The following is a 57,671-nucleotide window of genomic DNA, read 5'->3' on the forward strand; positions in this document are numbered from 1 at the left end:
TACATCTTGAATTATTTAGAGTATTTACTCGTCATACTTCAAGCCGTAGCGTTGTTGACTTTATTCTCTCGCACTAGTCACATACTCTTGTATGCTCCTAGCGACTCATTCATTTGTCGCCTAATTACATCTTGAATTATTTAGAGTATTTACTCGTCATACTTCAAGCCGTAGCGTTGTTGACTTCATTCTCTCGCACTAGTCACATACTCTTGTATGCTCCTAGCGACTCATTCATTTGTCGCCTAACTACATCTTGAATTATTTAGAGTATTTACTCGTCATACTTCAAGCCGTAGCGTTGTTGACTTCATTCTCTCGCACTAGTCACATACTCTTGTATGCTCCTAGCGACTCATTCATTTGTCGCCTAGCTACATCTTGAATTATTTAGAGTATAGAGAGTTAGTTATAGAGAAAGAAAAAAAGAGAAATGAAAAGCAAAAGGGAAGAATAAGAGAAGATGAATAAGTGATGGAGAGGGCTAAATAAAAAAGAGCAGGATAATTTCTACTCTTTAAATTGATTGCTACTCATTTTGTTGATGAGAGAATTATTTTTCTTGTTCTTTTAATGCAGAGACCATTTGAATTTTACATGCGGCAACAATTTGTGTTAGGCCTTCTTGAAATTCAGCACGAGAGCCAATTTCAGCTTTTGCATCACGTAAAGAATTAACAACTTCGATGGTGCCTTCAGTAAATTGTGCTTCAGTTGCTTCTAATTTTGCAAAATCAAATTTCTTTGCATTTAATGATGCGACAGCTTCTTTTGCAATTTTCTCAGCAGGTTCTTTAGTGTCATAAGCTTTGATTGAGATATCTTTAAACGTATCGCAGTAGTCGTCTGCCATTTTAGTTGGGTTAGCAAATGCAACAGCAGGTAATAACAGCAGAGATAAGAGAAGTGGTTTCATTATAAAGCCTCATGGTTTATTTTTTAGTGCGTACGGATTGAGTGTAACATACAAACACTAATGACGATAAATCAGAATAAGTGTAAAAATATAAATAATTAATATTATTAACCTTAATAAGCGCGATCTTATTGTTCTTATTGTCTTTAAAGATAATAATCTAGAGTTCTACAACCTAATAACGTCGAATAATATGCAATAAAGAGAACGTCTTTTAAGAAAGAATATTAGGATTTATCTTTATTTACATTTTATGATACTTATATTTATTTGCATTAAAAATGAGAAAATAAAAGTTTAAATATAAAAATAAGAATATAAAATAGCAAAGCTATATTTTATTAACATTTAAATAACTTTAATGTATTGTATTATATAGGTTATTTTATAATCATTATGTATATGATAGTGTATTTTTTATTTTTATAGATTTGAACTGATTAACATTAAAAATACTTAACAAAAAGAGTGTTCTATACCTTTCATACAATGAAAATAGTGTGTCAGAGAAAAAATTATCATTAATACGACAAGAAAATAATTTAATGAGGAAAATGAAAAGAAGAGAAAAAAATCCCCTCTATAAGGGTAGAGGGGTAGCTAAATGAATAAAGAATGGTTTATTTCGAGATTGAGTATATAGAAATTTAAAACTAAATTTTGTTTATTTGTGCAGCACAAAAAGTTTAGAAAATAGATTGAAAATATGTGCTAGTACTCAATATCAAAAATCAATTAATTATTGACGGTAAGCTGTCTTAATTTGGCTAATTGTATTGCGGAATGTCTCAGCGTGTTTTTCGTCATCAACTTCATTAATAGCACGTTCAATATTTAAAATAATACGGCCAGCATCGGCTTGACCTAATGCCTTTAACATATAAGTGACTAAGGTTTTTAGGCATGCCACTTCTTCGGCTAAGGTCTCAACATCTGCTTGTGTTTTAAATTTCTCGTTCATTATCTACTTTCCTTTGTCTTTAATTACGTATCATATCAAATTAGGTCAATAGAATAGCAAAGTCTTGGTGAGGTATGAATAGCTATAACTAAAGCATTTTATAAGATTGAAATTGTTAGTATAACAATTAGACAAATAATACGCCGTCCCGTTTATTCGTTGAAATCACGCTATACTTTAAAGATTGAGTGTAACAGAGCATGGAAAATCCATCACGATTAGCAATAAGAAAAAATGCAGGAAATGGTGAAGGAAAAAGTAAGATGAAAAAAGAACAACTATTATATGCAATAACGCAATATCCTGCACTTTGTCAGCGTAAAACGGGAAATACACATAAAGGAACGTTTGGTACATTAGGCGTTATTGGGAGTGCCGAGGGAATGAGCGGCGCTATTGTATTAGCAGGAAAAAGTGCATTAAAAGCAGGGTGTGGAAAAGTATTTCTTGGTTTTGCACAATCGCAATTACCTCTTCCTTTTATTGATAGCGCGCCAGAATTAATGCTAAAAACAGCATTTGCATTGATCAATCAGCAAGCGATTTCCGCATGGGCAATCGGCTGTGGTTTAGGATTATCGACAGACTCTGAATGTATTTTATCAACGATTTTAGCACAACGTATTGACGATAAACCTTATGTTTTTGATGCCGATGCATTGGTACTGATGGCGAAATTAAAATCCCCCATATCGCTTAATCAATACTGTGTGCTAACGCCACATCCCAAAGAAGCGGCTATTTTACTTAATTGCACATTGCGAGATATTCAAAATGATCGAGAAGGTTCAGCGAAAGAAATTGCAACGCTTTACCATTGTTGGGCCATTATAAAAGGGCAAAATACGGTTATTACTTCTCCAACTGGGGAGATAACAATCAATACAACAGGTAATAGCGGTTTATCAACGGCAGGAAGTGGTGATGTATTAACGGGTGTTATGGGGAGTTTTTTAGCGCAAGGAATGACGATGTCAGATGCGGTAAAAAGTGCTGTTTGGATACATGGGATGGCGGCTGATATTTTAGTTGAAAAGGGTATTGGGCCAATAGGATTAACGGCATCAGAATTAATTGATACTATCCGCAATATTCGTAACCAACTCCACTCATTAACATAGCGACACAATATACACTATTTTGAATAAGATCTTTTACTTTTTAGCTTAACGTATTAATAATTAAAGTAGGTTTATAATGAGATTCGGCGTTTTTAGTTAATTCACTCACAGTAATCTTTAGGTTATTGCGATAGGATTAAGGCAAATGGAGAGTTGAGAGGAGTTATTATGTATAAAACGATTTTAGTGCCTATTGATATTGTTGAAGAAGAGTTAACCAGTAAAGCGGTACGACATGCTGTGTATTTAGCAAAAGAAACCGGAGCTAATTTACATTTAATTCATGTTCTTCCTATCTCTTCGGCAATCATTAATGCTTATTCACTGGGTTATCCAGAAATTAAAGACAAAGCGACGGTGAAAGCAGAAAATGATATGCAAATGTTGGTAGATTCGGTGGATTTACCTGCTGAAAAGGTCGCTTATACGGTTACTTTTGGCTCACCGCGTGATGAAATTTTAGTAACAGCAAAAGAGATCCAATCAGATTTAATTGTGATTGGTTCACGCCGACCGAATATCAGTACTCACCTATTAGGCTCAACAGCCGCGGGTGTGGTTCGTTATGCTGAAATTTCAGTTTTAGTTGTTCGTTAAGCTATTCATTAATATGCTATGAGTTTTCCTCGTAGCATATTTTTTACTTTTTTTTGCGTAGTTTATCTTATTTATTCAATAAGCAGTTGATTGAGTAAACAGTCTATAGAGTGAATAAGAATGGAAAAATTTACCCAAGAACTTTTAAGGCTCGATCATTTTATTCTACGCATCTTACGCTATTATGTAATTGGCTCTATTTTCTTTTTTTTAGGGTTATTACCTGGTGTATTAGGGTTTTATTTAATTGAAGGACATAGTTTTATGGAGTCCTCGTTAAATGCAATATCCATGTTAAGTGGGCAACCAGTAGAGCCAGCACCTGCAACCCCAACAGGGCGCTTTTTTATTGCGATTTATGGATTATTTCTTCAGTGTGTTTTTATTTTATCAATTGGGTTAGTTGTGACACCTTTTATTCATCGACAATTGCATAAATGGCATCTTGAGGAAGATTAAATAAGCAAGCTGTGGGTTTAACGCTACAATAATAAACAGACAATAATCTGATAATGAGGAGTTGCTATGTACAAGACAATTCTAGTACCTGTTGATATTTCAGAAGATGAGTTAACCACTAAAGCGTTACAACACGCTGTTTATATTGCTAAATTAGAAGGCGCAAAACTGCATCTTTTCCATGCTATTCCTGATATTTCACGTTTCTCTATTAGCTATAGCTACCATTATGACATGCTAAGTTCTTTTGCAAATAAAGCACTAGAGCGTGTACAAGAACAACTGCAAGAATTAGCTGATAGTATTGATTTGCCTAATGAGCAAGTTGAGTATTCTGCTGTTTTTGGATCTGCAAGAGATAAAGTTTTAGAGCTGGCTGAAAAAATTAATGCTGATTTGATTGTGATTGGCTCACGCCGTCCAAGTATTTCAACACATCTATTAGGTTCAAATGCATCAGGTATTGTTGCTTATGCAAAACAATCTGTATTAGTTGTCCGCTAAAATTTCTCATAAAAGTAAAAAAATAGCTAAAGCCCCTAAGTTATTTAGGGGCTTTTTCACCTTGGTTTATAAAAAATTATTTATCATTTCGGATATACATTTTCATCTCAATACTAGATAAAAAAAGATAGATAGGGCGCAATTGTTTATTAATGCGGTTTTTATGTAAACATAAGGAACTTCATTGATTGAGAATGATAGGCATTCTAAAGTGGAGCTTGTTATTTTTTAATGAGAGATAAGTGTTATGTTGAATAACCAAAATTTTATTGTCATGGATGTTGAGAAATTTCCTGTTATTACCATGAAAATATTTCCAGAAACGCTGGATGATGCCAATAACTGGACTTCTGAAATGGATGTTGTACTAAGTGAAAAACAAAAATTTGTATTGATTTACCCATCCATTAATAAAAAAGAGAAAGAGCATAAAAAAGAAGATATGGACGGTATGAAAGCCGTAAGGCGTTGGCTAAAAGAGGGTAAGGCACTGCTTAGTGAAAATTGTGCTGGTATGATAATGACAGCAGATCCACAAAAAAATGATAAAGAGCAACTGGTGCAACTCTCGACTGTTATTTCTGCTGTTTACGGTGTTCCCGTATTTGTTGCAGAAACGCTGGATGAATCGTATGTTAAAGCTAATGAATTGGTTGAGTAATTAACTTCTACGATAAAATGACGTAATACATTATTTTGGGCGCCAAATACGTTGTCGCCTTTATTATTTTATATATTATTTAACTGTTTTTTCTAAAAAAAGCAGATTTTACTAATAAGTGAGTGAGTAAACAAAAATTGATCTACCTACAGCCTTAAATATTTTATTTGTTCATAATAGTCTTGAAAGATGATAGAGCGAAAAACAGACTATGCTGATAAACTTTATATTAGCAATAGCTCGTTTTTGATTAAAACTAAGGCATGGTATGGACAATGAGATAATGGCTGACTGCTCAGCCATTTCACAAGATAAACAGCGTGAAATTACCAAATTATGTATTCAAACTGCCTTGTTGTTATTGCAACATGGTGCAGAAAGTATGCTAGTTGAGCAACTTTCAACCCGTCTCGGTTTAGCGTTAGGTGTACATCAAGTTGAAAGTGCAATTTCTGCTAATGCAGTGGTATTAACAACGATCGTTAATGGGCATTGTCAAACATCCACACGAAAGATTGTTGATCGTGGTATTAATATGCATGTTGTGACAGAAGTTCAGCATATTGTGATTTTGGTGGAGCATCACCTCGCGGATATTCACGAAGCAAGAAAGCGCTTTGAACATATAAAACCATTACGTTACCCACGTTGGGCGATTATTTTTATGGTTGCCTTATCTTGCGGTTGTTTCTCAAAATTAAATGGGGGCAATTGGGATGGTTTTTTAGTCTCTTCTATTGGCGGTGGATTAGGGATGTTTGTACGACAAGCATTAACGCATCGTCAAATAAATCCATTAATTAATTTCTGTATTACCGCTTTTGTTGCTACGTCTGTTTCAGGTTTATTATTAAAACTTTCCTACTTTCAAACAACCGCAACTATTTCAATGGCCGCCAGTGTCTTATTGCTTGTTCCCGGATTTCCTTTAATTAATGCGGTTGCTGATATGTTTAAAGGGCATGTTAATACAGGATTAGCCCGTTGGGCGATGGCAACAATGTTGACGTTAGCGACGTGTTTAGGGGTTATTTTAGCGATGGCGGTATGGGAGTTAAGAGATTGGGCATAATAACGATTATCCTTACCCTTATTGAAGACATGATTTTAGCAGCTATTCCAGCAGTGGGTTTTGCAATGGTATTTAATGTCCCTTTGCGGGCACTAAAATATTGTGCGTTATTAGGGGCAATAGGGCATGGTTCACGCACAATCTTAATGATGAGTGGAATGAACATTGAATGGGCCAGTTTCTGTGCTGCCATTTTAGTGGGCTGTATTGGTATTCAATGGTCACGCTGGTGGCTTGCACATCCTAAAGTCTTTACTGTTGCGGCGGTTATTCCTATGTTTCCTGGGATTAATGCTTATATCGCGATGATCTCGGTGGTGAAGTTAACACAAATTGGCTATAGCGAGGAGATTTTTGAAGCTTTAGTTACGAACTTCCTTAAAGCTTCATTTATTGTCGGAGCGCTTTCTATCGGGCTATCCTTGCCGGGATTATGGTTATATCGCAAGCGTCCGAGTGTATAATTGTTTACATGGCGTGTTGTAGTGAATTTAATGTAATATCTAGTTCGTTTTTGTCAGAAATAATAATCTGGATCCGTAATTTATTTTCAGACTCCAAACTTGCATGCGCTTTAACATCTTCGTTATTCGCATGCTTTTTTGTTATTTCAACTAATTCATCCATTAAATTCAGCATATTCTCATTCATTTTTTTAATCTCTCTAAATCAGTGATGGACAAACCATAGCAAATCCCGTTTACGTTAATGTGGAGAATAACGGCTTTTTCTATCACCATTCACGCTTATTGTTTTATTTTTCATATAAAAAATAGTAAGAAAGATTGCCCAAAATAAATCAAAAAAAGGTAATATTAGATAAAATAAAAATAAGATTATCAGTTGGTTATTAAAGATAATTTTTATTTGGTTTAATAAAATAAAGCGTAAGGCAGATACCACTTTGAGAAAAATATTACACTATACCGCGGTTGTGTTGAGTTTATTTATTATTACATTACATGTTCAAGCACAAGCCCCTACAAATTTCACGAAAGCGAAAGAGATAGCAAAAGAACGTATTTATTATGATCAAAATCAAAAATCACAAGGAACGATTTATTGTGGTTGTGATTGGGAATGGGTAGGTAAATCGGGAGGGCGTGTTGATTTAGCCAGTTGCGGATATCAAGTGAGAACGCAACAAACAAGAGCAGCGCGTATTGAATGGGAGCATATTGTTCCCGCATGGGTGTTTGGGCATCAGCGTCAATGTTGGCAAAATGGAGGTCGAACTCAATGTGTAAAAAGCGATCCTATTTTTGGCAAAATCGAAGCAGACTTACATAATTTAGCGCCCTCTATTGGTGAAGTTAACGGTGATCGTAGCAATTTTAGCTTTGGACAATTACCTGCACAAGCACCTTATCAATATGGGCAATGTCGCAGCCGTGTCGATTTTGCTTCGCGTACGTTTGAGCCACGCAATGAAGTGAAAGGCCAAGTCGCCAGGGTCTATTTCTATTTACATGACCGCTATAATCTCTCGATGTCACGTCAGCAACAACAATTATTAATGGCTTGGGATAATGCCTATCCACCAACGGCATGGGAAAAAGAGCGTGATAATCGTATAGCACGTGTTGTTGGTTATCATAATCCCTTTGTTACAGGCGAAATGAAATGGCAATTAGGGCATAAAAATAGCGGAATCGGATTATCTGCATCAAATACTACGCCAGTAACTAAAGCTAAAGTTGAAACACCAAAGCAAACTAGCGCAGTACAGCCCGTAGATATTAAAGGCAATATTAATAGCAAGATTTATCATTTTGCCCATTGTTCGGGTTATAAAACCATGTCAGATAAAAATGCGGTCTATTTCAAAACAGAAAATGAAGCCACGAAAGCGGGCTATCGTTTAGCCAACAATTGTAAACAACCTTAGTTTTTTGACTAACGAGTAACTACATCCACCGACGAACGTGGCGACAATATTGTTGCCACGCTTGTGGAAATAATTCACTTAATATTTTTTCTTCACGTACGATGGTATAGCGGTCAGTAATCAAGAAGAAGGCAATCGCAGCACCTAAAAATCCCCAATTACCAAAAATAAAAAATAATCCAATACTGATATCTAAAAATCCTAAATACATTGGGTTACGGCTAATTTTATAAGGGCCGCTGGTGACTAATTCTTTAGGTATATGATTTGGATTCGGGGAGGTTTTCTGTTTAATAAAAAAGGAGAGACAATAAAAAAGCCAGATCCCAGATGTGGTGACGGTGAGTAAACCTAAATAGAAAAAGAAACCCATCTTTAGCGTACCTGAATGAAGCTCAAAACCAATAAATGGAATAAGATTCAGTAGTAACCAATAAACAAAGGGTAATCGTAAGAAATTCATTTATTTCCCCTTAAATAATGTGCATTGTTAGATTAATATTCACTTTGTCTTGTTATCAACTTCAATCATATTGAAAATATTTTTATTTTGTCATTATACTGTCACAAAGCTTCGTTAATTTTCACTCTAACTCCATGATGGGGAATATGAATGACAGAAGCAACGGAAATATCACGTTACCCACAGAAAACCGGCAACAATCGCTCATTGATAGTTAATGTTCAGAATTGTGACCGGTTTTTTTGTTTTCTACAGTTAGATAAAGTCTAAAGGGGACTTATAGATAAGTAACAGGGATACAAATAAGAGATATCGATGACTTTTTGAAGACTAACAAGGGTAAATACCATTATGAGTAGACAAAAAGCAGCAACACGTTTACGCCGAGAAAATAAACGCACTTCACGTAAAGAACAACGTAACGGAGCACATCGAGATAATGTTATGGTTTTACCAGGATTTGGCGATATCAATACCATAGGTATGGCGAGAGAAAAGCGTGATGAAAGAGTACTTTCTCCTCGCAATGAAATACAACGCCAATATATGAATGCCATTAAACATCAAAATCTTATTTTTGCGACAGGAGAAGCCGGATGCGGCAAAACGTTTTTGAGTACTGCAATGGCGGCTGATGCCTTAATTAATAAAGAAATAGAACGGATTATTGTTACGCGGCCTGTTTTACAAGCAGATGAAGATTTAGGTTTTTTACCGGGAGATATTGCAGAGAAATTTGCACCTTACTTTCGTCCTGTTTACGATGTATTAGTCAAACGTTTAGGCGCTTCATTCTTACAATATTGTTTACGCCCCGAAATCGGTAAAGTCGAAATAGCGCCTTTTGCCTATATGCGAGGGCGTACCTTTGAAAATGCATTTGTTATTTTAGATGAAGCGCAAAACGTTACTGTAAATCAAATGAAATTATTTCTAACCAGAATGGGGGAAAATGTCACTGTTGTTGTGAATGGAGATATTACACAGTGTGATTTACCTTCTAGTGTGCATTCTGGATTAGCTGATGCGCTTGCTCGATTTGAAGCCAATAATCGAGTGGGTGTGATTAAGTTTATGCAAGAAGATTGTGTCCGTTCTACATTATGCCAGCATGTACTCGCTGCTTATAATGACTAAGAGAATGTAGGAATTTCTGTATAAATAAAAAAGGCTGCATATTATTGAGGGAGTTAATATGCAGCCTGTATAGCCAACGTTTAATCTTTAATTTATCACTTAACTTACATCTTCATTATCCATAACATGATGACGTTCAGCATGATAGCCTTCTTCATCATAACCAAAGCGCCAGTAAGGAATGGCATAAATCAAACTGCGATCATAACCATTATCACGGCGAATATGGCGTCTTAATGCGCGAATAATTTTATCTTCACCGGCAATCCAAAATGCAACATCTTCAGCGGGTAATTTCCACGACATAAATTCATTGATTAAGTGTTGAGTCTGTTCTTCAACAGAGCCAATCAACCAAATAATGTCTAAGCCATTAGGGTGTTTAATTTCTTGGCGATGTGCTTCATTTTCTACACGTATAACAACTTTACCTTGAACATCGGGTTTCATGGTTTCAATTAAAGCCATTAGTGCGGGTAATGAGCTTGGATCTGCGGCCATATAATAATGTGAAGCTGGTGCTAATAAGGGATCTGGACCACCTGGATTCGTGATACCAATATAATCACCTTCTTTAGCATTTAACGCAAAATGAATAGCAGGGCCGGCATCATCATGAACAGCAAATTCAATATCTAGCTCTTTTTGCTCAGGACGAATTGCACGAACACTATAAGTACGAACAATCGATCTTGGTTCGCCTTCAGGCCATTTGGGCCCTTTTTCAGAAAATCCAGGTACAGTGGGTTTAACTTGACCTTCTAAAGGCAAAAATATTTTCAGATGTGCGCCAGCCGTATCTGCTGGGTAAGTATCTAAATCATCACTGGTAAAAGTGATGCAGCGCATTCCTGGTGTAACGTCAGTAATACGTTTCACTTGAACTAGACGAGGAGGCGCGGGTTTATAAATGTTTTTTTCTTGAGGTGTATTTGGATTACTCACGTTTTTTTACCTGACTCATTTAATTGTTTTATCGATGTAGATATTATCATTTTCAATTAATAATGATAGTCATTATCAACACTAACATTGATTTAGTAAAGTGAAGTGAAGTCTTTACTCATCATTGTGTGATTGAGTTCAAACTCTCAAAAAAGAAAAAACTTAAAAATCAGTATAATAAAGAGAATTAACAGGTGGTAATGTCATGTTGATACTTAAATAGACAGTATTAGATAAGTGAACCACAAAAAAATAAAATAGAACAGTGGGAAAATAACAGAGAAGGGGAAATTAAAAGAGAAAAAATAGGATTAAAAAAAGAGAGGGAGTCATAAAGAAAAAACGGAATAAATACAGTGAGTAAACTGATAAAATAGGGTACTCACTGTATATCATATTATATCAACAGTAGATTAAGCTTTAGGATCTGGGCCAAATCTGTTGTCGCCTTTAGTTCCTTCAAGGCACATAAAGACAAAAACGATTAATCCACCAACAAATGGGATAAAGGCAAGTAAGAACATCCAACCTGATTTATCTTGATCGTGGAAACGGCGAATAGTGACCGCAAGGCTAGGCACAATAATTGCTAAAGAATAAATACCTAGAATAATACTGATAATTGAACCTAATCCGCCCATTTCACCTGTATTCATGTCTATTGATGAAAACATGATTGCATACAGGATAGTAATAATGATGGTGTTTATCAGTGTAAACATCCAATATTCTTTTCTGCGAGCGCGTCCAGAAAAGTTAGCGTAATTATTTTTAATAACTTCTAAATACCAATTCATGACTTCATCCTTAAATTTAGTAGCAACAAAATGTAAGCCTAGTTTAGGTCATCTTTCTTAGCAATTAAGATAATTCTAAATTATCAAAATATGTATATTGGAAAGATATTAGCGTCTACCACACAATATTTAATAAGGAGATGGACTCAATTTTTTAGTTAATCATATGGGTAACATCTAAATGAGACACTAACATGTCTTTATAAAATAATACTGATATGAACCTCTAGGCGGCGGTATCATAATTACTTTAGTAATCTAATTCAACACCCATTCTATTTTATTTTTAGAGAGGATGACTTTTTATAGGATTGTTTATATCTTTAATTATTGCATTAAATGAATAAAAAAGAGTTTATCACTTATCGTTAATCAAAAATGATGTATTTGTGATTATTTTATCAAGGAGTTTGGTTTAAATTTAGTTAATCATAGAAAAGTAAAAGTATTTATTTCTATCATTCTTTTATGTAAGCATAAATCAATCACTATAAGATGAGATATTAAAAGTACACTCTCTAATAAGTGTTACATCAAATGTAACAACACATCGGTTATAGCGTAATAAAAGGATTGTTATCATTAAATATAAAAAGGGCTGAAAATAATCTCAGCCCTTTTTCCGCTTTTATAGCTCGCCATATCGTGCGGTGCTATTTTATTGTATTGCTGTGTATGCTTTGCTTTTACTTCACTTTCATTCCTGCAAGCGTCATTAAAAACCGGAAAAGAGAAGAAACTGCAAATAAGGCTAAAACACTACAAAACCAAATAGTAATTAGCCAGCCCCATTTTTTTAATAATGAGGGTTTGCTTTGTATTTGTGGATCAGTGATAACCTTCTTCATAATTGGTTTTTCCTCTGAAAACGTAGTAACTCCAGAATGTATAGACAAGAATAATTGGAATAATAAATAGGGCACCAACAAGCATAAATCCTTGGCTTTCTGGTGGTGCAGATGCTTCTACAAAACTCACGGCAGGCGGAATAATATTAGGCCAAATACTGATACCTAATCCGGCAAAACCTAATAAAATTAAGGCCAGTGCACCAAAGAAAGGCAGATAGTGTCCTTGTTTTTTTACTGAGCGCAAAATCAACCAAGTGCTGTACAACACCAAAAGAGGAACAGGTAAAAAGAAGAATAGGTTAGGTAAAGAGAACCAACGTTCAGCAATGGTAGGTTGTGCTAACGGTGTCCATGCACTCACAACCGCAATAACAGCAAGCATGACCAATGTTAGAGGTTTAGCAACTTTATACAGGCTTTGTTGTAAATGGCCTTCAGTTTTCATAATCAACCAGCCACACCCTAATAATGAATAGGCGATAACTAAGCCAAAACCGCAAAAGAGTGCAAAGGGAGATAACCAATCAAAATAGCTGCCTGCAAACGTGCGATTCACAACCGGTAAACCTTGAACAACACTCCCAACGACAATGCCTTGTGTAAAAGTGGCTAGAATAGAACCAAAGATAAAGGCTTTATCCCAAAATCCTTTGTGATTGTCATCGGCTTTAAAACGAAATTCGAAAGCGACACCACGAAAAATTAGTGCAACAAGCATTAAGGTTAATGGCATTGCTAATGCGTCAAGAATAACGGCGTAAGCAAGTGGAAAAGCACCAAATAATGCTGCACCACCCAAAACTAACCATGTTTCATTACCGTCCCACACGGGGGCAACGGTATTCATCATTAAGTCACGATCTTGGTTACTTTTAATGAAAGGATAAAGCATACCTATTCCAAGATCGAAACCATCCATAACAATGTACATTAATGTACTAAATACAATGATGATGAACCAAATGACTGGCAAATCAATTCCCATGATGCACCTCCGGTGTACCTTTGCGGATCAGTCTTAACATATAGGCATATCCAATACCGAACACGGAGCCATAAACTACAAAGAAGACCAGCAAGCTTATACTCATGTGCATCTCGCCATGAGCAGATACGGCATCTCGTGTTCGCTGAATGCCATAAACAACCCAAGGTTGACGTCCTACTTCGGTGGTAAACCAACCGGCAAGAATAGCGATAAGTCCTGAAGGTGCCATTAAGAAAGTTAAGCGTAAGAAAGCTTTAGATTCATAAAGTTTATTCTTATAACGTAACCATGTTCCCCAAACGCCGACTAAAATCATTAACATGCCAAGGCCAACCATAATGCGGAATGACCAGAAAACAATGAGTGAGTTAGGTCTGTCTTCTTTAGGAAATTCTTTTAGTGCTGGAACTTGTTTTTCTAAGCTATGAGTAAGGATCATGCTGCCAAGATAAGGGATCTCTATTTTATATTTCGTCTCTTCAGCATCCATATCAGGCATACCAAAAAGAATTAAAGGGGTGGCTTCACCGGGTTTATTTTCCCAATGGCCTTCAATGGCTGCAATTTTAGCAGGTTGATGTTTTAAGGTATTTAAACCATGAACATCCCCAATGAGTGCTTGAATTGGTGCTAGAATTAAGATCATCCACAACGACATTGAAAGCATCTTTTTCATTGCTGATGTCTTATTACCTTTCAGTAAATGCCATGCTGCAGAGGCGGCAATAAAGAAAGCGGAAGCAAGGAACGCAGCAACCCCCATATGGGCAAGGCGATAAGGAAAAGAGGGATTAAAAATGACGGCAATCCAGTCTACCGGCACCACTTGATTGTTAATAATTTCAAACCCTTGTGGGGTCTGCATCCAGCTATTTGAAGCCAAGATCCAAAAAGTAGACATTAAGGTGCCTAATGCCACCATGCAGGTTGCAAAAAAGTGGAGTTTTTCGCCCACTTTATTCCAACCAAATAGCATGACACCTAAGAACCCAGCTTCTAAGAAAAAGGCGGTGAGGACTTCATAAGTTAGTAAAGGGCCTGTAATGGAGCCCGCAAAGTCAGAGAAAAAGCTCCAGTTGGTTCCGAATTGGTAAGCCATGACCAAACCAGAGACCACGCCCATAGCAAAGTTAACAGCGAATATTTTTGACCAAAAATGAAATAACGCTAAATAATCCTTATTGCGCGTTTTTAACCATAAACCTTCCAATACAGCTAAGAAGCTAGCCAGTCCGATAGTAATTGCGGGGAAGATAATATGGAAAGAAACTGTGAACGCAAATTGGATACGCGCCAAATCAAAGGCACTTAACCCAAGCATAAAAACCTCGTTTTATTGATATATAAATGTAAATTGCAGGTAAATCGTGTGGATTAGTAGACCATATGACAGTAAGCTATAATAGTGACAATAAGTTTAAAAATGACTATAACAGTTTTGAGGTGAACAGTTTTATATGACTCGATATGAACAGCTTGCAGCGCAAATACGCCAACAGATTGAAGATAATATCTGGCAATCGGGCGACCGTTTACCTTCATTACGGGATACGGTGAAACAATCAGGTTTAAGTTTAATGACAGTTTTACAATCGTATCAGTTATTAGAAAGCCAAGGGTGGATAACGGCGCGACCACAATCGGGTTATTACGTTGCGCATCGTAACACGCGTTTTGGTCAAGTGACGGCCAGTAAAGGGCTGCACATGAGTGAAAATGTAGAAATCAGCACTTCTATTTTTAATGTACTTCAAGCATGTAAAGATCCCGATATTATTCCTTTTGGTTCGGCATTTCCTGATCCAAGTTTATTTATTCAGCCTAAATTGAGTAGTGCATTAGCGTCAGCAGCAAGACATTTAGCGCCTCAAAGTTCCGTCATTAATTTGCCACCAGGGAATGAAAAGTTACGCCGTAACATTGCGCAACGTTATGCTTTACAAGGTATTCATGTCTCTCCTGATGAAATTGTCATCACTGCGGGTGCAATGGAGTCATTAAGTTTTAGCTTGCAAGCAGTTACTGAGCCGGGCGATTGGGTCGTTATTGAATCCCCTGCATTTTATGGCGCATTACAAGCTATTGAACGTTTACGTTTAAAAGCGATTGCGATCAGAACAGATCCCGTGACAGGGATTTGTTTAGATGAACTTGAAAAAGTAGTTGAGCAGTATGATATTAAAGCCTGTTGGTTAATGAGCCATTGCCAAAATCCATTAGGTGGAACAATACCTGATGAAAATAAAGTTAAGCTGGTGGATATATTAGCGAAAAAGCAGATAACCCTTATTGAAGATGATGTGTATGGTGAGTTGTATAACAGCCAGAAAGCACCAATGCCAGTAAAAGGTTTTGATAAAACGAATAGCGTATTACATTGTGCTTCGTTTTCTAAATGTCTTGCACCAGGATTTCGCGTTGGTTGGGTTGCAGCTGGAAAACATGCAACAAAAATACAGCAGCTACAGATGATGAGCACGGTATCAGCCAGTATGCCAACGCAACAAGCGATTGCCGATTATTTATCGCAAGGCGGTTATGACACGCATCTTCGTCGTTTAAGATTATTGTTAGAACAAAGACGTTATCGCATGTTGCAAGCTATACAAACTCATCTACCTGAAGATGTGAAAGTTAATATTCCAATTGGCGGTTATTTTTTATGGCTAGAATTTGAATCTGAATTCGATGCTAATAAACTTTATCACTTTGCTTTGGAAAGGGGCGTCAGTATTGCACCGGGATCAATGTTTTCTACCAGTTCCCAATTTAACCATGCCTTTCGTTTAAATTCCTCCTTTCAGTGGAATAGTCGGACAGAAAAAGGAATGGAAATTATCGGTGAAGGATGCAGAAAATTACGGCGTAAATAGCAGATGTTAGCGCACATTTTTAAAAGTTAGCTATTGATTTATGAACGGTAATCTCCAATGATTAAATCTTAACCTCATTATCAGACTAACTAGCCAGATATTGCAGGAGGATACAATGAAGCTACGTTGTTTTGATCAGCAAGAGTTACCGTTTATTCAATGGAATAATCAAAAAGGCACAACACAAGAAATCGTTTGTTGGCCTGTTAGTAAAGACTTTTCATGGCGTGCGTGTCTAACCTCGATTGAAGATAATGGCTCATTAGGGCAGTTTCCTGATATTGATCGGCAAATGGTATTATTAGAAGGTAATGGTCTTAATTTAAATAGCCCAGGATTTTTAAGTCATTCTGTCACAAACACTTATCAATCCTTTGATTTTTCAGGTGATATACATGTTAAATCTGAATTAATTAAAGGTGGCGTAAAATGTTTAAATATTATGGTTCGTAGAACATGTTGGAAAGCCGAAACAACGCTAGTGACACAACCACGAATATTGCCAAGTTCTCATGCAGGCTTAATTTATGTGACGAAAGGTGAATGGACATTAACGGGTGCAACTTGCCAGCGTTTATCGAAAGGACAGGGAGCTTGGTGGTTACCGGATATTCGTGAAGGCGAAATAAGACCATTAACTGCCAATTGCCAATTATTATGGGCAGATATTCGACCACTAAAATAAGGGCACTTTTGTGGTCAAATACTGACTAGAATAATTAATAGTGTTTAGGATTATGGCTAATTTAAAGCCAGATTAACGGCAGCAAAGGTGAGTAATCCACCTGCAATACCCTCATTATAACGACGGCGTTTATCACTCAATCCACCTTTTAAGCCAATATACGCAAAAAAGGTACCAAGAAGACCATAAATAATTAAGCAAGTCGTGATAAATATCGCAGATAACAGTAATGATTGTGTTGCTACATCATTATGATTATCAATAAAGTTTGGTAAAATAGCGAGATAAACTAATAAACCTTTAGGATTAAGAAAACTGGTTAAAAAACCTTTACGAAATAACGATGAGATTTTTGTGGCATCAAGGACTAATTGTCCTTTTTTGCAGGCAGATATTAACATTTTAACGGCAAGATAACTGATATAGGCAACACCAACCCATTTAAGTAAATGAAATAAAAGGGGGGATGTTGATACTAAAGTAGCAAGCCCTAATGCACTCAGTACTGCATGGGTTAAATAGCCAGAAATGACGCCTGCATTCGCAATCCACGCTGATTTCATTCCCCCTGATAGCCCTTGGGATGAAATAAAAAGGATATCAGGGCCAGGTGTACATATAAGCGGTAGTACAGTCAGTGCGAATAATAATAAAGTGTTAAATTCCATCTTTTCACCTGATAGAGATAGATTGAGGAAAACATCGTTTTTGCTGTGAAATCTAGCGGAAAGATTATATGATGATTCCGAAAAAATCGGGTTGCTTTGTTGCTAACAAAAAGAATTAATTGGCAATAAAATTCCACAAATAGAATTAAGGTTAATCTTTGATGTCAATAAAATTAGATAAGATAGATAAACATATTTTACAGGTTCTTCAACGTGATGGTAAAATCCAGAACATTGAGCTGGCAAAAGAGGTTGGACTTTCACCTTCTCCTTGTCTTCGTCGAGTGCGTTTACTTGAAGAGTCAGGTGTGATCACGCGCTATGTTGCTGTATTAGATGGCAGTAAGATTGATGCAGGGTTATCTTTATTTGCCAGGATCTGGTTTAGAGCTCAGGATGCTGACACTATCGAGGAATTTGTAAAGGCTATCAAAGTATTACCTGAAGTTGTTGAATGCCATTTAATGGCTGGCGAGTGTGATGCGTTAATTCGTATAGTGACAAAAGATTTAGCAACCTATCGCCGTTTTCATGCTGACTATTTAACACAAATTCCTAGTATTCAAAGTATAAAAACGGAAGTGCCAATGGAGACGGTTAAAGTCAGTTTTTCTTTACCGCTTTAATTAAAGGGTAAATATTTTATTTACAATGATTTAACACACATCACATAACTGAATTAAAGTAAAACGATAATAAAAAATAAAAAAAGCTGAGACAAATAAAATTGTACTCAGCTTTTTTATTGTTACTTGTAATTATAAAACTTGTTATTAATGCTTTGTTAATGATGAAGTAAAAGACTTTGTCACGATTTCCGTGGCTTTCACAATAATATCCTTACGATATTTAGCATTCTGATCTTGTTGGGTAAAATAGACGACTAAAACTAATGGCGCATGATCTTCTGGCCAAATAACAGCAATATCATTAGTTGTACCATAATCGCCACTGCCTGTTTTATCGCCGACAATCCAGTGTGTTGGCAAACCTGCTTTAATACTTTGGTTCCCTGTAGTGTTACCTTTTAACCACGTGACGAGTTGTTGGCGTTGAGATTGTCCTAACGCATCACCTAGCGTTAACGTTTGTAGGCTTTTTGCCATTGCAATTGGAGAGGTGGTATCACGAGGATCGCCGTGAATGGCTGTATTTAATTCAGGTTCTTTGCGATCTAAGCGATAGGTAACATCATTAATTGAGCGTGCAAATTCAGTCACTTTTGCAGGGCTACCTAAATAGTCTATTATTTTATTCATCGCTGTATTATCACTGTATTGCAAGGTCGCAGCACTTAATTGAGCCAGTGTCATTCCTGTTGCTAAATGTTTTTCTGTAATAGGGCTGTAAGCGACCAAATCAGATTTTGTTATTACGATATTTTTATCAAGTAATCCAGCTTGTTTTTCACTCTCTTTTAAAACCGCCGCAACAGCCATGACTTTACTGGTACTTGCCATTGCAAAGCGCTCATCACCACGGTAGGTAATGAGTGAATTGTTTTCAGTATTAATTAAGGCAATCCCTAAACGGCCTTGGCTATTTTTTTCAAGCACACTTAATTGTTCTTCAATAGTACTATTTGTTTTAGCCCATAGCAGAGGAGAAGCAAATAGAGATATTAATGAAACTACGATCACGGCGGTCTGACGAAATGTTATTTTAAACATATAAATTGATGCTCATATTAATTTAGTAAAGAAAATCTCAATATAAATAGTCAGTTATTGTATAAATAAAAAGCTGTATATTTATCATCTGCAATATCCTATTTAATTAGTTTATTGACAATCGATAATAAATCGCCTTAGCTTATAGAAAATCTAATGGCTAAGAATATTATGCGAACACATCTTCCTCTTAATGCACTACGCGCTTTTGAAGCATCAGCAAGGCACCTTAATTTTACCAAAGCAGCATTAGAGCTTTATGTTACTCAAGGTGCGGTCAGTCAGCAGGTAAGAATGCTAGAAGAGCGTCTTGGGGTGATACTTTTTAAGCGCTTACCCCGTGGCCTAGAGATGACAGATGATGCACATATTTTATTTTCTGTATTAACAACGGCTTTTAGCAACATTGAACGTGTATTTAAGCAATTTGAACGGGGTGAGTACCGTGATGTTGTTTCAATTGCCACTGTAGGGACATTTGCCGTGGGTTGGTTATTACCCCGATTGGCTGAATTTAAACAACAATATCCAAGAATAGAAGTGAATTTAAGAACAAATAATAATGTGGTTAATTTGGCAACAGAAGGGCTTGATTTTGCCATTCGATTTGGCGAAGGGCTGTGGCCACTAACTCACAATAAGGCGTTATTTTCAGCGCCATTAACGGTGTTATGCTCACCAAAAACAGCCGTACGTTTACAATATCCATCTGATTTAATAAATGAAAATTTATATCGTTCTTATCGAGAAGATGAATGGCTGCAATGGTTTGAAAAAGCAAATATGGCCCCAATAAAAGTAACAGGCTCTATTTTTGATTCTTCACGTTTAATGGTCGAAAGCGCGATTTATGAAGGCGGCGTTGCATTAGCGCCCGCAAAGATGTTTTCAAGAGAAATTGAACGTGGTCAGTTAGTGCAACCGTTTAAAATAGACGTTGAAATAGGGAAATATTGGTTAACATCTTTAAAATCAAAGCCAATGACAGCATCAATGGAAATATTTCAGCAGTGGTTAATGGGGGAAGCATTAAAAGAGAGTTAGATTGAAGTGAAAATAAAAAGCACTGATTAACGCCAGTGCTATTATTTAATTTTTAATAAAGATGTTTTTTAATCGTTACAATAAAAAATGTTCTCTGACTATTTCACGGCCTATTTCAATTGAAGCGGTTGCTGCCGGAGAGGGAGCATTACACACATGCAATGAGCGTTTGCCTTTGACAAAATGGAAATCATCGACGAGTTTACCGTCATTGGTTAAAGCCTGAGCACGAACACCTGCGGGACCAGGATGAATATCGGCTTCACGTAAATCAGGGATTAATTTCTGTGCATTTTGAGTAAAGAGTTTACGTGAATATGAGCGACGAAGCTCTGCCAATCCTTCACCTAAATAATTTCCAGCAATTTTCCAAAATCCTTTGTAAGTGAGAACTTCAGCGAGATCTTTTAAGTTAATATCGCTTTTTTTATAGCCCTCACGCTTAAACGCTAATACTGCGTTAGGCCCAACATCACGGTGTCCGTTATACATACGTGTAAAATGGACACCTAAAAACGGAAAATCAGGGTTAGGAACAGGATAAATAAGGTGATTGACTAAGTGGTTTTTATTGGCATTAAGCATAAAGTATTCGCCACGGAATGGAACTATCTTCATGCCTGTATCATAACCTGCCATTTTAGCAATACGGTCGCTAAATAATCCTGCACAATTAATCAACCACCTACCTGTAAATTGGTTGTTAGATGTCGTTACTGTTACATGTTCATCTGTTTCATTAATAGCTGTTACCGTTTGACCAAACGTAAATTCACCGCCACGAGATTGAATAATTTCAACGTGTTTTGCTGCAATTTCAGAGTAATTCACAATACCTGCATCAGGAACTAATAATGCAGCAATGCCATTAACATAAGGTTCTCTGGCTTTCAGTTCACTTTCGGTCATTTTGATCACTTCAAGCCCATTATCAATGCCACGTTGATAAATGTTTTCTAACGCATTTAGCTCTTTTTCATTAGTCGCGACAATCACTTTGCCACAACGATCGTAATAAAGATTGTGTTGTTGGCAAAACGCATAAGTGGTGATATTGCCTTGTTTTGCTAGCCTTGCTTTAAGGCTCCCAGGTGTGTAATAAATACCTGAATGAACAACATTACTATTATGTCCACTTTGATGAACCGCAGGGCCAGATTCTTTATCAATCACCAATAATTTAAGCTCAGGCTGGCTTTCTTGTAGCGCACTTGCAACGCCTAATCCGACTAATCCCGCCCCGATGATAATTACGTCATAAGTCATAGTCTTATCCACTTTACAAATAGAGAGTTAACGTTTTTTTTGCTGTAAGCGTTTTAATTTTCCACGTACATTCGTCAAATGAAGTCGCATTTTGTGGCTTGTTTCATCGTGATCTTGTTGGCGAATCGCCTCAACAATAGCGTCGTGTTCTGCGATAACGCGCTTTGTTTCAGCATCCCGACCTTTGTTCTGGCTTAATGAATACATTAATACACCCAGATAAAGCTCATGTAAGTTATCTAAGATCCTAACAAAAAAAGGATTATGAGAAGCGACCATAATCGCGCGATGGAACTGATAATCTTCTTCATGACCAATATTTTTATTTTGCTGAGTTGCTAGAATAAAAGCTTGATGTGCATTTTCAATCGCAAGTAATTCTTCAGGTGTACGACGTAAAGCGGCAATTGCTGCCGCTTCATGTTCAATGACCTCACGCATTTCAAGCAGCGAATCTATTTCTTGAGGACGAGCAATCTCCATAACAATAGGTTCATATTTACTGAGTATCGAATGGTCTATAACGCATCGACCACCACCTTGGCGTGAAGTAACAATTCCGCTGGCTTCCAATACACCTAATGCTTCTCTGATGGGGACTCGACTGACACCAAAGGCGTCAGCGAGTACGTTTTCAGAGGGTAACTTTTCCCCTACAGGGTACGTTCCGTTATGAATATTTTTCTTAATCTGCTCAAGAATTTGATGCGATGCTTTTTGGCGTGAGATCTTTTGTATCATCTAGTTTTCCCCTGACACATGTCCCATATGGGCGAGTTGTTTTTTAGACCGTAACATGTGGAATGCACCCGTTAATATGATCAAACTTACGCCCAGAAGGTCGGTATATAATCCGGGTTTAATCATTAAAATTGCGGCGGCTGCAAAAGCAATACGTTCAAACCATGTTGTTTTTACAATCCAGAAATTTGCTGTTGCAATACTCAGTGCATAAATTCCGATTAATGCAGTAATAATCATTAATCCAATAGAGAATACACCTAAATTATCACCTTGCATCAATAAAGCAGGGTTATAAACCAGAATAAATGGAATGATAAAACCGGGAAGTGCTAAACGTACAGCATCCCACGATGTTTGCATTGGGTCCGCTCGTGCAATACTGGCTGCTGTATAACTGGCTAATGCAACAGGTGGCGTAATATTGGATAATGCACCAAACCAAAATACAAAAAAATGGGCAGCTAAAGGCATAACTCCCGCTTTAATTAAGATAGGTGACACTGTAACGGCAACGACGATATATAAAGCGGTTGAAGGTAAACCCATACTTAAAACAATGCACACCAGCATAACAACTAATAAGATCATCCATAATGTATTATCCGTCATTGAGACAATGTTAAAGGCCAATGTCGCACCAATACCTGTCATCGTCACGACACAGATGATGACCCCAATTGCCGCACACGCCACGGTGACTTGAACTGAACCACGTGCCGCTTCTGCTAACGCCTCAGCGACTTTTTTTAAGGTCATACGAACTGTTTTATCGGGTGTTATCCAGCTGGCGACAATAATAGTTAGAATACCTAAAAATCCAGCATAAATAGGGGTTTTACCGACTAATAAAGTGCCAATAACAATGACCAGTGGTAATAATAATAAACCACGCGCTTTTAATACTGCTTTAACTTGTGGGATATTCTCTTTGCTTAATCCTTTTAACCCTTGCTTTTTGGCTTCAATATCAATAGCCATAATTAATGCAGCGTAATACAGCAGTGCAGGAATAATGGCGGCAATGACGATGGTGGTATACGAAATCCCTAAAAAGCCCGCCATAATGAATGCGGCAGCACCCATTATTGGAGGCATAATCATTCCACCGGTTGATGCTGTTGCTTCGACGGCACCTGCAAAACGGGGAGTTAGCCCAATACTTTTCATTAAGGGGATCGTAAATGTTCCTGTGGTTGCTACGTTAGCGACGGCGCTTCCACTTAAAGAGCCTGTCAATGCAGAGGAAATAACTGCAACTTGCGCAGGACCACCGCGACGACGTCCTGCGATAGCAAGGGCTAAATCATTAAATAATGCAGTGGCACCACTCACACTTAAGAAAGAACCAAAAAGAATAAAGACCACAATAGCGGTTGATGCGGTTGAAAGAGTAATTCCAAAAATGCCTTCACTGGTCATAAATAAACGGTATAACAACCGTTCTACGGAAAATCCGGCATGACCGAAAATACCCATAAAATATTGACCAAATAAAGCATAAATAATGGCGAAAGTTGCAAGTCCTGGAATGAAATAACCCGTCGTTCTTCTTGCAGCTTCAAAAAGGACAATAATACCCAATATCGCCATAACATAATCTGTGGTATTTGGAATACTCTTTCTCACTACATGAAGATCGACATAATTTAAGAAAAAATAACCATAACTAACTAATGTTAAAATAATAAAAAGATAATCCCATCCATTAAATTTTGGCGTTGAAAAACGCTTAGAGAATGGGAATAGAATAAACCCTAAAATTAAAATACCACTCAGGAATATAGTATTACGATAAAATTCTTGGGTATTTGATAACGCGTTAGAATAAATGGCATAAAGCGAGATTAATATTGCAAGGGTTGTGGTCATTTTCAGGTAGATACCTGCAAGTTGGCGACTGCCAGAACTTGCCTCTTTATCTAATGCGGGTGGCTCTACCGGAGTTAGATGGTCATTATTAGTCATAACTCACTCCTATTATTTATTATTAGTCTGCGTTTGAGCTTCTGGTGGAATAAGATAATCAGGGATCTCTAATCCAATCTCTTGGTAATAGCGGTAGGCCCCTAGGTGTAGTGGCACAGAAACACCTTTTAATGCATTTTCTGTGGTGATGTATTTAGCTGCACTATGAACTTGATGAACCTCGGGAAGATTTTCAAACATTGATTTAGTGAGTTCATACACTAAATCATTATCAATACTGGTTGTGGTCATTAAGATATTGGGTTGAGCAATAGTATTGACCCTTTCGGTTTGACGAGGATATGTGTTCGCGGGTATTTCAAAGCGAAACCAAGAATTTGCTACATTATTGATGTCATCCAGTTGCTTATCTGTGACTTCTAATAATGTTGCACTGACACCACTGGCATACATATCGGTGACTGCCGAAGCTGGAACACCTGCAGGCAATGCTCCGCCATCTAAGCGTCCATCTCGCATAGCAGAAACAGTATCGCCATACCCTAAATATTCAGGGGTGATCTCTTTTTTGGTTAAATTAACGCCTTTAAGAATAATGATTGTAGATTGCTCAGTACCACTGGCCTGTGGGCCAACAGAAAAGCGTGTAGATCGAATATCGTCTAATGTGCTTGTCTTAATTTTGTTATTCATTAAAACAAAGTGTTCAACATTAGGCCATAACATAGAAATTGAACGCAGCTCTTTTACTGGTTTACCTTCAAAGTTGCGTACACCGTCGTAAGCTTCTACGGCTAAAAGACTTTGTAAAATAGAAAGTTGAGCTTCATTTTTCTGCATCAAGTAAATATTTTCTATTGATCCCGCAGAGGATTGTCCAGTAACTTGAACGCCTCTATCCTTAAGGTGTGTACTCCATACATTCGCTAATCCAACCCCCATCGGATAATACGTTCCTCCTGTTGAGGCTGTTGCTACAGAGAGAAATTGTTTATTCGCATTCTCCTTTTTGCCAGCTATTGCTAATGAGATAACAGCAATAACAGCAACAATACCGATGGCAAGCTTTGTTTTTCTTATTCTCATGATGTTGTTCCTGTACATAAAAACGCAGGTGAATGTTTCACATCAACTTGTATACAACATGACAAGTTTTATAGAAATACAAGATGTTAAAAAATTGTGAGGTGACATGGTGAAATTAAAACAAGAAGATAACAAAGTGTGATCGGCATAATAATTATGCGATTTTTAATCATAATTAGGGTGATATGCACGAAATGCAAAAGAAAATATCAGTAATTTACTAAATAAATAACAAAATAAGCTAAAAAATAGCCAATTTATCGATAATAAAAAATAAAATGAAAAAATGGGTGGTTAGGCAATATTTAAATAATATTGCTGAGTAAAAAGAAAGTAGGGTATTTTTTACATTAAGTGAATGGCTAAAAGGATGTATTAATGAGAATGCTTACAAAACAATGGAAAGCACACCTGTCGCAATTAAAACAAACATAGCCGACCAAACTAAGGCAGAAATAGTACTGGTAATATAAATACCACGCGCCGGTAATTTTAATAAGCCCGCACTAAAAGGAGTTAAATAGCGAAATACAGCTAAAAATCGAGAAATAAACAGAATATAGTGAGTTTTATTTTTTAATAATTGTTGAACTCGATTAATTTTTGATTGATAACGCTTAACCCATGCGTTAAGGCGAGGAAAGTGGTAAATAGAACGACCTAATTCATAGCTAACAATTGAACCTAGTAAAGCCCCACAGCTGGTGGCTAACCAAAGAAATATTGGAGAATAAAAGGGTAAACAAGCGCCAAAAATAAAGATAAGCATTAAGGATGCCGGGGGTAAAAAAGAAGAGATCCCTATAGTCGATTTTCCCGCAGTAATTAAGATAATAGACAAGAATAATGTAATAGGTGATAAATGGCCCAATGAGTCTAATAAGGTGTGAATGATTTCCATTTTATTCTCTCCAGCAATAAAATAAACAACAGCGAACACGAATAATAGGTAGGCCTTAAGATTATTATGAATTAATTTTATGATTTTTATTCATTTCAACTAGCATTTTAGCCCATTCTATTGGGTTATTTTTAATGGGAAGTTTTAGTTTTTGGCTTAATGAGTATAACGTAGGTGCGGGGATATCAGAAAGAGATTGTAATGTTGAATTCATTAGTACTTTTTCAGGAGAATCATCAGCAATTAATTTGCCTGATGATAAATGAATAACACGCTCAAAATGACGAGCAGTAAAATCAAGATCATGACTAATAGCAAGGACCGTTGTCCCTAATTTTTTTTGTACATGAAGCCAGTGTTCAAAACAAGACAGCCAATGGGCATCAAAATCACGTGTTGGCTCATCAAGCAGTAATATTTTTGGTGACAAAATACTTAGACTTGCCACAGCAACCATTCTTCGTTGACCTGCATGCAAATCTAACGGATGAACATCAATAACCTCACTTAAGCCACAAAGCGCTAATGTTTCATCTAAACGTTTTTTTATTTCGGCTTTAGGAAACTGGCGCTGTTTTAGGCCAAATGTGATCTCTTTTTCAACGGTATTATGAAAAATTTGTCGTTCAGGTTCTTGAAATAAAACACCGATATAGTGTGCCCGTTGTTGTGCTTTCATCTGGGATAGCGGGGTGTTATTTAAATTGACTTCACCTTCATTTGGCGTTAATAACCCTGCGATTAAACGTAATAAGGTTGATTTACCTGCGCCATTATCCCCCACTAGGGTTATCCATTCTCCTTGATTTAACGTCAAGGATAACTGAGCAATACAAGGTGGAACATCATCGCTCCAACGATAAGTCACTTTATCAAGTTGTAGCATAAAATTCCTTAAAAGCTTTAAGTAAGGCTTTATCATTATTTACAATATTTTTATTCCAATGATGATTTTCAATTAACCAATGTAACGCTTGCCATGAATCAGGTGCATTAATTGTTGAAAATAAGAAAGGGAAAATAGAGTCTAAGGTACCTGCTGCTTTCATTTTCCCTGCTTCTAACAATAAAAATTGTTCACTTAGCATCATTGCAGGTAATAAATTACGTTCAAGGATCACCACACTACAGTTATGCTCTTTAGCATAATGTTTTATGCGTAGTTGTAATTGCTGTGTTGCATTAGGTGTTAAACGGCTAAAGGCTTCATCAAGCAATAGTAATTTAGGGTGCATAGCAAGCGCACTAGCAATGACGATACGCTGTGCTTCACCGCCTGAAAGAGTTGCAGGGTGGCGAAAACGTAAACTGTCGCATTGTGTTAACGTCAGAGCCTCTTTTACTCGAAATCGAATTTCATTGGCACTTAAGCCTAAATTTTCAGGGCCAAAGGCAATTTCTTGTTCTACGGTAAACGCACACCCTGAAAGTTGTAATTGAGGCGATTGTTGAACGAGTTGGCGACCAGGAGCGAGTGATACTAAGCGATTTTTATCTAGTTCAGTATTTTGTACAATTCCCAAGCCTTGCACAGTGCCTGTTAATATATCAGGAAACCAGCCCGCTAATAATTGAGCAAGAAGGCTTTTACCACTCCCATTTCCCCCAAGGATAACAAGCCACTCCCCTTGTTTTAATTGGAGATCAATAGGCCCAAGGATGGGGTGATCGTCGCCTTTAGGGGTAAAACTAAATTGTTGAAGATTTACCACCATAGCCAAAAACCTCCTTCAATCAAGATAAGCAGCCCAATAGAGTAACGGAGTATTTTTTGAAGTGATGTATCGATAGGGGGATATAGCGTTGTTCGTTTTGCAATAATACGAAAACCCCTCATATCTAATGCTGCACTGCGAATGGTTAAATCACTTAATATATGGCTAATAAGAGGCAGAATAATGGCGGGTAACGTAGTTAAACGTTGCCAAAATGAGCCATCAAGAGGAACGCCTCGTGCTAATTGTGCCTCTCTTATATTGTGTAATTGTTGGCGTAATTGTTCTACTAGCAATAAAGGCCCCGCTAATAAATAGGAAAGGCTCATCGGTAAACGGCTTGCAAATAGCGCTCTAATGAAGTGTTCTGTCGAGGTATATTGTAGCCACAATTGTGCACCACATATTATGGCTAATAATCTTAACCATAAAGCTATTGCCATGGCTTGTTTACTTTTATCTAACGGTGATCCCGTTAACCAATAAGCCAACCAGCCACTATGGACTAACCATAATCCTATTGCCATAGGGATCATTAGCCATGCAATAAAACGCCAACGCCAGCGAGAGGCTTTCCAAATCAATAAGCTAATAAAAGTGCCACTGCTGATTATCAGCAGTGGCAAGCTTAATGATAAAAAAAGCACACTGGCACTTAACCAAAGCCATAATGCCAATGAGGTAAAGGGATGCATGTTAGCGAACCTTGGCGATCGCTGGAAAATTACGTTGTGTTCGTTGAGGTAATTGACGCACTAATAGCCAGGCAATAATCGCAGACAATATTTTATCAGCAAGATTTGCACCTAATACAGTAATGGCAACAGATTCGATTAAACCTTCACCAATAGCATGAAAATAAGCGACAAAGAAATCAGCGCCACTGCCTGTTGCGCCACCAAATAAATAAGTTCGAATAGGCACAGCAACAATCATTAATGCTAATGTAATAATAACACCAGAACCAATGACTCTGATTAAAGAACGAAAGCCACCTGCTCGAGCCAATAAACCTGCACTTAATCCTATCATCATGGCAACAGGAGCAAATGCGGCTGCCATCGGGCCACTAATTAATCCCCATAATAGATTGGTTAATAATCCAGTCAATAATGCGACCCATGGGCCACCTAATAATGCGCAAATAAGCGTACCAATAGAATCTAAAAAGATAGGAAGTTTGACCATTGAGGTGATTTGACCACCGATCATATTTATTGCAATAGAAACAACAATAAGCACGAGTGTACGACTCGAAATCAGAGGAGTTGTAGACATAGTTTAAAAACCTTAGCAAAAAGAATTGTTATTATTGGTTTTATTATTTTGCATAAATAGCGATTTTTTATAAAAAACTATTTACGCGGCGTGATGACCAACTCTTCATAACCAGAGTGTTTACAAGGCTGACGGCTAAAAGTCACTTGCTCTAACTCACCAATAACGAGCTCTAGCGTTGTGCGCACTGTACAACCTGGCATCATATGTCCACCACACATTAATCCATTTTCATCTGAAACTGCTAAATGCAAATGCTCACCTTGGTCATCTAATGTTCCAATCAGTGAAACAATTTCAAATTTACCTGTAAGATAGCGATTTTCTTCGCGTCCTGCAAAACGTAATACCACATCTGTTAAACTCCCCACACAACCTGCAATAAATGCTGATTTCAGGTTTTGTTCCTTCATTATTTGTCGTAATGCCATAATGACATCTTCATTAGGGAGAAGGCGTAGAGCAATAAATCGAGCATGAGAAGAAAGTAATGAGATATGAGACATATGTATTTTATCCTAAATATCAATATAACAGGAGGAACGGCATCATCTATCAAAATAGCTAATTTGATAAGTGAAAATTAGCATTAATGAGTATCAACAAAGTGTAAAAGTCATTTTTGTTATTATTCATGGAAAAGCGTTGATAGGGAATAGACAGTAAGTATTTTAAGCAAAAAAGTGTTAATGATGTAAAAATTACCCAATGATAAATTTATCCTTAATTTATCAAGAGGGTAAAGAAGGTATTCAAAAAGATGTCGCAAAAGCACAAGAGTATGAAAAACGTATTAGTATTGATTTATCTAACCCAGAATTAGAATTGTACGAAATAGTGACAAGAACTCGTGAGGGAAGAAATTATGATCTTAGTCGTTTAATGAAACAAGAAGATAATGATAAGAAACTACTTGAACTAGCAAGGTTTTACTCTTATGAAGATCGCCAAAAAAGTTTTGTTTATGCAGAAAAAGCGTATAATTTAGGAAATAAAAAAGCGAGTGAATACCTTTATAAATATTATATGGAGAATATTTGTGAAGATAAAGATAATATCAATAAAGTAGCGAATTACTTTAAAAAATGGATAGAAACAGAAAAACCTCGTAGTAACGAATTTACCTATAATAGCACTATAACTATTGCTGATTATTATTTAGAAGCACCTTGTTTAGTTGAGAAAGATTTAGATAAAGCAATTGAGTGGTATCAATTATCTTTAGATTATCCATTTGGTATAGATAGTCGTATATACACTGAATTAAATAAAATGTACTCCAATGGGCTGGATAACGTAAATCAGGATCCTGCAGTAAATATGTATATTTCTACTTTAAAAAATCATAATGACTATATTGTAGAGATGAATATTCGATTAGGAAAAATGAATTTTGCAGAGCCTTCTTTTTCAAAACTCTATGAAGTTTATCTGTTAAAAGGTGATGTGAAAAATACTTATTATTACGGTTTATTACTGAATGTCGATGTCAATAATGTCGCTATGTTTTATTCTTTGTCAGAGAGTGAGCGTAAAAGTATTGAAGCTCGTGTCGCTGAATATTTAAGTCAAAATAAACAGTAGCGCTCTATTAGAAAGCCCCCAGTAGTATTTTATATTATTGGGGGCTTTTATGTGATTAGTTTAGAATACACTAAATAATCAGATTATAATCAATATGTTCCATTAATTTAGCGTTATCTCGATAATCGACAGGAATAGCAAGAACCGCAGGGCCATCAACGGCCATTGCTTCATGTAAAACAGTACGTAATTGAGATGCACACTCAACAGAAAACCCTTTAGCGCCAAAGGATTCAGCGTAACGTTTAAAATCAATTGCTCCAAATTTTACGCCAGAATAACGGTCATATTTTTTTTGCTCTTGCATTTCTACCATATTATAAGCGTTATCCACCCAGATAATATGCAAGATATTGGTATTTAAACGAACCGCAGTTTCTAACTCCATGGACGATTGCATAAAGCCACCATCACCAGAAACAGAAATAATTTTATCAGAAGGCCGAACAAAAGAAGCGCCAATTCCCCAAGGCAATGCAACACCCATGGTTTGTTGTCCATTAGAAATTAACATTTGTCTTGCCCTAAAACTATAAAGATAACGAGCAAGCCAAATATGAAAGCTTCCCATATCAATACAGAGTGTTACATCGTTATCAATAATATTTTGCATCTCATGAATAATAGTTAAAGGGTGAATAGGAGAACCATGTCGAAAATAACTATTTTGTTGCAGAATTTCTCTTTGGCGACGAATTTTTTCTAAAACCTGTCGAGTATTATTTGAGAGTATAATTTGAGATGTGGCTTGTTTAGCAAAATGCTGAGTTAAATTATCAATTGTTAATTTGATATTACCTGTTAATTCTAAATCAGGGCAGTAAGCTAAATCAATCTCAGCTGGAATTTCATCAACATGAATAATATTGGCATTATTATGATTCCATAATGACGGCTCATATTCGATAGGGCTATAACCTAAAGTAATGACTAAATCTGCATGAGAAAGTAATTTATCACCCGGTTGATTATTAAACAAACCAATACGACCAGCAAATAAAGGAAAATGGCGTTGAGCGATTGCTCCTGCTGATTGATAAGTGCCTACAATTGGGAGCGGACAAATATCAAGTAGCTTTTGTAATGCTAATGCATTTTCAGGGTAACTCGCCTGTAGCCCTAATAAAATAACAGGGCTTTTAGCATTCTGCAGTAATTTAACGGCCTCTTGGATAGCCTCATTATTTGCGCTACCAATATTGGATTTTGATTTAGGCACTAATATTGGACTATTAACTTCGTTATTTAAAATATCCATGGGGAAAGTTAAAAAAGCCGAGCCTGGTCTTCCTGATTCTGCATGACGAAAGGCGTTAGCCATAGTTTCAGAGATTGATTTTGAGGAATCAATTTCGGCACAAAATTTAGTGATAGGATTAAACATGGTAACGGTATCCATGCTTTGATGAACCAGTTTTAATCTATCTGAGGATTTTACTGATCCTCCCAATGCAACTAAGGGATCGCCTTCAGACGTTGCTGTTGCTATGCCTGTCGCAAGATTAGAGCATCCCGGCCCTGATGTTGCGATAGCCACACCCGCTTTACCCGTTAAACGACCAACCGCTGCAGCCATAAAGGCCGCATTAGCCTCATGACGAACCACCACTGTTTTAATAGTTGAATCGAGAAGAGAATCAAATACACGATCTATTTTTGCACCCGGAATACCAAACACTTGTTTAATGCCATGTTGTTCTAATTGTTTGACAACTAAATCTGCACCACATTTCCAATGAGGAGTATTCATATAACCTTCTTTGATTTTGCAAGTGAATAAAAAATGAGATTAAGAATAAAGTTAGTGATTTTTGGAATTAATTTTCGGCTTGTTCTATTGCTTGATGGAGATTGTCTGGCATTAAATTAGCTTGTAAAAAAGCGGATTGGCTGGGTAAATCAATGGTAAGGCGGGAAATTATACCGATTTGTAAGGTGCCTTGTTTTAAATAATAATCAAGGACGTGACCACCGCCTTGACGTTGTTGATTAATATAATGTTCATGAAACCCTGCAACATTTATTCCTTGAGTAAATTGTGGGGATCGAAAACCTGCAATAGTCCCTGTTTCATTGTGAAAGGTGAAAGTAGGCTGATTTTCGATAGCTTCTAACATTGGGCGATAGGGAGGCTCTTGACGAGGAACTGTGCGTGTTTTAACTAATTCAAATTCGCCTTCAATTCTGATTGCACAAAATAGATTGTCGGAAGGAACATACTGATTAATGACATGGTGTATTTCTTTTTGCGATGCACCATAAGAAAAGTGATGTTCAATATCACAATTAAAAAATGTCATTACAGCAAAAGGGGATTTTTGAGAATGTAATACCTTACGTGCGTTACCATCAGAGCGTAATTGAAAAACATTATTGTCGAATGCAACTAGCTCGCCATCAAGTTGTTCAAAAGTTCCTAAACCAAAATCACCGTGCTTTAATAAATCAGCAATAGTGACATCGCTGTCATATACACCTGCAATTAAGCTACTCATTAATGAATTTTGATAAATAGTATATTCAGGATGATTGTTAATATAATTATTTAAGTTGGTTATTATTTTCTGTCCATATTGGCTACTATTATTTTCATTCTTTTTGATGTCACTATTATCTCGCACATTAGGTTGAAAATTATTATTCATGGTAAAGCCATTCCTTTATTTAATAAGTAACAATCATTAATCGATTATCCAATTAAGTATTATCCCAATTTATAAGTATTTCAAATGTTTTAATTGTTATTGAATAGTGTATGATAGTTGTGTATTTAATAATTAACTGAATGTTATTTTTTATACTTAGAATTAAATAATTTAACTTAGTTATTTATACTTATCAATAACTGGTTGTGACACTCGTTATGGGTATAATTTTATTGAGTTTATCTTTATTTCTCCAAGGCTATTAAAGGTGATTTTTATACACCCTTGATCATTTTTATTAATATAAGATATATTTGGATATGGTTTGCAAAATTAAAATTACGAGTAAACATTTTAATATAGAAAATATTTTTTTATATCATTATTTTTCACATTACTATTAAATAACATCAGATGTTTAATAGAAAAATAATTATAAATATTATTTTTCTAGTATAGAATTGGCTAATTATTATTTTTATTTTTTATAATATTAATAAATATCTCTAGTATAATTTTAAGTTAATTATAAAAAAGCCTTATGAAAACATAAGGCTTTTAGAAAATAGCGAATATTTTATTTAATCTTACACATTAAATAAGAAGTTCATTACATCGCCGTCTTGAACGATATATTCTTTACCTTCTGCACGCATTTTACCAGCTTCTTTCGCGCCTTGTTCACCACCGTACGTGATAAAATCGTTATAAGCGATAGTTTGAGCACGGATAAAACCTTTTTCAAAGTCAGTGTGGATTTTGCCTGCGGCTTGTGGTGCGGTTGCACCCACAGGGATTGTCCATGCACGAACTTCTTTTACACCGGCAGTGAAGTAAGTTTGTAAGTTCAGTAATGAATAACCTGCACGAATAACACGATTTAAGCCTGGTTCTTCAATGCCTAAATCTTGCATAAACTCTTCACGTTCAGCATCTTCTAGCTCAGCAATATCTGATTCAATTGCAGCACAAACAGGGACAACAACGGAGCCTTCTGCTTCTGCAATTTTACGTACAGTTTCAAGATATGGATTATTTTCAAAACCATCTTCATTAACGTTTGCAATATACATTGTTGGCTTTAACGTTAAGAAACTTAAATAACGAATAGTCGCTTTTTCTTCTTCCGTTAAGTCCAGAGAACGTAACATGCTGGCATTTTCTAAGTGTGGTAAGCATTTTTCTAATACTTCCATCTCAGCTTTAGCAATTTTATCGCCACCTTTTGCTTTTTTCTGATTACGGTGCATTGCACGCTCACACGTATCTAAGTCAGAAAGGGCTAATTCAGTATTGATGATTTCGATATCGTCAGCAGGATCAACTTTACCTGAAACGTGAATGATATTGTCATTTTCAAAACAACGAACGACATGGCCAATTGCTTCAGTTTCACGAATATTCGTTAGGAATTGGTTACCTAAACCTTCACCTTTAGAGGCACCTTTTACTAAACCCGCGATATCAACAAATTCCATTGTTGTGGGTAAAATACGCTGTGGTTTAACAATTTCAGCCAGCTTATCTAAGCGAGGATCAGGCATTGGAACAACACCTGTGTTTGGTTCAATAGTACAGAATGGGAAGTTGGCTGCCTCAATACCGGCCTTAGTTAAGGCATTAAACAGTGTAGATTTTCCTACGTTAGGCAGACCGACGATACCACATTTAAATCCCATAAACGTTCACCTTGTCACATAAAAACAACAGGAGGGAGTGTTCCTGTTGTGTGCTGTTAAAAAAATTTGGCGCCATTATAGAACAAATCCCTGTTTGATTAAATCATCAGGGATTAATAGCACAAAAGAAGAGGGGAACTAGGCCCTCAGAATAATGAAAATTGTTTAATTTATTAACACAACAATTACGCTTTAAAGCTATGTAAGCGATTTATTGCTTTTTCATAACCATCACGCATTAAAATATCTGTACACGAAAGGGCTTCATCAATAGCGTCATCAATTAATTTTTGTTCACTCATTGGTGGTTTGCCTAATACAAAGCCAACAACTTTATTTTTATCACCAGGATGACCAATACCAATACGTAAACGATAAAAATTTGGGTTATTCGCAAATTTACTTTGAATGTCTTTTAATCCGTTATGACCGCCATTACCACCACCTAATTTCATTTTGGCAACACCAGGAGGTAAATCAAGTTCATCGTGCGCCACTAAAATTTCATCAAGCTCAATACGATAGAAATTAGCCATCGCCTGCACGGCTTTACCACTTAAGTTCATAAAGGTGGTCGGGACTAATAATCGAACATCATTACCATTCAAATTAATGCGTGCGGTGTAACCAAAGAATTTACTCTCTTCTTTTAGAGATTGTTGATGACGTTGAGCCAATAAATCTACATACCAAGCACCCGCATTATGACGAGTCTGGGCATAATCTGCACCGGGGTTTGCTAACCCGACGATAAGTTTAATTTTACTCACAATAGCCTTTCATTGTTATCGTCTAAAAAGAAAGCCCATAGTTTACCTGTCTACGCGCCGAAGCACAAAATAGATTGCATTGAACGTTTTTAGAAGCCATTAGTGAACGAAATGTTGACGTTTTGATTTAACAAAAAGAGCGAAAGCGTTAAAAATAACGTTATTTTCTTTTTAAAAGAAATAAAAACACATTTTTTGTGAAGATTTGTCAGTGAATTTCAGAACGATGTGATCGCTTCGACAATACCTTCTTAGTATTTATGGCTATAATAACTGCAATGAATAAAAGGTTATTCGAAGTGTTTTGGTGTTGAATCGTCAGATGACGCGCTTGTGGAGGTGTAACATGAAATATAAACATGCATTTGCGGTTGGTAATTTATGTATGGCTACGGGGATGGTTGTGATGCTCAGTAGCTTGGGTTATACACTTTTTAGCCATATCTTCCCATTAGGACTTCCTGAATTTTTAGCCGATATCTCTTTAATGGGGATCTTTATTGGTGCTCTAGTTTGGTTAGCGGGCGCCCGTATTGGTGGTAGAGAAACAATAGCAGAAAGGTATTGGTGGTTACGTAATCATGATGAACGTTATCGTCGCCATGATAATCATCGTTATCCATAATGTTGTTATTATAAATAAATATCAGAATAGATAAAATAAAAATAATAACGGAATTTAAAATAAACTGATATTACGTGAATAACTGTTGTCATTATGCATTGTAATACACACCTATAAACCCGTTTATATTTTGTGACGGGTTTTTTATTCACTAAAATTTAATCTCTCAATAAAATTAAATGACAAAAAACCCGCTACAGCAAATGCTATAGCGGGTTTAGTTATCTCAAATTGCAATGAGTGTTTATAACAAATTAATGTTCAAACATTGCAGAGATTGACTCTTCATTACTAATACGGCGAATGGCTTCAGCCAACATGCCTGAAAGCGTCAATGAACGGACTTTATTTAATGCTTTGATTTCTGCTGACAATGGAATTGTATCGCAAACAATCACTTCATCAATAACAGAGCTTTTGATGTTCTCAACAGCATTACCAGAGAAGATTGGGTGAGTTGCATAAGCAAATACACGTTTAGCACCACGTTCTTTCAGTGCTTCAGCCGCTTTACATAATGTACCACCTGTGTCGATCATATCGTCAACAAGGATACAGTCGCGATTCGCAACATCACCAATAATATGCATAACTTGAGAAACGTTAGCACGAGGGCGACGTTTATCAATGATAGCCATATCGGTGTCATTTAGCAGTTTTGCGATAGCACGAGCGCGAACAACACCGCCAATATCTGGAGAAACAACAATAGGGTTGTCCAAATCTTTTTGAAGCATATCTTCTAAAAGAATTGGGCTGCCGAAGACATTGTCAACCGGTACATCAAAGAACCCTTGGATTTGTTCTGCGTGTAAGTCGCAGGTTAAAACGCGGTCTACGCCTACACTAGATAAGAAATCCGCAACAACTTTTGCCGTAATAGGAACACGGGCTGAACGAACACGGCGATCCTGACGGGCATAACCGAAGTAAGGAATAACAGCAGTGATACGACCAGCGGAAGCTCGACGTAATGCGTCAACCATGACCACTAATTCCATTAAATTATCATTAGTAGGTGCACAGGTTGATTGAATGATAAATACATCACCACCACGTACGTTTTCGTTGATTTGCACACTGACTTCACCGTCGCTAAAACGACCTACAGCCGCGTCTCCTAGGCTAGTGTAGAGTCGGTTGGCAACACGTTGAGCCAGTTCCGGGGTTGCGTTACCAGCAAAAAGCTTCATATCGGGCACGAGAAAAACCTCAGGCTTGCGTCCAGAGAGAGATATTGTTGACCTGTAAAGAACGTGTTTATGAACATAGGGTTTGTAAACATCATCTTACGGGTGCAATAACACAGGTATCCTTGAGCGGAATAAATGCAGAGGAGAAATGTTGACGCCTTGCGCTACAAATCCATGCACCCACTCAGGGGCGTTAATTAACACTTCACTAGCGGCAACTTGTGATTCGAACTCACCGAACACACAGGCACCTGTCCCAGTTAAGCGTGACGGAGCATATTCTAACAGCCACGAAAGCAGATATTCAACCTCACGAAAACGTTTTCTTGCGATCATTTCACAGTCATTCTCGAACGGAGCCTTTAATAATGCGCCAAGAGAGCGAATAGGAGAATTACGTTTTAATTCTGGATCTGTGAAGATTGTCGGTGTTGGAATGGAAATTCCGGGGTGTGCAACTAAATACCATTGCTCTTTCGGGTCAGCAAAGGTCAAAATTTCACCAACACCTTCGGCGAACGCTGCATGACCTTTTACAAAAACGGGAACATCAGCGCCTAAACTCATCCCTAATTCGGCTAAGGTTTCATCACTTAGACCCGCCTGCCAATGGTAATTAAGTGCAATGAGTGTCGTTGCGGCGTTCGATGAACCTCCACCTAAGCCACCTCCCATTGGGAGCTTTTTATCAACACGAATATCTGCGCCGTAAAATTGCAAAGCAATATTATGTTGTTGGCAATAATCACGCAGTAATTTAGCAGCTTTAATAATTAAATTATCTTCATCTTTTACACCCTCTATAGGCGTTAAGATAGTTAATTGAGTATCATCACGAGGTGTAATGGTTAATGTATCGCCATAATCTAAAAATTGAAATAGGGTTTGCAGATTGTGATAACCATCGGGACGCTTTCCCGTAATATAGAGAAAAAGGTTTAATTTGGCAGGAGATGGCCAATTTAGTGTCATTGCTGTATATCCCAATTATCCATTTTTAATTTGATAATGCGTTCACCTTGTTTTAACTCGAGGCGTTGTGGCAAGTTGGGAGTCGTGCTTGAATCATAAGCTTGATAAGTGACGACCCATTCACCTTCAGGTGCAGGTAGGGTGACCGATTTTAATAAATGATTTGCATCTAACTCGAAATCAGTTGCATCTCCGGGTAAACCTACCAGCCATGCTCGTAAATTTTTTAGTGGAATAACCATTCCTGTGAGCTGATAGATCATTTCAGCAGGGTTATCGCTATAATATTTTTGACCTTTATTATCCGTAACTTCAATCACACCAGGCATAACATTTAAATCAAGTTCTGTGGTGCCTAATGGATTGGTTAACAATAAACGATAACGCTCATCTGCTTTGTCTTGCCAATAGAAACGGGCATAGGTTTTGCTGGTATCTTCCATATAAGCAAAAGCGCCTCGCGTTTCATATTGTGAAATATTCTTTAATACTTGTTGGCGAGCTTGCCATTGAACATCATTATCAGAAGCTGAACCCTGCGTTTTTATCTGATTTAGATTACAGGCACTCAGCAATAGCGCCGTTAGCGGGATGAGGCGCAGGAGATGTTTAGTTGAAAAAAAGCGTGAACGCATAGCTGAGACATTCCTTTAATTCGTTATTAGTTGAAAAAAAGAGTATCATAAACCTTATGATTTAACGATATTTCGTTAAATTGTGTATAGAAATCCCCTATCACTCAAGTAAGCTCTTTTATTGAATCTGTTCATCAAGTAGAATGGCGGAAATAAAGAGTCCATACTAAATGCGCTGTTTTAGGTTTACACTAAGTCAAGTCGCGAGGCAGTATTTATTCATAACTCGATATAGTTGATATGACGTTATTAGCATTAGGTATTAATCATAAAACAGCCCCCGTTGCTTTACGTGAGAAAGTCTCTTTTTCTCCCGATACCATGGGTGATGCCTTAAATAACCTCTTACAGCAACCCGCTGTCAGAGGCGGTGTTGTGCTGTCTACCTGTAACCGTACTGAGCTCTATCTTAGTATGGAAGACAAAGAAAATAGCCATGAGCAATTGATCCGCTGGTTATGTCAATATCACCAAATAGAGCCAAATGAACTGCAAAGCAGTATTTATTGGCATCAAGATAATCAAGCTGTTAGCCATTTAATGCGAGTGGCAAGCGGTTTGGACTCTTTGGTATTAGGTGAGCCTCAAATTTTAGGGCAAGTAAAAAAAGCCTTTGCCGATTCTCAAAATTACGACTCGCTCTCTTCAGAGCTGGAACGTTTGTTTCAGAAATCTTTTTCAGTTGCGAAAAGAGTGAGAACAGAAACACAAATCGGTGCCAATGCGGTTTCTGTCGCTTTTGCAGCATGTACCTTAGCGCGTCAAATCTTTGAATCGTTATCCTCTCTGACCATTTTATTAGTGGGAGCAGGTGAGACGATAGAGTTAGTGGCTCGTCACTTACGTGAACATCAAGTCAAAAAAATCATTATTGCTAACCGTACTAAAGAGCGTGCTCAGCGTTTAGCGAGTGAAGTTGATGCGGAGGTCATTACGTTATCTGAGATTGATGAATGCCTAGCACAAGCTGATATTGTCATTAGTTCTACCGCAAGTCCTTTACCCATTATTGGGAAAGGAATGGTTGAAAGGGCGCTTAAAAAACGTCGTAATCAACCCATGTTGCTGGTGGATATTGCAGTACCTCGTGATATTGAGCAGGATGTTGAAAAGCTGAATAACGTCTATCTTTATAGCGTTGATGATTTAGAAGCAATTATTCAACATAATCGTGAACAGCGCCAAGCGGCTGCTGTTCAGGCTGAACATATTGTCCAACAAGAAAGTGGACAATTTATGGATTGGCTGCGTGCTCAAGGTGCTGTTGGCGCAATTCGAGAATATCGAGACAGCGCAGAGACGTTACGTGCAGAAATGACAGAAAAAGCCATCACGTTGATACAAAATGGAGCTGATGCGGAAAAAGTCATTCAACAGCTCTCTCATCAATTGATGAATCGTCTTATTCACACACCAACGAAATCTCTTCAACAGGCCGCCAGTGATGGTGATATCGAACGCCTGAATCTATTACGTGAAAGTTTGGGTATTACCCATAATTAACTTTGTCTAACAGGATCTTAATCTACGAATGAAGCCTTCTATTGTCGCTAAGTTGGAAGCTCTACAAGAGCGTTATGAAGAAATTCAGGCACTTCTGTCAGAAGCCGATGTGATTGCCTCTCAGGAGCGTTTTCGTGCGCTTTCAAAAGAATACTCTCAATTAACCGACGTCACGGCTTGTTTTAGTCAATGGCGAAAAGTGCAAGACGACATCGAAGCAGCAGAAATGATGCTTGATGATCCTGAAATGAAAGAGATGGCGCAAGAAGAGCTGAAAGAAGCACAAACATTAAATGATAATTTAGAGCAACAGCTACAAGTACTGTTATTGCCTAAAGATCCTGATGATGAATTTAACTGTTTTCTTGAAATTCGTGCAGGAACAGGAGGCGATGAAGCTGCGCTATTTGCGGGTGACTTATTCCGCATGTATAGCCGTTATGCAGAATCGCGACGCTGGCGTATTGAAGTCATGAATGCGAACGAAGGTGAGCATGGTGGCTATAAAGAGGTCATTGCAAAAGTAATTGGTGATGGTGCCTATGGGGTATTGAAGTTTGAATCCGGTGGCCACCGTGTTCAGCGCGTACCTGAAACAGAATCTCAAGGTCGTATTCATACCTCGGCTTGTACGGTTGCGGTATTAGCTGAAGTGCCAGAAGCCGAATTACCTGACATTAGCCCAAGTGATTTGCGTATTGATACATTTCGTTCATCGGGTGCCGGTGGTCAGCACGTTAATACCACCGATTCGGCAATTCGTATTACGCATATTCCAACAGGGATTGTGGTGGAGTGTCAGGATGAACGTTCACAACATAAAAATAAAGCGAAAGCAATGTCTGTATTAGGGGCGCGTATTCGTGCAGCTGAAATGCAAAAGCGTCATGAAGCTGAGGCTTCTGAGCGTCGCAACTTATTAGGCTCAGGCGATCGTTCTGATCGTATACGGACGTATAACTTTCCACAAGGTCGCGTCACAGATCACCGGATTAACCTCACATTTTATCGCTTAGATGAAGTGATGGAAGGAAAGTTAGATCCACTTATTCAACCTATTGTCACTGAATACCAAGCAGATCAGCTTTCTGCACTTTCTGAGTTAAATTAATGAATTATGAACAATGGCTGCATCAAGCAGCCTTGCAATTAATTGAAAGTGATAGTCCTAAACGAGATGCTGAAATTATTCTTGGGCATGTAACACAACGTGCCCGAACGTATTTAATTGCTTTTAATGAAACGTTACTTTCACAAGATGAGTTAGCGCAATTATCACAATTACTCGCTCGGCGTATTAAAGGCGAGCCTATCGCCTATTTAGTGGGCGAAAGAGAGTTTTGGTCACTGCCTTTAAAAGTCTCACCAACCACATTAATTCCCCGCCCTGATACTGAATGCCTTGTTGAGCAAGCGTTAGAAAAACTTCCCACAGTACCAACAAATATTCTTGATTTGGGTACAGGAACAGGTGCAATAGCCCTAGCTATGGCATCAGAACGTCCTGATTGCCATATTATCGGCGTGGACTTTCAAACTGAGGCAGTTGCGCTAGCCCAAGAGAATGCGACCCACTTAGCATTAAACAACACTGAATTTATGGAAAGTTGTTGGTTTAGTTCACTCTCAGGGTATCAATTTGGTATGATAATTAGTAATCCTCCTTACATAGATGAAAATGATGAGCATATTCATCAAGGAGATGTTCGTTTTGAACCTTTAACCGCATTAGTTTCTGGTAAAAATGGTTTTGCTGATATCGAAATTATCATTGAAACTGCACGTCAGTTTTTAACTGATAAAGGCTGGGTATTACTAGAACACGGCTGGCAGCAAGGTGAAGGTGTACGCAAAATTTTTACTGATAAGGGTTACTGCTGTGTGGAAACTTTCCGTGATTATGGCGGTAATGAGCGAGTGACAGTAGGTCGTTGGAATTATGATAGAAACCATAGCTGATTACGAATTTAATAAAGCCCCTTTAGTAAAGGGCATGATCCTTATCTCTCAGGCCATTCGACCTGATTTTCCGACTCCTTCGGTGAGTTATCAGCTAGCTCAATTAGTTGAGCAAGCAGAAGCTGAAATTCCCCAGCAAGGAAACACCAAAGAGAAAATAGAAGCCTTGTTAAAACTGTTTTATAAACAGTGGCATTTTAGTGGTGCGAGTGGCAAATATTGCCTTTCTGATACTCTATGGTTAGATAAAGTATTGGCGACCCACATAGGTTCTCCTGTCTCACTGGGGTCGATTCTTATTTATATTGCACAAGCCTTAAACCTACCATTAGCGCCTGTTATTTATCCTACACAACTCATTATTAGAATAGATATTCCTAATGAACAAACGCTATTTTTAAACCCAATAAATGGTGAATATTTATCACAACATACCCTAGAAATTTGGTTAAAAGGGAATGTAGGAAATAATGCTGTGTTATTAGACGCTGATTTAGAAGAATCAGAATACAGCTCCATTATTCGTAAGCTTTTAGATACGTTGAAAGTTTCTTTAATGGAAGAAAAAAATATGGAGCAAGCATTAAAAGCAAGTGAAACTGTTTTAATGTTTGATCCCGAAGATCCTTATGAGATAAGAGATCGCGGGCTGATTTTTGCTCAGTTAGAGTGTCATCATGTGGCTATTTCTGACTTAAACTATTTTGTTGAGCAATGCCCAGAAGATCCCATTTCAGAGATGATCAAAATTCAAATTCATTCGATAGAACAGCATGCTATTGTTCTACATTAAAAATTTAAATACGTACTATTAAAATAGTATTTACAAACAGTATAGGAATAAATATGCAACATAAAGTGGTGAATATTGGTGATATCAAGGTAGCAAATGATCTACCCTTTGTGCTTTTTGGTGGCATGAATGTATTAGAATCGCGCGATTTAGCCATGCGTATTTGTGAACACTACGTCACTGTTACTCAAAAGCTGAATATTCCTTATGTATTTAAAGCTTCTTTTGATAAAGCAAACCGTTCTTCTATCCACTCTTATCGTGGTCCTGGTTTAGAAGAAGGAATGAAAATTTTCCAAGAGTTAAAAGAGACTTTTGGCGTTAAAATTATTACAGATGTTCATGAAGCCTCACAAGCACAGCCAGTATCAGAAGTGGTTGATGTGATTCAATTACCGGCATTTTTAGCACGTCAAACAGATCTTGTTGAAGCAATGGCGAAAACAGGTGCTGTGATCAACGTAAAAAAACCTCAGTTTGTTAGTCCTGGTCAAATGGGGAATATCGTTGATAAGTTTAAAGAAGGCGGCAATGACCAAGTTATTCTATGTGATCGTGGGAGTAACTTTGGTTACGATAACTTGGTTGTTGATATGCTAGGTTTCCATGTCATGATGCAGGCTTCTCAAGGCGCCCCCGTTATTTTTGACGTAACACATTCACTGCAATGCCGTGACCCGTTTGGTGCTGCATCGGGTGGGCGCCGTGCACAAGTTGCAGAGTTAGCGCGAGCAGGTATGGCAGTGGGTCTTGCAGGCTTATTTCTGGAAGCTCATCCAGATCCAGAAAATGCACGTTGTGACGGCCCATCTGCATTACCACTTGCTAAGTTAGAGCCATTCTTAGCTCAAATTAAAGCAATTGATGATGTGGTAAAAAACTTTCCTGAGTTAGATACCAGCAAATAAATTACGTTATGCAACTGCATACAGTCGTGAATATGTTCGGCGCTGATCTTCAGCGCCGTTATCACGAAAAAATTCATAAAATCACCCTCCATGGCGGTTTCAATTGTCCTAATCGAGATGGCACATTAGGGCGTGGTGGCTGCACTTTTTGTAATGTCTCTTCGTTTGCAAATGAGCAAACACAATTCAGTTCTATTGAAGAACAAATCACACAACAAGCTAAACGTATTGATCGTGCTCGCCGTTATCTGGCCTATTTTCAAGCCTATACCAGTACTTATGCAGAAGTAGAGTATTTGCGAATAATGTACGAAACGGCATTATTACAAGCGAATATTGTGGGATTGTGCGTCGGAACACGCCCTGATTGCGTGCCTGTTAGCGTATTGGATTTATTACAAGGCTACCATGACCAAGGTTATGAAGTGTGGTTAGAATTAGGGTTACAAACTGCGCATAATAAAATACTTAAACATATTAACCGTGGACATGATTTTCAGTGCTACCAAGCGACGACACGCGAAGCCCGTCGTCGAGGTTTAAAAGTGTGTACGCACCTTATTGTAGGATTACCCCGAGAAGACCATTTACTTAATATGCAAACCTTAACGCGTGTTGTCGAAACAGGTACTGATGGGCTTAAATTACACCCTTTGCATATTGTTGAAGGCAGTACGATAGCGAAAGCATGGAAAGCAGGGCGTATTAACGCATTGACACAAGAGCAATATGTGTATACCGCGGGTGAGATGATCCGATATACACCTCCTGACATTATTTATCATCGCGTAAGCGCCAGTGCCAGAAAACCGACTTTATTAGCCCCTGAATGGTGTGAAAATCACTGGCTGGGAATGAATGCACTTTATCAAGATTTATTAAAAAAGGGTGTGCAAGGAAGTGGGATAAATAAACCATTTCAATCTTATTTAAATAAGTAATTTGGTTTTGATGACTCATTAAAAGTTTATTTAAATTTGATTTGTATTTTTTTGAATTAAAAATTATTTGGATTTCAGCCTTTAATCATTAATAAATAAGTGATTAAAGGCTGAGTTATTCTCGGGTATTTTAGAAAGCTATTACTGAATTAACTCCAAATCATCCAATGCTTTTTGTAATGAAGGATAAAAATTCAGTTCTCCTTCAATGGGAGTGACTCGCGCTCTTGCTAAGGTTTTTAAAGGTTGAAAAGGAATATCACAAACAATTACATGCGTGTCATGTTTTACATCAGTCACAAAATGTTGGAATGCATGTAAGCCCCCAGCATCTAAGACTGGCACGGCATCCCACTGCATAATAACGGTCTTATAACCCTTACTACGCTCACGTAATTCATTAAAAATACGCTCTGCCGCAGCAAAGAATAATGGGCCATTAATACGCACAACTAATAATTGTTTATCATCATCGGTATAAGGGGATTCGGTTATTTTGGTCATATTCGCGATACGACGCATAAATAATAATGAAGCCAATACAATACCGATAGTAATTGCAATCACCATATCAAAGAGAACGGTGAGCGATAAACATAATACTAAGACAATAATATCGTCTTTAGGGGCGTGACGAATAAGGTCAATAACTTTACGCGCTTCACTCATATTCCATGCAACAATTAATAACAATGCTGACATCGCTGCTAAAGGTAGATAAGAAAGAAAGGGCGCTAATACAAGTAAGGTGAGTAATACTAATAATGAGTGAACAATAGCAGAAACCGGTGATGTCGCACCTGCACGCACGTTAGCCGCTGAACGAGCAATTGCTGCTGTGGCAGTAATACCACCAAAGAAGGGGGCGACAATATTACCGACACCTTGACCCACTAATTCACCATTAGAGTGGTGCTTTTTACCTGTCATACCATCAAGAACAACTGCACATAATAGCGATTCAATTGCTCCCAACATTGCCATTGAGAAAGCTGCTGGTAATAAAGCAGAAACAGTACTCCAATTTAATTCCAAAGAAGCACCAGTGCTTGGTAAATTCCAAGGTAAGACAAACTGAGGCAGAATGGGCGGAATGCCTTGCCCGGTAGAACCATTTGGAAGCATATAACTAAATTGAGAGCCAATAGTCGCAACATCATGACCTAATAAATTAACAACACCCATTACTGCAGTACCCGCAATTAAAGCGGGCAAATGGCCAGGTAAACGCAAATTCAATTTAGGCCAATATATTAAAACAAATAGGGTTGTCAGGCCTATAAGTGTATCACCAAGATGAATTGTAGGTAATGCTGCACCCAAGGCAATAATTTTATCAATATAGGTTTCTGGCACATGTGCCATTTCAAGACCGAAAAAGTCTTTTATTTGCATGGTGGCTATAGTGATGGCAATCCCTGAGGTAAACCCGAGTGTGACAGAAACAGGTATATACTCAATGAGCTTGCCAAAGCGAGCCAATCCCATAACGACTAAAATGATACCAGACATTAGCGTAGCGATTAGCAAACCACTTAAGCCAAATTGTTGCGAGACAGGATAAAGTATGACGACAAATGCGGCGGTGGGGCCTGAAACACTGTAGCGAGAGCCACCAGAAACAGCAATGACTATACCGGCAATAGCTGCGGTATAAAGACCGTATTGCGGAGGAACACCGCTACCTATTGCCAATGCCATAGCTAAAGGTATCGCGATAATTCCGACGGTGATCCCTGCAATAATATCTTTTAATAAACGCGCAAAAGAGTAAGGCTCTTTTACACATGCATCAATAAATGCACTAAAGGGGCGAACCCGGTTAACTTTATGAGTTTTCATTTAGGCTTAAACCAAAATAAGAAGTCAGATGCCGAATAACGGCGATAAGGAAAAGAGAGAATATCGCTTTTATTCGCTGATAATAATGTGATACATCAAATTATTAATGTATATCTTAAAGCTTAGTGAAAATTAAATCAATTAAACTAATAAGTTAAGGTAAAGAGATAATACAATGTATCTTATTGTATTTATTCTGTTGCCTACATGAAAATAAAGTTTAAATTTATTTTTAAATTATAAAAAGCGTTTTATTTTAGAATAAATGTCGTTTATTCATAAAAAGAAAAATTTAAAGATAATAAAAAGTCCTTTTATCATAAAAATACGATAGGGTTAAATAACAATGACATAACTTATAATAATGCTTTAAAAATCAATTATCAGATTTTGTTGAAATATTAGAAATTATTAAATAAAACGATTAAGCAAAAATAAAATAAAGCGAATGTTGTATACTTATGAAAATGGCATCGAAAAATGAAATAAAGTTGGCTCTGTATGATAGAAAGGATAACAAGATTAAGGAATGTGTATTTTTCGAATAAAAAAATAGAGCCTCGTTAAAAAACGAGGCTCTATCTTAGAATATGGCGGTGAGAGAGGGGTTCGAACCCTCGATACGTTGCCGTATACACACTTTCCAGGCGTGCTCCTTCAGCCACTCGGACACCTCACCATATTGTTGTTGGAGATATGCTTAACATCTCTCAACGGGGCGCTACTATAGGGAAAACGAGCATAAGCGTCAACTGCTAAATGCGTTTTTCTTTTAACTTTAGTATCAAGCAGTCAAATAAAAAACAATATGCACAAATGCTAGACAAATTATGCAGTAAACCAATGTGAATGTGGATGACTGTATTGAAAATAGAATTAAGTTTTTCGTTAACTGGTTAACATTCTCAACATTTTTATTAACAACTTATTCAAAGAGACTTGAAATCAGAACGTAACCCTCGCACCCTATGGTAAAAATGCTGGAGGAAGGCAAAATGAATATAATTTATTATCATCCTTTTTTTGATGCAGAGACATGGATTAATGGTATGAAGGCGCGTCTGCCTAATGCCAATATACGGACTTGGAAACCTGGCGATAATGAACCCGCAGATTATGCCATGGTCTGGCTTCCTCCCTATGAGATGTTAGCAAGCCGTAGCCACCTTAAAGGTATTTTTGCCTTAGGGGCCGGTGTTGATGCCATTTTAAAACAAGAGCAACAAAAACCGGGTACCTTACCAACAGGCGTACCCGTTATGCGTTTAGAAGACACCGGAATGGGACTTCAAATGCAAGAATATGCGATTGCTAAAGTGATGTATTACTTCCGCCGTATGGATGACTATAAACGTCAACAATCACAACGGTTATGGAAGCAACTGCCTTCCCACTCTTATAATAACTTTGTTATCGGTGTTTTAGGAGCAGGGGCCTTAGGGGGAAGTGTTGCGACTAAGCTCGCAGAACTGGGTTTTAATGTTCGTTGCTGGAGTCGTAGTAAAAAACAGATTAAAAATGTTGAAAGTTTTTATGGTAAAGAGCAGCTCAGTGATTTTCTAAAAGAGTGTAATCTACTGATTAATTTATTGCCTTATACACCAGAGACACATGGTATCTTGAATTTTTCCCTCTTTGAACAACTTAAGCCCTCTTCTTATTTAATTAATCTTGCACGTGGTGCTCATTTAGTTGATCAAGATTTATTAGAAGCAATAGAACAAGGACATATTGCTGATGCGACTTTGGATGTTTTTGCTCAAGAACCTTTAGCGGGAATGCATCCATTTTGGACGCATCCTCGCGTTTCTATTACGCCACATATTGCCGCTTTTACAATTCCAAATATTGCAATGGATACTATTGTTGAGAATATTCAACGAATTGAAAAAGGGGAGGCCCCTTTTGGTGTAGTCGATATGAGTAGTGGTTATTAAATATCTAGTATTCATATTCATATTTTAATTTTAGAAAATAGGCGATAATTTTTAGATTATTGCCTATTTTTTTATCATTACTTTCAAATAATATCACTTTTATTTTTTTTTATATAATGTAATAAAAATCTGGTTGTAAACAGATATCTCTTATCGTTTATCTTATTAATTATTACCTCATGCTTTCAATATGATGAGGTATACAATGATTAATGAAGTAAAAACTACAGTCAACAAATTAACGCCTATCGGTATTTTTAATGGGCGGAAAGAAAAAAATAAAGTAATATCTGTTGATAATAGTGATATTAAATACACTAAAAATAGTGATAAACAAAAAAAAGAAAAGTATTTTAGCTTAAATAGTGCTAATAATTATGTATACTTAGGTTCAACTAATATGCCCTTGCTTAATAATATGGGTGTCACACTTTCAGATGATGGGGACTTAATATTAATAAAGGGAAAAACACACGATTTGTTTACTGGATTATATCAAAAGTATATGAAGGGTGGGTTTAAATATAATGTTTTTAATATAGATTCTAAAAATAGTAATAACATTAAATTTAAAGAGCTTTATGTTAATTCAGAAGGCTTTTTAATTGGAAATAAAAGAACTAAAAATGAATTGGATAATGTAGAAGGAAATAATTGTGAACTCTATAAAATAAAATTCAAACAAATTGAAAAAGAATATAATTTAAACGATGACACATCAAATAATGTTGATAGTAAATTTATTGTTGAGTATGAAAAGTATATAGTTGAAGAGCACTTAAAACAAGATTTATCAAGTATTAATAATGTTATTGAATTGAAGGAGAATAATGTATTAAAAGTAAATAGAAAAGGGTTGGATATTATAATGGAAATTAAAGATAACCAGCTTTTTACAACAGGATTACCCGCTACACTAGAGTCTTATAATGATGAAGTTGACAGTAATGCTATCATTAAAAAGCATAAAGTTAAGCTTCCATTAAAAGAAACAGATAAAATATTAGCAATTAAACCAATATTAAATCAGATTCAACTCGTTGTTGATAAAGGTAATAAAATAAAAATATATTACCTTGATCCTTTAAATATTTTTGCTATTAAGAATTATCAATATGAAGTGACTCGTTTAAAACAGGAGCCTCCTTTATCTTTCTATTCAATGATTGGTGAAAATAATTATAAAAATTATCATTCAGGACAACCTTTTTCTACTCAAACAATTGGAAATTTTAGTAGCCAACATATTCCTTTTTTTTCTTCTATCATTGATAATGCTAGGGTCCATATTGATAAGGCAAAACAACAGTATGCATTAAAAAAATATACTGCAATGGCGGTAAATATAGCTAAAAGTATTGATCCTGGATTTAGGGGGTTATTCTCTAATATTAAAGCATTAATAAATTCATCAATATTACCTCATAAAAATAAAAATATAGCTTTATATGGAGTAAGAAAAAATATAAGTAAAGATTATGCTGTGCTTAATAAAGTTATTAAAGGGATAAATAATGGAAAAACACAAGGTGAAATTATTTATTCTTTAGTCAATGAATTAAAAGAACAAGAGCGTATTATCATTAACCATGCCAATGATATCCGTGCATTCTTTGGTATCAATGCTTTCTATTTACCAGGTAATATTGGCGTAAATGCTTTTGTATTAGCTCATTATGCAAAAACACACTCCTTGATGCTTTCAAAAAATGAAAAAGAGGAAGTTATATTTTCATTTATTAATACGATGAATACAGATATCACTGCTGGTTTATCAGCAGGTGTTGGGGGATTTAATCAACGATGGAAGAATAACAATATTGATTATGGCGTTGTAACTCCTATAATGGCAAGCACATTACTTAATGTAAATTATGATAAGCAATCTAATTTTTCATTTAAAATTGGTTTAGAGAATGTTAGTGAATTTATTAATCAAGGGCTCGATATCTCAGAAGATCTGCTTAAATATAATTCAACATTGGAAGGAAATGAAAAATTAACACTTTTATTTGGAAATGAAATAAGGAGTGAAATGAGTTTTAATGTTGATGTCAGTGTTAACCCCAATACCGGGGTTACTATTCCTAGAAATGCAATAGGTGCCAATATAGTATTGAATTTTCTTAAGCTTGATTTAAATATAAATAAATTTATTGGTTATGGTGAGATAGAAAGTAAGACATCAGACAAAAATATTAATCTTAATTTTTTTGATCTTGGTTTTGAATTTTATCGAGACTTAAAATTTACACCATCCACAACAAGTTCTACTAATAGTATCCAATGGTATCCTTTAGCTACAATTAAAAACTTTGAGATAATGGCACAGAAAAAAATTAATTCTTTATTCAATATGGTTATTTTTGATAGTAGAAATAAACAAGATAAAAAAGAATTTGAAAAAAATAAAAAAGAGCTAAAAGGAATATATAAACGAGTACTTAAAATAAATAAATTATTTGATACATACCCTAATCAATATGATGTTTCTAATAAAATTAATAAACTGGATGATATTAGCTTAGCGTTGTCATCTGATAAGAAATCAAAAAATAAGCTCAGTTATAGACTAAGTGAAACGAAATTTGATTTTATAAATCAGATTATCAAAAAACCGATAAGTTTAGTTAGTGAAAATAAAAAAATAAAACAATTTTTATTAGATTTAAAAGAGAGAAAAGAAACGCTTTCTTCACAAGAGAAAGATAATATGAATGAAAAATTTAAACCTTATGTAATTTCTAAATATAAATTAGATCATAAAAGTGTGGATATTTATATTAAGAATAAAATAAAAATTAAAAATATTCTTGAAGAAGTTAAAAATAATGAAAATATCACCCTTTATGATATAAAAAATAAATTGGATGAGTTATATAATGAATGTAAAAAAGAATTAGATAAAATTGAGTATCAGCTTGATTCTGTAGAGGTTATGTCTGTAAGTGAATTAGCAGAGAAAACAAAGTCGTTACCTCTGTTTTTTTTACGTTTAGGAAGCAGAAAAACAATTATTCATCATCAAGTAAAAGGAGAAATTAAATTTTTCTATGATAAGAATAAAGAACAACTAGAAAACATATCAGCTAAGTATTATTTTTAAATTAATCATTTGTTTTTCTTATGAGTTTGGTGGGTTTAGTCGTAAGTGACTCTTATAAAAAGATATTTTATATAAAATTTATTTGTGAACCTTAAAAGATAAAATTTTATTTATCTTGTTATTTTTTACTTTTATAGTATTTATCTCTGATAAATTGCTATTATCGAAAAGATAAATTTATTATATTGTAATTTTACTTAACTTGGTGATATAAAGTAGTTTCCCATGTTTATCAGACAGTATACTTAATGAATATAGCAGAACTTCTTGAGCAAATTGCAGAGAAAGGATGGTGTGTGTGGGATAATTTCCTCACGCCAGAGGCTGTTCAGCAACTACGTGCTTGTTTTGGCGATAATGCACAGCAAGCCCGTATTGGCCGTCATGAGAATAGACAAGCAGAAACAACAATACGTAGCGATAAAATAAGTTGGTTAGAACCTGAAATGGGAATGCCTGTCCAACATTATTTAATGCAAATGGAATCTATTCAACGTGCTGTTAATCGTGAGTTTTTTTTAGGCCTTTTTGAATATGAAGCGCATTTTGCGTGTTATGAGAAAGGGGCTTTTTATAAAAAACATCTTGATGCTTTTAAGGAAAATATCACTCGACGCCTCACTACGGTGTTATATCTTAATGAGGATTGGACAAAAGAAGATGGTGGAGAATTAGTGATTTATGATTTAGACGATAATCCACTTGCGACAGTTGCTCCCAAAGGAGGGCGCTTAGTTGTTTTTCTTTCTGAACAATTCCCTCATGAAGTGCTTCCTACTTATAAAGAGAGGATCAGTATTGCAGGATGGTTTCGTGTAAATGGTGTAAGAGATAATTTTCTTGATATCGCAAGTTAACTAATACAATAAAAATGCTGTTGTCATAAAAGAGTTTTAATGTCGTTATGATAAAACTGTTTTAAAAGATAAGTGGCATGGGATTAGGCGCGTTTCTTATATTAAGTAATAGACTTAATGATAAGAGCGCGCTTTTTCTGTTTTAAGAGATTAAATACCGTAAAATTTATATTAATAATAAAGAGTAAATGAAGAAAAAAAGTTGATTTTCTTACTATTAGACGCACAATAATGCGAAACTTTATAGGAAAAGAATACAATGAATGAATTTTCAATCGTTTGCCGGCTTTTAGGTTCATTATTTCAACGTGACCCAAGTGATCCTATTTTAGCGCCTATTATTAAAATGATTGGTGAAGGGAAACTAAGTCAATTATGGCCATTAGAACAAGATGAGCTATTTAATACATTAAAAGAGAGTGTAAAAGATTTAGCGATAGTTAAAGCAGATTATCAATCACTTTTTGGTCATGAAACACCCGCCGTTTCTATTTATGCTCATGATTATGAAGAAATTAAAGAAGAAGATGTTCGTCAATTTTTAGTGGCAAGAGGCATGCCGGTAACGGAAAGTGCAACGGATAGCTTTGGTGCTTTATTGCTTGCAGCCTCATGGCTTGAAGATAATTCAACCGAGGATGAAGTTTTAGCTCAAATACAATTATTTGATGAATACTTATTACCTTGGGCAGGTACATTTTTAGGTAAGGTTGAAGCTCACGCAACCAGCCATTTTTATCGTACATTGGCAGCAATTTCACGTGGTGCGTTATCTGCATTACGAGAAGAGCTTTCAGATGATGAAGAAGGTGAAGATACCGATACAGAGTGATGCAATATTTTCTTTGTTAAAGTATTTTACGACTCATAAAAAAGGCAAACCATTAGGTTTGCCTTTCTCAGTAATGACGATAAATATTTTTAATCAACTCGTGTAACTATTAGAGTTGGATGACGAATTTACCCGGTTTAACCTCAATTCCTTTAGCCAGCTTAAACGCAGCAGCTTGAGCACTGTTTTTTTCAGGGTTTAGTACATAAACAGGATGGTTATCAAAGTAAGTTGTGATTGTTGTATCTAGGTAAGGTTTTAGTGCCACAATCACAGCATCCATTTTTTCAGGTGATACTTTATAGCTATCAATAGCCATTGATTTTATGTAGATGGCCCCTTTATCGGCTTGGTAAAAAGGCTGACCTGATAATGTAAGATCAATCTTTGCACTCGTTTTACCAAAAAATGAATTAATATTCAGGTCGGCTGTACCAGAAAGATTAATTTTACCCGGCTCACTACGACCAATCTGTATTGAAAGATTGCTTAATTTAATATCAGCAGATACAACATCATCTTCTCCAATATGTTTTTGAAGATTTATTTTCTGGCTAATATAGTCATTAATAAGGTTTTCACTCACATCAAATTGTTTTAGCTGATCACAGCCTGTGGCCAAACAGGTTAATACTAATGTGATTGTTAGAAAAATAGCTTTCATAAACACTCCTTGATCATTGATAAGTAAGAGTTTACCTGATAACTAAGGAGTAAGCATGGCTGATTCTATTTTTTTACGATTAAATTGGCGATGCAGTGCGTAAAGTGTTATTAACCCGACTGTTCCTAACAAAAACCAAGGCAATTCTGGCATATCAAATTGTTTGCCTAAATCATACATCCATCCACCACCTGTATAGCCAATGACACCACCAAAAGCTAATCCTAAGCGACTAAATCCCATGTAACTACCACGAGCGCGAGGATCGGCAAGTGATGCACTTAAGGTTTCACGGGCTGGCTCTGCAGTAATGGTGCCAAGGTAAAATAAGCCAATAATCAAGAAAATACCTTGTAATGAATGGATCATTCCAACAGGAAACATACTGATACTCATCAAAAATAAGCCAGCCATTAAACGCTGTTCTAACTTAAAACGCTTTTCACTCCAGCGTGCAATTGGGTACAGCAAGGTTAAAGAGAGCAGCGCTTCAATAGCATACATCCATTTTACTGCTGTAGGTGTACCTGCAATATCATTGACGATGATAGGAAACATCAACATGACTTGAACGGATAAGACAAAATAGCCAGTGAGCGTTAAAACATAGCGGACAAAACGCTTATCCAGTATTACGCGGTTTAAACCTTCTTTAATCGGGGTTCTAGTTGTTGATATCCGGTAAGCAGGTAATAACCAAGCATTAAATAAGGCGGCTATAACAAAGACGCCAGCACCTACCCAGCACACTAAATGAAAATCATACAGTAATAACCAACTGCCGATAAGTGCACCAATAACAGCTCCCGCACTATCTTGCATCAATAGCAAAGAATAAAAACGACCCCGCTCATAAGGACGCGTTAACTTAATAACCAGTGCAGTACGGGGAGGATCAAATAACGTGCCGCCTAATGCAGATAAAATGCAAGATAACCACAGTATCCACGGTTGATCTGCCATTGCCATTAAAGCAAAACCTAACGCACGTAATAACATCCCCGTTATTATCATGGGTTTTGCACCAAAACGGTCTGCAATCGCGCCGCCAAAAATACCAAGGCCTTGCTGTACGAGCTGTCTAAGACCTAATGCAAAACCAACAACAACACCAGCCCAACCTAATTGTTCGACGAAACGAATAGATATAAGTGGAAAAACAACGAAAAAACCTAAGACAACTAACATATTGTCAACTAGGAGAAAGTATTTACCCAAAGTACGGGCTTGTGTTACCAGGGCCATTACTCACCATCAATTAGTAAATAATTTAAATAAAATAAGGGGGGAATGAAATAATTTATTTCTTCGTCTATTCTGTCTTTTATTATGTGTAATTCCTAGTAAATTAAAGATGATATTTTTTTATTAAGGTTAGTGGCAGAATAAGAAGAGTTGCTTCAGAATTAGACTATTTATATCAAAGGATAATGGGATCGTAATGTTTGGCTATCGTGGTGGAATTCCTAAAATTCGTTTTGAAACGGAAAGAATGATAATTCGTTTAGCTTATGAAAGAGATGCTGAAAGGTTGGCTGATTATTATACATTAAATCGTCGTTTTTTAATTCCATGGGAACCATTAAGAGATAAAACACATTATTTACCTTCTGGTTGGGAACATCGTTTACAATTTATGAATGAGTTACATCGCCAAGAAAGTGCTTTTCATTTTTTGTTGTTAACGCCTAAAGAAGATGAAATTATTGGTGTGGCAAATTATAGCAATGTCATGCGTGGCGCTTTTAATGCCTGCTTTTTAGGGTATTCTGTGGGTGAGAAATGGCAAGGTAAAGGCTATATGTCTGAAGCATTAACAGAGACACTCCGTTATATGCAACGTCAACAAGGTATGCACCGTATTATGGCAAATTATATGCCTCATAATTTACGCAGTGGCAATTTATTAGCTAAACATGGTTTTGAGCGAGAAGGTTATGCAAAAAATTATCTACAAATTAATCAAGAGTGGCGAGATCATGTGCTAACCGCGTTGACAACACGAACTTATGTTAAACGTTAATCCTTATTATTGAAAATAAAGCACTGTTTATAATAAGATTGAACATGTTCTTATAACAGTGCTTTTAGTTACCTTTTAATCGATCTTTTTCAACATATAATACCAATGTTGAATGTGAAAAATAGAGAGTGTTAAGCGTGATGACTCTTCTCTTTCAATATTAAATCCATTCTTTTTATATAAATAAAGCGCACCCTCATGATTAACATCTACATAAAGTGATAAATACGCTTTTTTCAGTATGTTTTGGCTATATTGGGTTATCCATTGAAGTATTGCATAAGCAATGCCATGCCCTTGGTAGGATGATAAAACAGCAATATGTGCTAAATAAACTTCATTATCATTTGGCGTGTAGTCAAATAAAGAAAAGAAAATTTTTTGCTTAATATACTGTGTAATACCAAAGCGCCAATAATAAAAAAATGGCGTTTTTATAAAGGAATTTAAAGTAAAATTAGCTTCTTTTATCACTAAACAAAAGGTAGCAATTATTTTCTCATTGTCAGTAACAACAAATTGTTGGCTATTCTTTTTACAGGCGAGTGTATTCCATATAGCTTCTAATTGCTGACGTTGCTTAGGAATAGTGCTATCAATATTAAAAGCGTGTAATTTAAAACAAAATGCTTGTGCAAATAATTGAATAATTTCAGGAATATCTGAAGGTGTTGCAAGACGAAGCTTATAGTGTTCATGAAATAATTGCATGATATCGTTACTCTGCAATAATAGGGTTAACTTTTAGACTGTTTGGTCTATCTTTTTTATAGACTAATCAGTCTAATTTATTTTGTCCAGAGATTTTTAACCGATATGAATAAGACCGTGACAGAAAAACAGAAAGCGAAAATGAAGCATATTATTGATGCCGCGATACGTTGCTTTGCTGTAAAAGGTTTTCACTCCACTTCAACAGCAGAAATCTGCCGTGAAGCAAGTATGAGCCCAGGAAATGTATTCCATTATTTTCCTAATAAAAATGCC

The 57,671-nt window shown here is 36.5% G+C and carries 59 protein-coding genes and 1 tRNA gene (1 of these 60 running past the window's edge); 27 read left to right on the forward strand and 33 right to left on the reverse strand.

Translation table 11 applies throughout. The annotated features are described in order from the left end of the window. Positions 1–553 precede the first annotated feature (553 nt). Positions 554–916 carry a hypothetical protein gene (locus INT04_RS12650; RefSeq protein WP_193016472.1) on the reverse strand — a complete coding sequence of 121 codons (363 nt, stop codon included), beginning with the start codon at positions 914–916 and terminating at the stop codon, positions 554–556. A 739-nt stretch (positions 917–1,655) separates the two neighbouring features. Then, the gene (locus tag INT04_RS12655; RefSeq protein ID WP_319022971.1) at positions 1,656–1,880 is read right to left on the reverse strand and encodes a DUF2594 family protein; all 225 of its coding nucleotides are present in this window, start codon (positions 1,878–1,880) and stop codon (positions 1,656–1,658) included. A 197-nt stretch (positions 1,881–2,077) separates the two neighbouring features. Here INT04_RS12655 and INT04_RS12660 point away from each other — a divergent pair, with 197 nt between their 5' ends. The 7 genes from INT04_RS12660 (at position 2,078) to INT04_RS12690 (ending at position 6,755) form a co-directional block, all read left to right on the forward strand. Next, entirely contained in the window at positions 2,078–2,998 is a 921-nt protein-coding gene (locus INT04_RS12660; protein WP_226894092.1) for an NAD(P)H-hydrate dehydratase, read from the forward strand. A gap of 168 nt (positions 2,999–3,166) precedes the next feature. Beyond that, the gene (locus tag INT04_RS12665) at positions 3,167–3,595 is read left to right on the forward strand and encodes a universal stress protein (RefSeq protein WP_193016474.1); all 429 of its coding nucleotides are present in this window, start codon (positions 3,167–3,169) and stop codon (positions 3,593–3,595) included. A gap of 120 nt (positions 3,596–3,715) precedes the next feature. Beyond that, entirely contained in the window at positions 3,716–4,054 is a 339-nt protein-coding gene (locus INT04_RS12670) for a hypothetical protein (protein ID WP_075674296.1), read from the forward strand. Positions 4,055–4,120: 66 nt separating this feature from the next. Then, positions 4,121–4,558, forward strand: coding sequence for a universal stress protein (locus tag INT04_RS12675; protein WP_193016475.1), 438 nt, complete (start codon positions 4,121–4,123; stop codon positions 4,556–4,558). Between the two features lie 247 nt (positions 4,559–4,805). Further along, on the forward strand, positions 4,806–5,219 hold the full coding sequence (locus INT04_RS12680; RefSeq protein ID WP_193016476.1) for a hypothetical protein: 414 nt from the start codon (positions 4,806–4,808) through the stop codon (positions 5,217–5,219). A gap of 268 nt (positions 5,220–5,487) precedes the next feature. Further along, the gene (locus INT04_RS12685) at positions 5,488–6,291 is read left to right on the forward strand and encodes a threonine/serine ThrE exporter family protein (protein ID WP_193016477.1); all 804 of its coding nucleotides are present in this window, start codon (positions 5,488–5,490) and stop codon (positions 6,289–6,291) included. After that, positions 6,267–6,755: a threonine/serine exporter gene (locus INT04_RS12690; protein ID WP_413465740.1), complete on the forward strand. Its 489-nt coding sequence runs from the start codon at positions 6,267–6,269 to the stop codon at positions 6,753–6,755. The genes INT04_RS12685 and INT04_RS12690 overlap by 25 nt, the downstream gene beginning before the upstream one ends. Before the next feature lie 4 nt (positions 6,756–6,759). Here the strand turns inward: INT04_RS12690 and INT04_RS12695 are convergent, their stop codons facing one another. After that, a complete protein-coding gene (locus INT04_RS12695) occupies positions 6,760–6,942 on the reverse strand; it encodes a hypothetical protein (RefSeq protein WP_036912881.1) in 183 nt (60 codons plus the stop codon). A gap of 253 nt (positions 6,943–7,195) precedes the next feature. Between INT04_RS12695 and INT04_RS12700 the strand changes: the two genes are divergently transcribed. Beyond that, positions 7,196–8,179 (forward strand): endonuclease, encoded by a 984-nt coding sequence (locus tag INT04_RS12700; protein ID WP_226894093.1) that lies wholly within the window; start codon positions 7,196–7,198, stop codon positions 8,177–8,179. Between the two features lie 19 nt (positions 8,180–8,198). On the opposite strand, the gene INT04_RS12705 is transcribed toward INT04_RS12700, so the two are convergent. Beyond that, entirely contained in the window at positions 8,199–8,642 is a 444-nt protein-coding gene (locus INT04_RS12705) for a methyltransferase family protein (RefSeq protein ID WP_193016479.1), read from the reverse strand. 351 nt (positions 8,643–8,993) lie between these two features. Between INT04_RS12705 and phoH the strand changes: the two genes are divergently transcribed. Then, complete coding sequence (gene phoH, locus INT04_RS12710; protein WP_193016480.1) at positions 8,994–9,779, forward strand: phosphate starvation-inducible protein PhoH; 786 nt, start codon at positions 8,994–8,996, stop codon at positions 9,777–9,779. A 99-nt stretch (positions 9,780–9,878) separates the two neighbouring features. On the opposite strand, the gene INT04_RS12715 is transcribed toward phoH, so the two are convergent. The 5 genes from INT04_RS12715 to INT04_RS12735 form a co-directional block, all read right to left on the reverse strand. After that, positions 9,879–10,724, reverse strand: coding sequence for a siderophore-interacting protein (locus tag INT04_RS12715; protein ID WP_193016481.1), 846 nt, complete (start codon positions 10,722–10,724; stop codon positions 9,879–9,881). 413 nt (positions 10,725–11,137) lie between these two features. Next, positions 11,138–11,521: a DUF805 domain-containing protein gene (locus INT04_RS12720; RefSeq protein WP_193016482.1), complete on the reverse strand. Its 384-nt coding sequence runs from the start codon at positions 11,519–11,521 to the stop codon at positions 11,138–11,140. Between the two features lie 686 nt (positions 11,522–12,207). After that, a complete protein-coding gene (locus INT04_RS12725) occupies positions 12,208–12,369 on the reverse strand; it encodes a DUF2474 domain-containing protein (protein WP_109372179.1) in 162 nt (53 codons plus the stop codon). After that, positions 12,350–13,357 carry a cytochrome d ubiquinol oxidase subunit II gene (cydB, locus tag INT04_RS12730; protein ID WP_193016483.1) on the reverse strand — a complete coding sequence of 336 codons (1,008 nt, stop codon included), beginning with the start codon at positions 13,355–13,357 and terminating at the stop codon, positions 12,350–12,352. Before cydB ends, INT04_RS12725 begins: the two co-directional genes overlap by 20 nt. Beyond that, entirely contained in the window at positions 13,347–14,681 is a 1,335-nt protein-coding gene (locus INT04_RS12735; protein WP_193016484.1) for a cytochrome ubiquinol oxidase subunit I, read from the reverse strand. Before INT04_RS12735 ends, cydB begins: the two co-directional genes overlap by 11 nt. Before the next feature lie 136 nt (positions 14,682–14,817). On the opposite strand from INT04_RS12735, the gene INT04_RS12740 reads away from it, so the two are divergent. Both INT04_RS12740 and INT04_RS12745 read left to right on the forward strand, forming a co-directional pair. Next, complete coding sequence (locus tag INT04_RS12740; protein WP_193016485.1) at positions 14,818–16,233, forward strand: PLP-dependent aminotransferase family protein; 1,416 nt, start codon at positions 14,818–14,820, stop codon at positions 16,231–16,233. Positions 16,234–16,348: 115 nt separating this feature from the next. Then, entirely contained in the window at positions 16,349–16,918 is a 570-nt protein-coding gene (locus INT04_RS12745; protein WP_193016486.1) for a HutD family protein, read from the forward strand. A gap of 56 nt (positions 16,919–16,974) precedes the next feature. Here INT04_RS12745 and INT04_RS12750 read toward each other — a convergent pair whose 3' ends face one another. Beyond that, complete coding sequence (locus INT04_RS12750) at positions 16,975–17,586, reverse strand: LysE family translocator (RefSeq protein ID WP_193016487.1); 612 nt, start codon at positions 17,584–17,586, stop codon at positions 16,975–16,977. A gap of 161 nt (positions 17,587–17,747) precedes the next feature. Between INT04_RS12750 and INT04_RS12755 the strand changes: the two genes are divergently transcribed. Then, positions 17,748–18,212 (forward strand): Lrp/AsnC family transcriptional regulator, encoded by a 465-nt coding sequence (locus INT04_RS12755; RefSeq protein WP_193016488.1) that lies wholly within the window; start codon positions 17,748–17,750, stop codon positions 18,210–18,212. 147 nt (positions 18,213–18,359) lie between these two features. On the opposite strand, the gene bla is transcribed toward INT04_RS12755, so the two are convergent. Further along, positions 18,360–19,256 (reverse strand): class A beta-lactamase, encoded by an 897-nt coding sequence (gene bla / locus INT04_RS12760; RefSeq protein ID WP_193016489.1) that lies wholly within the window; start codon positions 19,254–19,256, stop codon positions 18,360–18,362. 171 nt (positions 19,257–19,427) lie between these two features. On the opposite strand from bla, the gene INT04_RS12765 reads away from it, so the two are divergent. Then, positions 19,428–20,300 carry a LysR family transcriptional regulator gene (locus INT04_RS12765; RefSeq protein ID WP_226894096.1) on the forward strand — a complete coding sequence of 291 codons (873 nt, stop codon included), beginning with the start codon at positions 19,428–19,430 and terminating at the stop codon, positions 20,298–20,300. A gap of 75 nt (positions 20,301–20,375) precedes the next feature. Here INT04_RS12765 and lhgO read toward each other — a convergent pair whose 3' ends face one another. The 10 genes from lhgO to INT04_RS12815 form a co-directional block, all read right to left on the reverse strand. Continuing rightward, complete coding sequence (gene lhgO, locus INT04_RS12770) at positions 20,376–21,578, reverse strand: L-2-hydroxyglutarate oxidase (RefSeq protein WP_193016491.1); 1,203 nt, start codon at positions 21,576–21,578, stop codon at positions 20,376–20,378. Between the two features lie 15 nt (positions 21,579–21,593). After that, on the reverse strand, positions 21,594–22,307 hold the full coding sequence (locus tag INT04_RS12775) for a FadR/GntR family transcriptional regulator (RefSeq protein WP_193016492.1): 714 nt from the start codon (positions 22,305–22,307) through the stop codon (positions 21,594–21,596). Further along, positions 22,308–24,275: a TRAP transporter permease gene (locus tag INT04_RS12780; RefSeq protein ID WP_193016493.1), complete on the reverse strand. Its 1,968-nt coding sequence runs from the start codon at positions 24,273–24,275 to the stop codon at positions 22,308–22,310. It abuts the gene before it with no gap. Positions 24,276–24,287: 12 nt separating this feature from the next. Next, complete coding sequence (locus INT04_RS12785) at positions 24,288–25,322, reverse strand: TAXI family TRAP transporter solute-binding subunit (RefSeq protein WP_193016494.1); 1,035 nt, start codon at positions 25,320–25,322, stop codon at positions 24,288–24,290. Positions 25,323–25,710: 388 nt separating this feature from the next. Beyond that, a complete protein-coding gene (locus INT04_RS12790) occupies positions 25,711–26,223 on the reverse strand; it encodes a DedA family protein (RefSeq protein WP_193016495.1) in 513 nt (170 codons plus the stop codon). A 64-nt stretch (positions 26,224–26,287) separates the two neighbouring features. After that, positions 26,288–27,109, reverse strand: a complete 822-nt coding sequence (locus INT04_RS12795; protein WP_193016496.1) for an energy-coupling factor ABC transporter ATP-binding protein — start codon at positions 27,107–27,109, stop codon at positions 26,288–26,290. Next, positions 27,096–27,938 carry an energy-coupling factor ABC transporter ATP-binding protein gene (locus INT04_RS12800; protein ID WP_193016497.1) on the reverse strand — a complete coding sequence of 281 codons (843 nt, stop codon included), beginning with the start codon at positions 27,936–27,938 and terminating at the stop codon, positions 27,096–27,098. Before INT04_RS12800 ends, INT04_RS12795 begins: the two co-directional genes overlap by 14 nt. Next, on the reverse strand, positions 27,929–28,633 hold the full coding sequence (locus tag INT04_RS12805) for an energy-coupling factor transporter transmembrane component T (protein WP_193016498.1): 705 nt from the start codon (positions 28,631–28,633) through the stop codon (positions 27,929–27,931). The genes INT04_RS12800 and INT04_RS12805 overlap by 10 nt, the downstream gene beginning before the upstream one ends. Before the next feature lies 1 nt (position 28,634). Beyond that, complete coding sequence (locus INT04_RS12810; protein ID WP_193016499.1) at positions 28,635–29,216, reverse strand: ECF transporter S component; 582 nt, start codon at positions 29,214–29,216, stop codon at positions 28,635–28,637. Positions 29,217–29,293: 77 nt separating this feature from the next. Then, complete coding sequence (locus tag INT04_RS12815) at positions 29,294–29,722, reverse strand: PPC domain-containing DNA-binding protein (protein WP_193016500.1); 429 nt, start codon at positions 29,720–29,722, stop codon at positions 29,294–29,296. 202 nt (positions 29,723–29,924) lie between these two features. On the opposite strand from INT04_RS12815, the gene INT04_RS12820 reads away from it, so the two are divergent. After that, positions 29,925–30,800 (forward strand): hypothetical protein, encoded by an 876-nt coding sequence (locus INT04_RS12820; protein ID WP_193016501.1) that lies wholly within the window; start codon positions 29,925–29,927, stop codon positions 30,798–30,800. Between the two features lie 70 nt (positions 30,801–30,870). Here INT04_RS12820 and alsS read toward each other — a convergent pair whose 3' ends face one another. From alsS to pth, 4 genes are all read right to left on the reverse strand, one after another. Continuing rightward, complete coding sequence (alsS, locus tag INT04_RS12825) at positions 30,871–32,550, reverse strand: acetolactate synthase AlsS (protein WP_193016502.1); 1,680 nt, start codon at positions 32,548–32,550, stop codon at positions 30,871–30,873. A 67-nt stretch (positions 32,551–32,617) separates the two neighbouring features. Beyond that, a complete protein-coding gene (gene budA / locus INT04_RS12830; protein WP_193016503.1) occupies positions 32,618–33,445 on the reverse strand; it encodes an acetolactate decarboxylase in 828 nt (275 codons plus the stop codon). 587 nt (positions 33,446–34,032) lie between these two features. After that, complete coding sequence (gene ychF / locus INT04_RS12835; protein WP_193016504.1) at positions 34,033–35,124, reverse strand: redox-regulated ATPase YchF; 1,092 nt, start codon at positions 35,122–35,124, stop codon at positions 34,033–34,035. 185 nt (positions 35,125–35,309) lie between these two features. Beyond that, entirely contained in the window at positions 35,310–35,894 is a 585-nt protein-coding gene (gene pth / locus INT04_RS12840) for an aminoacyl-tRNA hydrolase (protein ID WP_193016505.1), read from the reverse strand. Positions 35,895–36,240: 346 nt separating this feature from the next. On the opposite strand from pth, the gene ychH reads away from it, so the two are divergent. Then, positions 36,241–36,519 carry a stress-induced protein YchH gene (gene ychH, locus INT04_RS12845; RefSeq protein ID WP_193016506.1) on the forward strand — a complete coding sequence of 93 codons (279 nt, stop codon included), beginning with the start codon at positions 36,241–36,243 and terminating at the stop codon, positions 36,517–36,519. A 254-nt stretch (positions 36,520–36,773) separates the two neighbouring features. Here the strand turns inward: ychH and prs are convergent, their stop codons facing one another. The 3 genes from prs to lolB form a co-directional block, all read right to left on the reverse strand. Next, positions 36,774–37,721 (reverse strand): ribose-phosphate diphosphokinase, encoded by a 948-nt coding sequence (gene prs, locus INT04_RS12850; RefSeq protein WP_193016507.1) that lies wholly within the window; start codon positions 37,719–37,721, stop codon positions 36,774–36,776. An 87-nt stretch (positions 37,722–37,808) separates the two neighbouring features. Further along, entirely contained in the window at positions 37,809–38,684 is an 876-nt protein-coding gene (gene ispE, locus INT04_RS12855) for a 4-(cytidine 5'-diphospho)-2-C-methyl-D-erythritol kinase (protein WP_193016508.1), read from the reverse strand. Next, complete coding sequence (lolB, locus tag INT04_RS12860; protein WP_193016509.1) at positions 38,681–39,319, reverse strand: lipoprotein insertase outer membrane protein LolB; 639 nt, start codon at positions 39,317–39,319, stop codon at positions 38,681–38,683. The genes ispE and lolB overlap by 4 nt, the downstream gene beginning before the upstream one ends. A 240-nt stretch (positions 39,320–39,559) precedes the next feature. Here lolB and hemA point away from each other — a divergent pair, with 240 nt between their 5' ends. The 6 genes from hemA to INT04_RS12890 are packed head-to-tail and all read left to right on the forward strand — an operon-like array spanning position 39,560 to position 45,423. Further along, positions 39,560–40,822, forward strand: coding sequence for a glutamyl-tRNA reductase (gene hemA, locus INT04_RS12865; protein WP_193016510.1), 1,263 nt, complete (start codon positions 39,560–39,562; stop codon positions 40,820–40,822). A 28-nt stretch (positions 40,823–40,850) separates the two neighbouring features. Next, positions 40,851–41,933, forward strand: a complete 1,083-nt coding sequence (gene prfA / locus INT04_RS12870; RefSeq protein WP_193016511.1) for a peptide chain release factor 1 — start codon at positions 40,851–40,853, stop codon at positions 41,931–41,933. Further along, positions 41,933–42,781 (forward strand): peptide chain release factor N(5)-glutamine methyltransferase, encoded by an 849-nt coding sequence (gene prmC, locus INT04_RS12875; RefSeq protein WP_193016512.1) that lies wholly within the window; start codon positions 41,933–41,935, stop codon positions 42,779–42,781. Before prfA ends, prmC begins: the two co-directional genes overlap by 1 nt. Next, positions 42,765–43,574: an invasion regulator SirB1 gene (sirB1, locus tag INT04_RS12880; protein WP_193016594.1), complete on the forward strand. Its 810-nt coding sequence runs from the start codon at positions 42,765–42,767 to the stop codon at positions 43,572–43,574. Before prmC ends, sirB1 begins: the two co-directional genes overlap by 17 nt. Positions 43,575–43,627: 53 nt before the next feature. Continuing rightward, positions 43,628–44,482, forward strand: coding sequence for a 3-deoxy-8-phosphooctulonate synthase (gene kdsA, locus INT04_RS12885; RefSeq protein WP_193016513.1), 855 nt, complete (start codon positions 43,628–43,630; stop codon positions 44,480–44,482). A gap of 8 nt (positions 44,483–44,490) precedes the next feature. After that, positions 44,491–45,423, forward strand: coding sequence for a TIGR01212 family radical SAM protein (locus INT04_RS12890; RefSeq protein ID WP_193016514.1), 933 nt, complete (start codon positions 44,491–44,493; stop codon positions 45,421–45,423). Positions 45,424–45,564: 141 nt separating this feature from the next. Here INT04_RS12890 and dauA read toward each other — a convergent pair whose 3' ends face one another. Then, on the reverse strand, positions 45,565–47,265 hold the full coding sequence (gene dauA / locus INT04_RS12895) for a C4-dicarboxylic acid transporter DauA (protein WP_193016515.1): 1,701 nt from the start codon (positions 47,263–47,265) through the stop codon (positions 45,565–45,567). Positions 47,266–47,856: 591 nt separating this feature from the next. Further along, positions 47,857–47,944, reverse strand: a tRNA-Ser gene (locus tag INT04_RS12900). Positions 47,945–48,260: 316 nt separating this feature from the next. On the opposite strand from INT04_RS12900, the gene ghrA reads away from it, so the two are divergent. The 4 genes from ghrA (at position 48,261) to INT04_RS12920 (ending at position 53,997) form a co-directional block, all read left to right on the forward strand. Continuing rightward, entirely contained in the window at positions 48,261–49,202 is a 942-nt protein-coding gene (ghrA, locus tag INT04_RS12905; RefSeq protein ID WP_193016516.1) for a glyoxylate/hydroxypyruvate reductase GhrA, read from the forward strand. Between the two features lie 205 nt (positions 49,203–49,407). After that, complete coding sequence (locus INT04_RS12910; protein WP_193016517.1) at positions 49,408–52,308, forward strand: hypothetical protein; 2,901 nt, start codon at positions 49,408–49,410, stop codon at positions 52,306–52,308. 248 nt (positions 52,309–52,556) lie between these two features. Further along, the gene (locus INT04_RS12915; protein WP_193016518.1) at positions 52,557–53,165 is read left to right on the forward strand and encodes a 2OG-Fe(II) oxygenase; all 609 of its coding nucleotides are present in this window, start codon (positions 52,557–52,559) and stop codon (positions 53,163–53,165) included. 259 nt (positions 53,166–53,424) lie between these two features. After that, positions 53,425–53,997 carry a molecular chaperone gene (locus tag INT04_RS12920; RefSeq protein WP_193016519.1) on the forward strand — a complete coding sequence of 191 codons (573 nt, stop codon included), beginning with the start codon at positions 53,425–53,427 and terminating at the stop codon, positions 53,995–53,997. Between the two features lie 109 nt (positions 53,998–54,106). Here INT04_RS12920 and INT04_RS12925 read toward each other — a convergent pair whose 3' ends face one another. Continuing rightward, a complete protein-coding gene (locus INT04_RS12925; RefSeq protein WP_193016520.1) occupies positions 54,107–54,661 on the reverse strand; it encodes a lipoprotein in 555 nt (184 codons plus the stop codon). A 42-nt stretch (positions 54,662–54,703) separates the two neighbouring features. Continuing rightward, entirely contained in the window at positions 54,704–55,906 is a 1,203-nt protein-coding gene (mdtH, locus tag INT04_RS12930) for a multidrug efflux MFS transporter MdtH (RefSeq protein ID WP_193016521.1), read from the reverse strand. A 196-nt stretch (positions 55,907–56,102) separates the two neighbouring features. Between mdtH and rimJ the strand changes: the two genes are divergently transcribed. After that, positions 56,103–56,684 carry a ribosomal protein S5-alanine N-acetyltransferase gene (gene rimJ / locus INT04_RS12935; protein WP_193016522.1) on the forward strand — a complete coding sequence of 194 codons (582 nt, stop codon included), beginning with the start codon at positions 56,103–56,105 and terminating at the stop codon, positions 56,682–56,684. A gap of 75 nt (positions 56,685–56,759) precedes the next feature. Here rimJ and INT04_RS12940 read toward each other — a convergent pair whose 3' ends face one another. Continuing rightward, a complete protein-coding gene (locus tag INT04_RS12940) occupies positions 56,760–57,395 on the reverse strand; it encodes a GNAT family N-acetyltransferase (protein WP_193016523.1) in 636 nt (211 codons plus the stop codon). Between the two features lie 105 nt (positions 57,396–57,500). Here INT04_RS12940 and INT04_RS12945 point away from each other — a divergent pair, with 105 nt between their 5' ends. Next, positions 57,501–57,671: the 5' end (the start) of a TetR/AcrR family transcriptional regulator gene (locus tag INT04_RS12945; protein ID WP_193016524.1), read on the forward strand. The gene runs 426 nt beyond the window's last position; only the first 171 of its 597 coding nucleotides appear in the window; it begins with the start codon at positions 57,501–57,503; its stop codon lies beyond the right edge, outside the window.

The sequence above is a fragment of the Proteus sp. FME41 genome (genome assembly GCF_014897315.1).
Lineage (GTDB): Bacteria > Pseudomonadota > Gammaproteobacteria > Enterobacterales > Enterobacteriaceae > Proteus.

What these genes read in the sequence shown, in the direction of transcription:
- cydB (WP_193016483.1), bottom strand. Translation starts at nt 13,357, where the DNA reads ATGGGAATTGATTTGCCAGTCATTTGGTTCATCATCATTGTATTTAGT.
- INT04_RS12690 (WP_413465740.1), top strand. Translation starts at nt 6,267, where the DNA reads ATGGGAGTTAAGAGATTGGGCATAATAACGATTATCCTTACCCTTATT.
- bla (WP_193016489.1), bottom strand. Translation starts at nt 19,256, where the DNA reads ATGTTTAAAATAACATTTCGTCAGACCGCCGTGATCGTAGTTTCATTA.
- prmC (WP_193016512.1), top strand. Translation starts at nt 41,933, where the DNA reads ATGAATTATGAACAATGGCTGCATCAAGCAGCCTTGCAATTAATTGAA.
- INT04_RS12920 (WP_193016519.1), top strand. Translation starts at nt 53,425, where the DNA reads ATGAATGAATTTTCAATCGTTTGCCGGCTTTTAGGTTCATTATTTCAA.
- ychH (WP_193016506.1), top strand. Translation starts at nt 36,241, where the DNA reads ATGAAATATAAACATGCATTTGCGGTTGGTAATTTATGTATGGCTACG.
- INT04_RS12740 (WP_193016485.1), top strand. Translation starts at nt 14,818, where the DNA reads ATGACTCGATATGAACAGCTTGCAGCGCAAATACGCCAACAGATTGAA.
- INT04_RS12810 (WP_193016499.1), bottom strand. Translation starts at nt 29,216, where the DNA reads ATGTCTACAACTCCTCTGATTTCGAGTCGTACACTCGTGCTTATTGTT.
- INT04_RS12925 (WP_193016520.1), bottom strand. Translation starts at nt 54,661, where the DNA reads ATGAAAGCTATTTTTCTAACAATCACATTAGTATTAACCTGTTTGGCC.
- kdsA (WP_193016513.1), top strand. Translation starts at nt 43,628, where the DNA reads ATGCAACATAAAGTGGTGAATATTGGTGATATCAAGGTAGCAAATGAT.
- ispE (WP_193016508.1), bottom strand. Translation starts at nt 38,684, where the DNA reads ATGACACTAAATTGGCCATCTCCTGCCAAATTAAACCTTTTTCTCTAT.
- INT04_RS12815 (WP_193016500.1), bottom strand. Translation starts at nt 29,722, where the DNA reads ATGTCTCATATCTCATTACTTTCTTCTCATGCTCGATTTATTGCTCTA.
- INT04_RS12910 (WP_193016517.1), top strand. Translation starts at nt 49,408, where the DNA reads ATGATTAATGAAGTAAAAACTACAGTCAACAAATTAACGCCTATCGGT.
- hemA (WP_193016510.1), top strand. Translation starts at nt 39,560, where the DNA reads ATGACGTTATTAGCATTAGGTATTAATCATAAAACAGCCCCCGTTGCT.
- INT04_RS12790 (WP_193016495.1), bottom strand. Translation starts at nt 26,223, where the DNA reads ATGGAAATCATTCACACCTTATTAGACTCATTGGGCCATTTATCACCT.
- INT04_RS12755 (WP_193016488.1), top strand. Translation starts at nt 17,748, where the DNA reads ATGTCAATAAAATTAGATAAGATAGATAAACATATTTTACAGGTTCTT.
- phoH (WP_193016480.1), top strand. Translation starts at nt 8,994, where the DNA reads ATGAGTAGACAAAAAGCAGCAACACGTTTACGCCGAGAAAATAAACGC.
- INT04_RS12765 (WP_226894096.1), top strand. Translation starts at nt 19,428, where the DNA reads ATGCGAACACATCTTCCTCTTAATGCACTACGCGCTTTTGAAGCATCA.
- INT04_RS12800 (WP_193016497.1), bottom strand. Translation starts at nt 27,938, where the DNA reads ATGGTGGTAAATCTTCAACAATTTAGTTTTACCCCTAAAGGCGACGAT.
- INT04_RS12695 (WP_036912881.1), bottom strand. Translation starts at nt 6,942, where the DNA reads ATGAATGAGAATATGCTGAATTTAATGGATGAATTAGTTGAAATAACA.
- INT04_RS12780 (WP_193016493.1), bottom strand. Translation starts at nt 24,275, where the DNA reads ATGACTAATAATGACCATCTAACTCCGGTAGAGCCACCCGCATTAGAT.
- budA (WP_193016503.1), bottom strand. Translation starts at nt 33,445, where the DNA reads ATGAATAATAATTTTCAACCTAATGTGCGAGATAATAGTGACATCAAA.
- INT04_RS12795 (WP_193016496.1), bottom strand. Translation starts at nt 27,109, where the DNA reads ATGCTACAACTTGATAAAGTGACTTATCGTTGGAGCGATGATGTTCCA.
- INT04_RS12680 (WP_193016476.1), top strand. Translation starts at nt 4,806, where the DNA reads ATGTTGAATAACCAAAATTTTATTGTCATGGATGTTGAGAAATTTCCT.
- INT04_RS12785 (WP_193016494.1), bottom strand. Translation starts at nt 25,322, where the DNA reads ATGAGAATAAGAAAAACAAAGCTTGCCATCGGTATTGTTGCTGTTATT.
- INT04_RS12890 (WP_193016514.1), top strand. Translation starts at nt 44,491, where the DNA reads ATGCAACTGCATACAGTCGTGAATATGTTCGGCGCTGATCTTCAGCGC.
- rimJ (WP_193016522.1), top strand. Translation starts at nt 56,103, where the DNA reads ATGTTTGGCTATCGTGGTGGAATTCCTAAAATTCGTTTTGAAACGGAA.
- INT04_RS12750 (WP_193016487.1), bottom strand. Translation starts at nt 17,586, where the DNA reads ATGGAATTTAACACTTTATTATTATTCGCACTGACTGTACTACCGCTT.
- mdtH (WP_193016521.1), bottom strand. Translation starts at nt 55,906, where the DNA reads ATGGCCCTGGTAACACAAGCCCGTACTTTGGGTAAATACTTTCTCCTA.
- INT04_RS12670 (WP_075674296.1), top strand. Translation starts at nt 3,716, where the DNA reads ATGGAAAAATTTACCCAAGAACTTTTAAGGCTCGATCATTTTATTCTA.
- INT04_RS12820 (WP_193016501.1), top strand. Translation starts at nt 29,925, where the DNA reads ATGATAAATTTATCCTTAATTTATCAAGAGGGTAAAGAAGGTATTCAA.
- INT04_RS12720 (WP_193016482.1), bottom strand. Translation starts at nt 11,521, where the DNA reads ATGAATTGGTATTTAGAAGTTATTAAAAATAATTACGCTAACTTTTCT.
- ychF (WP_193016504.1), bottom strand. Translation starts at nt 35,124, where the DNA reads ATGGGATTTAAATGTGGTATCGTCGGTCTGCCTAACGTAGGAAAATCT.
- prfA (WP_193016511.1), top strand. Translation starts at nt 40,851, where the DNA reads ATGAAGCCTTCTATTGTCGCTAAGTTGGAAGCTCTACAAGAGCGTTAT.
- INT04_RS12675 (WP_193016475.1), top strand. Translation starts at nt 4,121, where the DNA reads ATGTACAAGACAATTCTAGTACCTGTTGATATTTCAGAAGATGAGTTA.
- ghrA (WP_193016516.1), top strand. Translation starts at nt 48,261, where the DNA reads ATGAATATAATTTATTATCATCCTTTTTTTGATGCAGAGACATGGATT.
- INT04_RS12735 (WP_193016484.1), bottom strand. Translation starts at nt 14,681, where the DNA reads ATGCTTGGGTTAAGTGCCTTTGATTTGGCGCGTATCCAATTTGCGTTC.
- INT04_RS12660 (WP_226894092.1), top strand. Translation starts at nt 2,078, where the DNA reads ATGGAAAATCCATCACGATTAGCAATAAGAAAAAATGCAGGAAATGGT.
- INT04_RS12805 (WP_193016498.1), bottom strand. Translation starts at nt 28,633, where the DNA reads ATGCATCCCTTTACCTCATTGGCATTATGGCTTTGGTTAAGTGCCAGT.
- INT04_RS12745 (WP_193016486.1), top strand. Translation starts at nt 16,349, where the DNA reads ATGAAGCTACGTTGTTTTGATCAGCAAGAGTTACCGTTTATTCAATGG.
- dauA (WP_193016515.1), bottom strand. Translation starts at nt 47,265, where the DNA reads ATGAAAACTCATAAAGTTAACCGGGTTCGCCCCTTTAGTGCATTTATT.
- INT04_RS12915 (WP_193016518.1), top strand. Translation starts at nt 52,557, where the DNA reads ATGAATATAGCAGAACTTCTTGAGCAAATTGCAGAGAAAGGATGGTGT.
- INT04_RS12650 (WP_193016472.1), bottom strand. Translation starts at nt 916, where the DNA reads ATGAAACCACTTCTCTTATCTCTGCTGTTATTACCTGCTGTTGCATTT.
- INT04_RS12685 (WP_193016477.1), top strand. Translation starts at nt 5,488, where the DNA reads ATGGACAATGAGATAATGGCTGACTGCTCAGCCATTTCACAAGATAAA.
- INT04_RS12705 (WP_193016479.1), bottom strand. Translation starts at nt 8,642, where the DNA reads ATGAATTTCTTACGATTACCCTTTGTTTATTGGTTACTACTGAATCTT.
- INT04_RS12665 (WP_193016474.1), top strand. Translation starts at nt 3,167, where the DNA reads ATGTATAAAACGATTTTAGTGCCTATTGATATTGTTGAAGAAGAGTTA.
- alsS (WP_193016502.1), bottom strand. Translation starts at nt 32,550, where the DNA reads ATGAATACTCCTCATTGGAAATGTGGTGCAGATTTAGTTGTCAAACAA.
- INT04_RS12775 (WP_193016492.1), bottom strand. Translation starts at nt 22,307, where the DNA reads ATGATACAAAAGATCTCACGCCAAAAAGCATCGCATCAAATTCTTGAG.
- lolB (WP_193016509.1), bottom strand. Translation starts at nt 39,319, where the DNA reads ATGCGTTCACGCTTTTTTTCAACTAAACATCTCCTGCGCCTCATCCCG.
- INT04_RS12725 (WP_109372179.1), bottom strand. Translation starts at nt 12,369, where the DNA reads ATGAAGAAGGTTATCACTGATCCACAAATACAAAGCAAACCCTCATTA.
- INT04_RS12940 (WP_193016523.1), bottom strand. Translation starts at nt 57,395, where the DNA reads ATGCAATTATTTCATGAACACTATAAGCTTCGTCTTGCAACACCTTCA.